This is a genomic window from Streptomyces sp. NPDC091682, assembly GCF_044756625.1.
Taxonomy (GTDB): Bacteria; Actinomycetota; Actinomycetes; order Streptomycetales; family Streptomycetaceae; genus Streptomyces.
Genome location: NZ_JBIVTH010000005.1, coordinates 281,031 through 337,670, shown reverse-complemented (window position 1 = coordinate 337,670; position 56,640 = coordinate 281,031). Strand labels below are relative to the sequence as shown.

General features: G+C 72.4%; 53 protein-coding genes, 2 pseudogenes and 1 riboswitch (1 of these 56 cut by a window edge). Of the genes and pseudogenes, 36 read left to right on the top strand and 19 right to left on the bottom strand.

Translation table 11 applies throughout. The features are described from left to right. From ACIQK6_RS14645 to thiO, 6 genes are all read right to left on the bottom strand, one after another. On the bottom strand, positions 1-250 hold the 5' end (the start) of the coding sequence (locus ACIQK6_RS14645) for a DUF4396 domain-containing protein (protein ID WP_402694906.1). It extends 275 nt beyond the left edge of the window; only the first 250 of its 525 coding nucleotides appear in the window; it begins with the start codon at positions 248-250; its stop codon lies off the left edge, out of view. A gap of 91 nt (positions 251-341) precedes the next feature. Continuing rightward, positions 342-1,199 (bottom strand): deoxyribonuclease IV, encoded by an 858-nt coding sequence (locus ACIQK6_RS14640; protein WP_329102854.1) that lies wholly within the window; start codon positions 1,197-1,199, stop codon positions 342-344. A gap of 9 nt (positions 1,200-1,208) precedes the next feature. After that, positions 1,209-3,134, bottom strand: coding sequence for a Stk1 family PASTA domain-containing Ser/Thr kinase (gene pknB / locus ACIQK6_RS14635; protein ID WP_402694905.1), 1,926 nt, complete (start codon positions 3,132-3,134; stop codon positions 1,209-1,211). Between the two features lie 192 nt (positions 3,135-3,326). Continuing rightward, positions 3,327-4,121 carry a thiazole synthase gene (locus ACIQK6_RS14630; protein WP_402694904.1) on the bottom strand — a complete coding sequence of 265 codons (795 nt, stop codon included), beginning with the start codon at positions 4,119-4,121 and terminating at the stop codon, positions 3,327-3,329. Positions 4,122-4,126: 5 nt separating this feature from the next. Then, positions 4,127-4,327 (bottom strand): sulfur carrier protein ThiS, encoded by a 201-nt coding sequence (thiS, locus tag ACIQK6_RS14625; protein ID WP_329102859.1) that lies wholly within the window; start codon positions 4,325-4,327, stop codon positions 4,127-4,129. Next, positions 4,324-5,502: a glycine oxidase ThiO gene (gene thiO / locus ACIQK6_RS14620; protein ID WP_329102861.1), complete on the bottom strand. Its 1,179-nt coding sequence runs from the start codon at positions 5,500-5,502 to the stop codon at positions 4,324-4,326. Before thiO ends, thiS begins: the two co-directional genes overlap by 4 nt. Next, positions 5,500-5,611, bottom strand: a riboswitch (TPP riboswitch). It overlaps the preceding gene by 3 nt. A gap of 81 nt (positions 5,612-5,692) precedes the next feature. Here thiO and ACIQK6_RS14615 point away from each other — a divergent pair. The 5 genes from ACIQK6_RS14615 to ACIQK6_RS14595 all read left to right on the top strand — a co-directional run bounded on the left by ACIQK6_RS14615 (position 5,693) and on the right by ACIQK6_RS14595 (position 10,222). After that, positions 5,693-6,913 carry an NAD(P)/FAD-dependent oxidoreductase gene (locus ACIQK6_RS14615; RefSeq protein ID WP_402694903.1) on the top strand — a complete coding sequence of 407 codons (1,221 nt, stop codon included), beginning with the start codon at positions 5,693-5,695 and terminating at the stop codon, positions 6,911-6,913. A gap of 231 nt (positions 6,914-7,144) precedes the next feature. Next, positions 7,145-7,510 carry an Rv2175c family DNA-binding protein gene (locus ACIQK6_RS14610; RefSeq protein WP_030724382.1) on the top strand — a complete coding sequence of 122 codons (366 nt, stop codon included), beginning with the start codon at positions 7,145-7,147 and terminating at the stop codon, positions 7,508-7,510. 85 nt (positions 7,511-7,595) lie between these two features. Continuing rightward, positions 7,596-8,231 carry a thiamine phosphate synthase gene (gene thiE, locus ACIQK6_RS14605; RefSeq protein ID WP_329102865.1) on the top strand — a complete coding sequence of 212 codons (636 nt, stop codon included), beginning with the start codon at positions 7,596-7,598 and terminating at the stop codon, positions 8,229-8,231. Between the two features lie 142 nt (positions 8,232-8,373). After that, entirely contained in the window at positions 8,374-9,288 is a 915-nt protein-coding gene (gene metF, locus ACIQK6_RS14600) for a methylenetetrahydrofolate reductase [NAD(P)H] (RefSeq protein ID WP_329102868.1), read from the top strand. A 49-nt stretch (positions 9,289-9,337) separates the two neighbouring features. Beyond that, positions 9,338-10,222 carry a hypothetical protein gene (locus tag ACIQK6_RS14595; protein ID WP_329102870.1) on the top strand — a complete coding sequence of 295 codons (885 nt, stop codon included), beginning with the start codon at positions 9,338-9,340 and terminating at the stop codon, positions 10,220-10,222. Between the two features lie 4 nt (positions 10,223-10,226). Here the strand turns inward: ACIQK6_RS14595 and ACIQK6_RS14590 are convergent, their stop codons facing one another. The 5 genes and pseudogenes from ACIQK6_RS14590 to ACIQK6_RS14570 all read right to left on the bottom strand — a co-directional run bounded on the left by ACIQK6_RS14590 (position 10,227) and on the right by ACIQK6_RS14570 (position 14,422). Beyond that, the gene (locus ACIQK6_RS14590; RefSeq protein ID WP_402694902.1) at positions 10,227-11,645 is read right to left on the bottom strand and encodes a phytoene desaturase family protein; all 1,419 of its coding nucleotides are present in this window, start codon (positions 11,643-11,645) and stop codon (positions 10,227-10,229) included. Next, a pseudogene (locus ACIQK6_RS14585) lies at positions 11,627-12,319 on the bottom strand (DUF4126 domain-containing protein). The gene ACIQK6_RS14590 and the pseudogene ACIQK6_RS14585 overlap by 19 nt, the downstream one beginning before the upstream one ends. Before the next feature lie 82 nt (positions 12,320-12,401). Then, positions 12,402-12,803, bottom strand: coding sequence for a DUF3040 domain-containing protein (locus ACIQK6_RS14580; RefSeq protein ID WP_329102876.1), 402 nt, complete (start codon positions 12,801-12,803; stop codon positions 12,402-12,404). Positions 12,804-13,095: 292 nt separating this feature from the next. Then, on the bottom strand, positions 13,096-13,854 hold the full coding sequence (locus ACIQK6_RS14575; RefSeq protein ID WP_402694901.1) for a methyltransferase: 759 nt from the start codon (positions 13,852-13,854) through the stop codon (positions 13,096-13,098). Positions 13,855-13,927: 73 nt separating this feature from the next. Then, on the bottom strand, positions 13,928-14,422 hold the full coding sequence (locus tag ACIQK6_RS14570) for an SAV_6107 family HEPN domain-containing protein (RefSeq protein WP_402694900.1): 495 nt from the start codon (positions 14,420-14,422) through the stop codon (positions 13,928-13,930). A gap of 172 nt (positions 14,423-14,594) precedes the next feature. Between ACIQK6_RS14570 and ACIQK6_RS14565 the strand changes: the two genes are divergently transcribed. From ACIQK6_RS14565 to ACIQK6_RS14555, 3 genes are read left to right on the top strand one after another with little or no spacing between them, the layout of a single operon-like run. After that, the gene (locus tag ACIQK6_RS14565; RefSeq protein WP_402694899.1) at positions 14,595-15,503 is read left to right on the top strand and encodes an ATP-binding cassette domain-containing protein; all 909 of its coding nucleotides are present in this window, start codon (positions 14,595-14,597) and stop codon (positions 15,501-15,503) included. Continuing rightward, a complete protein-coding gene (locus tag ACIQK6_RS14560; RefSeq protein WP_402694898.1) occupies positions 15,475-17,571 on the top strand; it encodes a YhgE/Pip family protein in 2,097 nt (698 codons plus the stop codon). The genes ACIQK6_RS14565 and ACIQK6_RS14560 overlap by 29 nt, the downstream gene beginning before the upstream one ends. Before the next feature lie 29 nt (positions 17,572-17,600). Beyond that, entirely contained in the window at positions 17,601-18,233 is a 633-nt protein-coding gene (locus tag ACIQK6_RS14555) for a TetR/AcrR family transcriptional regulator (protein WP_329102884.1), read from the top strand. 407 nt (positions 18,234-18,640) lie between these two features. Here the strand turns inward: ACIQK6_RS14555 and ACIQK6_RS14550 are convergent, their stop codons facing one another. Beyond that, positions 18,641-19,255 (bottom strand): helix-turn-helix domain-containing protein, encoded by a 615-nt coding sequence (locus tag ACIQK6_RS14550; protein ID WP_329102887.1) that lies wholly within the window; start codon positions 19,253-19,255, stop codon positions 18,641-18,643. A gap of 37 nt (positions 19,256-19,292) precedes the next feature. On the opposite strand from ACIQK6_RS14550, the gene ACIQK6_RS14545 reads away from it, so the two are divergent. Then, on the top strand, positions 19,293-19,619 hold the full coding sequence (locus ACIQK6_RS14545) for a rhodanese-like domain-containing protein (RefSeq protein WP_329102889.1): 327 nt from the start codon (positions 19,293-19,295) through the stop codon (positions 19,617-19,619). 60 nt (positions 19,620-19,679) lie between these two features. Here ACIQK6_RS14545 and ACIQK6_RS14540 read toward each other — a convergent pair whose 3' ends face one another. The 4 genes from ACIQK6_RS14540 to ACIQK6_RS14525 form a co-directional block, all read right to left on the bottom strand. Continuing rightward, complete coding sequence (locus ACIQK6_RS14540; RefSeq protein WP_329102890.1) at positions 19,680-22,109, bottom strand: DUF3488 and transglutaminase-like domain-containing protein; 2,430 nt, start codon at positions 22,107-22,109, stop codon at positions 19,680-19,682. Beyond that, on the bottom strand, positions 22,106-23,482 hold the full coding sequence (locus ACIQK6_RS14535; protein WP_402694897.1) for a DUF58 domain-containing protein: 1,377 nt from the start codon (positions 23,480-23,482) through the stop codon (positions 22,106-22,108). Before ACIQK6_RS14535 ends, ACIQK6_RS14540 begins: the two co-directional genes overlap by 4 nt. Further along, positions 23,482-24,492, bottom strand: coding sequence for a MoxR family ATPase (locus ACIQK6_RS14530; protein ID WP_329102893.1), 1,011 nt, complete (start codon positions 24,490-24,492; stop codon positions 23,482-23,484). Before ACIQK6_RS14530 ends, ACIQK6_RS14535 begins: the two co-directional genes overlap by 1 nt. 138 nt (positions 24,493-24,630) lie before the next feature. Further along, positions 24,631-25,245 carry a beta-class carbonic anhydrase gene (locus tag ACIQK6_RS14525; RefSeq protein ID WP_402694896.1) on the bottom strand — a complete coding sequence of 205 codons (615 nt, stop codon included), beginning with the start codon at positions 25,243-25,245 and terminating at the stop codon, positions 24,631-24,633. Between the two features lie 363 nt (positions 25,246-25,608). Here ACIQK6_RS14525 and rsmH point away from each other — a divergent pair, with 363 nt between their 5' ends. The 16 genes from rsmH to ACIQK6_RS14445 all read left to right on the top strand — a co-directional run bounded on the left by rsmH (position 25,609) and on the right by ACIQK6_RS14445 (position 43,874). After that, positions 25,609-26,538, top strand: a complete 930-nt coding sequence (gene rsmH / locus ACIQK6_RS14520; protein WP_329102898.1) for a 16S rRNA (cytosine(1402)-N(4))-methyltransferase RsmH — start codon at positions 25,609-25,611, stop codon at positions 26,536-26,538. Next, positions 26,535-27,083 carry a hypothetical protein gene (locus ACIQK6_RS14515; RefSeq protein WP_402694895.1) on the top strand — a complete coding sequence of 183 codons (549 nt, stop codon included), beginning with the start codon at positions 26,535-26,537 and terminating at the stop codon, positions 27,081-27,083. Before rsmH ends, ACIQK6_RS14515 begins: the two co-directional genes overlap by 4 nt. Positions 27,084-27,197: 114 nt before the next feature. Then, complete coding sequence (locus tag ACIQK6_RS14510) at positions 27,198-29,231, top strand: penicillin-binding protein 2 (protein WP_329102900.1); 2,034 nt, start codon at positions 27,198-27,200, stop codon at positions 29,229-29,231. Between the two features lie 45 nt (positions 29,232-29,276). Further along, positions 29,277-31,001 (top strand): UDP-N-acetylmuramoyl-L-alanyl-D-glutamate--2,6-diaminopimelate ligase, encoded by a 1,725-nt coding sequence (locus ACIQK6_RS14505; protein WP_329102902.1) that lies wholly within the window; start codon positions 29,277-29,279, stop codon positions 30,999-31,001. Further along, positions 30,998-32,428 carry a UDP-N-acetylmuramoyl-tripeptide--D-alanyl-D-alanine ligase gene (gene murF, locus ACIQK6_RS14500; RefSeq protein WP_329102904.1) on the top strand — a complete coding sequence of 477 codons (1,431 nt, stop codon included), beginning with the start codon at positions 30,998-31,000 and terminating at the stop codon, positions 32,426-32,428. Before ACIQK6_RS14505 ends, murF begins: the two co-directional genes overlap by 4 nt. Further along, complete coding sequence (gene mraY, locus ACIQK6_RS14495) at positions 32,425-33,495, top strand: phospho-N-acetylmuramoyl-pentapeptide-transferase (RefSeq protein WP_030724430.1); 1,071 nt, start codon at positions 32,425-32,427, stop codon at positions 33,493-33,495. Before murF ends, mraY begins: the two co-directional genes overlap by 4 nt. Next, positions 33,477-34,994, top strand: a complete 1,518-nt coding sequence (gene murD / locus ACIQK6_RS14490) for a UDP-N-acetylmuramoyl-L-alanine--D-glutamate ligase (RefSeq protein ID WP_329102905.1) — start codon at positions 33,477-33,479, stop codon at positions 34,992-34,994. Before mraY ends, murD begins: the two co-directional genes overlap by 19 nt. A 70-nt stretch (positions 34,995-35,064) precedes the next feature. After that, positions 35,065-36,426 carry a putative lipid II flippase FtsW gene (gene ftsW, locus ACIQK6_RS14485; RefSeq protein ID WP_402694894.1) on the top strand — a complete coding sequence of 454 codons (1,362 nt, stop codon included), beginning with the start codon at positions 35,065-35,067 and terminating at the stop codon, positions 36,424-36,426. 6 nt (positions 36,427-36,432) lie between these two features. After that, the gene (gene murG / locus ACIQK6_RS14480; protein WP_266597598.1) at positions 36,433-37,527 is read left to right on the top strand and encodes an undecaprenyldiphospho-muramoylpentapeptide beta-N-acetylglucosaminyltransferase; all 1,095 of its coding nucleotides are present in this window, start codon (positions 36,433-36,435) and stop codon (positions 37,525-37,527) included. Positions 37,528-37,556: 29 nt separating this feature from the next. After that, complete coding sequence (locus tag ACIQK6_RS14475) at positions 37,557-38,447, top strand: cell division protein FtsQ/DivIB (RefSeq protein ID WP_402694893.1); 891 nt, start codon at positions 37,557-37,559, stop codon at positions 38,445-38,447. Between the two features lie 279 nt (positions 38,448-38,726). Then, the gene (gene ftsZ / locus ACIQK6_RS14470) at positions 38,727-39,932 is read left to right on the top strand and encodes a cell division protein FtsZ (RefSeq protein WP_329102911.1); all 1,206 of its coding nucleotides are present in this window, start codon (positions 38,727-38,729) and stop codon (positions 39,930-39,932) included. After that, complete coding sequence (gene pgeF, locus ACIQK6_RS14465) at positions 39,929-40,717, top strand: peptidoglycan editing factor PgeF (RefSeq protein ID WP_329102912.1); 789 nt, start codon at positions 39,929-39,931, stop codon at positions 40,715-40,717. The genes ftsZ and pgeF overlap by 4 nt, the downstream gene beginning before the upstream one ends. After that, positions 40,704-41,423, top strand: coding sequence for a YggS family pyridoxal phosphate-dependent enzyme (locus tag ACIQK6_RS14460; RefSeq protein WP_329102915.1), 720 nt, complete (start codon positions 40,704-40,706; stop codon positions 41,421-41,423). The genes pgeF and ACIQK6_RS14460 overlap by 14 nt, the downstream gene beginning before the upstream one ends. Before the next feature lie 149 nt (positions 41,424-41,572). Next, positions 41,573-42,190: a cell division protein SepF gene (locus ACIQK6_RS14455; RefSeq protein WP_329102917.1), complete on the top strand. Its 618-nt coding sequence runs from the start codon at positions 41,573-41,575 to the stop codon at positions 42,188-42,190. Between the two features lie 60 nt (positions 42,191-42,250). Further along, complete coding sequence (locus ACIQK6_RS14450; RefSeq protein ID WP_030012625.1) at positions 42,251-42,547, top strand: YggT family protein; 297 nt, start codon at positions 42,251-42,253, stop codon at positions 42,545-42,547. Between the two features lie 82 nt (positions 42,548-42,629). Continuing rightward, positions 42,630-43,874 carry a DivIVA domain-containing protein gene (locus ACIQK6_RS14445; protein WP_329102919.1) on the top strand — a complete coding sequence of 415 codons (1,245 nt, stop codon included), beginning with the start codon at positions 42,630-42,632 and terminating at the stop codon, positions 43,872-43,874. 619 nt (positions 43,875-44,493) lie between these two features. On the opposite strand, the gene ACIQK6_RS14440 is transcribed toward ACIQK6_RS14445, so the two are convergent. Continuing rightward, positions 44,494-45,126 (bottom strand): TIGR03085 family metal-binding protein, encoded by a 633-nt coding sequence (locus tag ACIQK6_RS14440; RefSeq protein ID WP_329102963.1) that lies wholly within the window; start codon positions 45,124-45,126, stop codon positions 44,494-44,496. A 91-nt stretch (positions 45,127-45,217) separates the two neighbouring features. Here ACIQK6_RS14440 and hisI point away from each other — a divergent pair, with 91 nt between their 5' ends. From hisI to lgt, 11 genes and pseudogenes are all read left to right on the top strand, one after another. Continuing rightward, positions 45,218-45,586, top strand: coding sequence for a phosphoribosyl-AMP cyclohydrolase (hisI, locus tag ACIQK6_RS14435; protein ID WP_150257040.1), 369 nt, complete (start codon positions 45,218-45,220; stop codon positions 45,584-45,586). 14 nt (positions 45,587-45,600) lie between these two features. Further along, positions 45,601-47,091, top strand: coding sequence for an anthranilate synthase component I (locus ACIQK6_RS14430; RefSeq protein WP_329102967.1), 1,491 nt, complete (start codon positions 45,601-45,603; stop codon positions 47,089-47,091). A 14-nt stretch (positions 47,092-47,105) separates the two neighbouring features. Beyond that, positions 47,106-47,786: a TIGR02234 family membrane protein gene (locus ACIQK6_RS14425; RefSeq protein ID WP_329102968.1), complete on the top strand. Its 681-nt coding sequence runs from the start codon at positions 47,106-47,108 to the stop codon at positions 47,784-47,786. A gap of 137 nt (positions 47,787-47,923) precedes the next feature. Beyond that, complete coding sequence (locus tag ACIQK6_RS14420; RefSeq protein ID WP_329102970.1) at positions 47,924-48,175, top strand: HGxxPAAW family protein; 252 nt, start codon at positions 47,924-47,926, stop codon at positions 48,173-48,175. Positions 48,176-48,244: 69 nt separating this feature from the next. Further along, complete coding sequence (locus tag ACIQK6_RS14415; protein WP_329102973.1) at positions 48,245-48,751, top strand: DUF2752 domain-containing protein; 507 nt, start codon at positions 48,245-48,247, stop codon at positions 48,749-48,751. A 172-nt stretch (positions 48,752-48,923) separates the two neighbouring features. After that, complete coding sequence (gene trpC / locus ACIQK6_RS14410) at positions 48,924-49,733, top strand: indole-3-glycerol phosphate synthase TrpC (protein ID WP_109782100.1); 810 nt, start codon at positions 48,924-48,926, stop codon at positions 49,731-49,733. A gap of 9 nt (positions 49,734-49,742) precedes the next feature. Beyond that, complete coding sequence (trpM, locus tag ACIQK6_RS14405) at positions 49,743-49,952, top strand: tryptophan biosynthesis modulator TrpM (RefSeq protein WP_329102975.1); 210 nt, start codon at positions 49,743-49,745, stop codon at positions 49,950-49,952. Between the two features lie 205 nt (positions 49,953-50,157). Then, complete coding sequence (gene trpB / locus ACIQK6_RS14400; protein ID WP_329102977.1) at positions 50,158-51,399, top strand: tryptophan synthase subunit beta; 1,242 nt, start codon at positions 50,158-50,160, stop codon at positions 51,397-51,399. Beyond that, complete coding sequence (gene trpA, locus ACIQK6_RS14395; protein WP_402694892.1) at positions 51,396-52,211, top strand: tryptophan synthase subunit alpha; 816 nt, start codon at positions 51,396-51,398, stop codon at positions 52,209-52,211. The genes trpB and trpA overlap by 4 nt, the downstream gene beginning before the upstream one ends. Positions 52,212-52,319: 108 nt before the next feature. Further along, positions 52,320-53,111 (top strand): annotated as a pseudogene (locus ACIQK6_RS14390) (DsbA family protein); the annotation flags it as partial. A gap of 313 nt (positions 53,112-53,424) precedes the next feature. Next, entirely contained in the window at positions 53,425-54,399 is a 975-nt protein-coding gene (gene lgt / locus ACIQK6_RS14385) for a prolipoprotein diacylglyceryl transferase (RefSeq protein WP_329108026.1), read from the top strand. A 183-nt stretch (positions 54,400-54,582) separates the two neighbouring features. On the opposite strand, the gene ACIQK6_RS14380 is transcribed toward lgt, so the two are convergent. Both ACIQK6_RS14380 and ACIQK6_RS14375 read right to left on the bottom strand, forming a co-directional pair. Then, positions 54,583-55,398: a CoA ester lyase gene (locus tag ACIQK6_RS14380; RefSeq protein ID WP_329102982.1), complete on the bottom strand. Its 816-nt coding sequence runs from the start codon at positions 55,396-55,398 to the stop codon at positions 54,583-54,585. Beyond that, on the bottom strand, positions 55,395-56,615 hold the full coding sequence (locus ACIQK6_RS14375; RefSeq protein WP_329108028.1) for a CoA transferase: 1,221 nt from the start codon (positions 56,613-56,615) through the stop codon (positions 55,395-55,397). The genes ACIQK6_RS14380 and ACIQK6_RS14375 overlap by 4 nt, the downstream gene beginning before the upstream one ends. Positions 56,616-56,640: the final 25 nt, after the last annotated feature.

Genomic DNA, 56,640 nt, shown 5'->3' with positions numbered 1-56,640 from the left:
TGAGGGCGTAGCCGAAGAAGAACGCGAGGGCGATCGCCAGGATCATGGTCGGAACGTTCCCCCAGCCCAGCGCGGTACCGATGACCATGCCGAGCACCTCGCCGATGGCGCATCCGGTGAGGCAGTGCAGGGTGGCCCGGGCGGCCGTGCCCCAGGTGACCGGGCCGCCGGCGCCGTGCGCGGGTGCGTGGTGCTCGTGAGCGGGCCCGTGGTCGTGGTGTCCTTCGTGCCCTTCGTGCATGTGCTCCATGACAACCCCCTCGTGGGAACGCCGGGTAGCGGTCCCGTCGACAGGACGGAACCGTATACCCCCTAGGGGTATTCCTCAAGGAGTCGGTGGATCACTGCGGGCCGCGCAACTCCTTCAGCAGCGCGACGTCCGCCGCGTGCCCCTCCTTGCCCCCGGGCGTCTCGGTGATCAGCGGGACGCCGTCCATCGCGGGGTGCGTGAACAACTCCGCGAAGGCGTCCCGGCCGATGTGCCCCTGACCGATGTTGGCGTGCCGGTCCTTGTGGGCGCCGACGCCCTCCTTGGAGTCGTTCGCGTGGACCAGCTTCAGCCGACCCTCGCCCACGGTGTCGACCAGCAGGTCCAGCATCACCTTCGTCCCGCCCGGCTCCGCCAGATCGTGACCCGCCGCGAAGATGTGGCAGGTGTCCAGGCAGATCCCCAGCTTCGGGTGGTGGTCGAGCGCCTCGAAGTAGGGCCCGAAGTCCCAGGTGCGCGAGCACAGCGAGGATCCCTGCCCGGCCGTGGACTCCAGCAGCAGGAACGGGTCGTCGTCGTGCGTCAGCTCGTCCAGCAGCGGCAGCACGTGCTCCCTGATCTGCGCGTACGCCGCCTCCCGCGGGCGCCCGCCGGTGGCCGACCCGGTGTGCACGACCACCCCGAGCGCACCGATTTCCCGGCCGCGGCGCAGCGAATGGCGCAGCGACTCCACTGACTTCTCCACGGTCGCCGCGGTGTGCGAACCGAAGTTGATCAGGTACGGGGCGTGCACGTACGCCGGGATCGACCCGTCCGCACACTCCGCCCGGAACCGTTCGTCCTGGGCCGGATTGCCGACCGGGGTGGCCCAGCCGCGCGGATTGGCGACGAAGACCTGGACGGCCTCCGCCCCCATCTCCCGGGCGTAGGTCAGGCCGACCGAGGCGAGCCCCCCGGCCACGGGGACGTGCCCGCCCACTGGATTGCGCATCACTACGGCTTACAGCCCCTTGGTCTTGATGGTGATCGTGCTGCCCTCCGGGGCGGTCTGCCCGGGCGCCACCGACTGGGTGTCGACCGTGTTGCTGAAGGAGATCAGCGGCCGGTCCACCTTCACCTTGAAGCCGGCGGCCTCCAGCGCCTTGCGGGCCGCGTCCACCTCCTGGCCGGTCACGTTCGGGACCGGTACCTGCCGGGGCCCCTTGGACACGGTCAGCGTGACCGTGTCCAAGGCCGCGGCCTGGGTGCCTGCGCCGATCGACTGGTTGGCGACCGTACCGGCCGCGAAGGGGGCGTTGACCTGCTCGGGAGCCGCCGTGACCTTGAGGCCCAGGGCCTCCAGGGCCGCTGTCGCCTGGTCGACGGGGACCCCGGTCACGCTCGGGACCGACACGGGGCGGCCCTTGCTGACGACGAGCGAGACCGCCGTGTCGGGGGCCCGCTTCTCACCGCCCGCGGGATTGGTGCTGATCACCGAACCCTGGGCGATGTCCTGGCTGAAGGCCTGCGTCACCATGCCGGGCGCCAGCCCGGACCGCGTCAGCTCGGCCGTGGCCTCCTCCAGGGGCCGGCCCTTCAGGTTGGGCACGGCCACGACCTCGGGGCCGCGGGAAATGGTGAGGGTCACCGCGTCGTTCCCGCGGATCCGCCCGCCGCCCGAAGGATCGGTCTTCATCACCGTCCCGCGGTCGAAGGCGTCGCTGAACTTCCGGTTCACCCCCTTCACGCCGAGCCCGGCCTCGGACAGCCGGGAGCGGGCCTCCGCCTCGGTCTTGCCCAGCAGGTTGGGGACCTTGGTGAACTGCCCGGAGTTGATGTACCAGACGCCGACCCCGAGCCCGAGCGCGAGCAGCACCCCCGCGATGACGAGCAGCACCCCGCGACGGGGCCGCCGCGCGGGCGCCGCCGGCCGGTGTGCGGGCGGAGCGGCCGGAGCGGGCGGCGAGGGGGGCATCTCCAGGCGGGAGGTGTGTTGTACGGGCTGCTGCGCGGCCACCGGGCGCGGGATCACCCCCGTACGGTCCTCGGCGGACGAGCGCTCCTCGGCGCGCGCCTGCGGGGGTACGGCGTCCAGCTCGGCGTCGCCGAGCAGGGCGCGGACCTCCCGGGTGAGGCCGAGCAGGGCGGCCGCGTCGTAGGGACGCAGGTCGGGATTGCGGGCGGCGGCCTGCGCGACCAGCTCGTCGAGCCCGACGGCGAGCCCCGGGACCACGGCGGACGGGGGCGGGACGTCCTCGTTCAAGTGCTGGTAGAGCACCTGCGCGGGGGTGCCGCCGGTGTGGGGCTTGGAGCCCGTGAGCATCTCGTAGAGGACGACACCGCAGGCGTAGACGTCCACGCGGGTGTCGGCGACGCCGTTCTCGATCTGCTCGGGGGCCAGGTAGGAGACGGTGCCGAGGACGGAACCGGTGGTGTTGGTCACGGAGTCGACCGACCGGACCAGCCCGAAGTCCGCGACCTTCACCCGGCCGTCATCTCCGATGAGCACGTTCTCGGGCTTCATGTCGCGGTGGACGAAGCCGGCCCGGTGCGCGGCGCCGAGGGCGGCGAGGACCGGTTCGAGGATGTCGAGGGCGGCCCGGGGCTGGAGCGCGCCGCGTTCGCGGAGCACGTCGCGCAGGGTGCAGCCGGAGACGTACTCCATGGCCAGGTACACGTACGGCCCGTCCGTGCCCTGGTCGAAGACGGCGACCACGTTCGGGTGCGAGAGCCGGGCGACGGACTTCGCCTCGCGGATGAACCGGTCGACGAAGGCGGCGTCGGCGGCGAGGGTCGGGTGCATCACCTTCAGGGCGAGCACGCGGTCCAGGCGGGTGTCGACGGCCCGGTAGACCGTGGCCATGCCGCCGGCCGCGATGCGGGCGTCGATGCGGTAGCGGCCGTCGAGCACGCGCCCGACGAGGGGGTCATCCAGGGTCGTATCCACCCGCCGATTCTACGAGCCGCCGAGCGGGCGCCGGCCGGCGGCGGCCGCCTTGCAGCGCGGCTGTGACGCTGGGCGGGGTTGTGAGCGGGGTTGCGATGCGGGGCGGGGGTATCGGTGGGCGGGGTCGGGTGGGCGGGGCGGCACCCGCTCACCGCGAAGCCCCCGCCCCCGCCCCGCCCCCGCCCCGCCGCTTCAGAACGCCGGGCGTTCCGGGTCCAGGGTGGCGCGGCCCTCCGTGGGGGAGGAGGCTTCGGCGAAGCGGCGTTGGGGGATGCGGCCCGCGCGGAAGGCGAGCCGGCCCGCCGAGACGGCGTCGCGCATGGCCGACGCCATGAGGACCGGTTCCTGTGCCCGGGTCACCGCCGAGGCGAGCATGACCGCTGCGCAGCCCAGTTCCATCGCCAGGGCCGCGTCGGAGGCCGTGCCCGCGCCCGCGTCCAAGATGACCGGGACCGATGCGCGTTCCGTGATCAGCTCGAAGTTGTGCGGGTTGCGGATGCCCATGCCGGACCCGATGGGAGACCCGAGCGGCATGATCGCCGCGCAGCCCACGTCCTCCAGCTTCCGCGCGAGCACCGGGTCGTCGTTGGTGTACGGGAGGACCGTGAAGCCCTCGTCCACCAGGATCTCGGCGGCGTCCAGCAGCTCGACGCCCTCGGGCAGGAGGGTCCGTTCGTCCGCGACCACCTCCAGCTTGATCCAGTCCGTGCCGAGCGCTTCCCGGGCCAGCCGGGCCGTGAGGACGGCCTCGCCCGCGGTGAAGCAGCCCGCCGTGTTGGGGAGGACCGAGATGCCGAGCTTGGTCAGCACGGACAGGACGGAGCCCTGGACCGTGGGGTCCAGCCGGCGCATCGCGACCGTGGTGAGTTCGGTGCCGGACGCGACGAGGGCGCGTTCCAGCACGTCCAGGCTGGGGGCCCCGCCCGTGCCCATGATCAGGCGGGAGGTGAAGGTCCGGCCGCCCAGGGTGAAGAGGTCGTCCGCCACGTCGGTCAGCCCCCCTGTACCGCGGTCAGGATCTCGACCCGGTCGCCGTCGCCCACGACGGTGGCCGGCCACTGTCCGCGCGGGACCACGGTCTCGTTGAGCGCGGCGGCGACGCCGGAGGGCGCGGCGGTCAGGGTGGCGACCACCGTGTCGAGGGTGGCGCCGGCCGCGACCTCGCGCGGCTCGCCGTTGACGGAGATGGTCATGCGTACGACTCCTGACGTGCGGCGGAGAACCGGCGGGGGGTGAAGGGGCGCGCGATCTCAGGCAGTTCGCCGGTGGCCAGCAGTTCGGCGAGGACCTCGCCGGTGAGCGGGGTCAGCAGCACCCCGTTGCGGTAGTGCCCGGTGGCCAGGTGCAGGCCGGGCAGCTCGGTCGGGCCGAGCAGCGGGGCGTTGTCGGGGGATCCGGGGCGCAGCCCCGCCCGGGTCTCGGTGAGCGGGAGTTCGGTGATGCCGGGGACCAGTTCGTGGGCGTCGCGCAGGAGTTCGTAGACCCCGCCCGCGGTGACGGTGGTGTCCCAGCCGAGTTCCTCGCTGGTGGCACCGATGACGAGCTCGCCGTTCTCGCGCGGCACCAGGTAGACGTGGCTGCCGCGGACGACGGCCCGTACGGTCCGCGACAGGAACGGCGCGTACGCCGCCGGCACCGTGAGCCTCAGGACCTGTCCCTTGACCGGCCGTACGGGGGCCACGACCTCCGTCGGTACGCCCGCCAGCCGGCCGGTGAACGAGCCGGCGGCGAGGACCACCTGGTCGGCGAGCAGTTCCGTGCCGTCGTCGAGGAGGGCACCGGTCGCCCGGTCGGTGGTGGTGAGGAGCCGTTCCGCGCCGGCCCGGTGGAGGGTCACGCCGGCGCGTTCGCAGGCGGCCAGCAGGGCGGCCGCGAGCCGGCGGGGGTCGACCTGGTGGTCGCCGTCGACGCGCAGGCCGCCGCGTACGCCCGGGGCGAGCATGGGCTCCAGGCGGCGGCACTCGCGGCCGGTGAGCCACTCGGACTCCAGGCCGCAGCGGCGCTGCAGGGCGTGCAGTTCGCGCAGGTGGAGGCGGTCGTCGGCGTCGAGGGCGACGGCGAGGGTGCCACAGGCGCGGTAGCCGATGTCCATGCCGCCGCTGGCTTCGGCGAGCTCGGCGGCGAACTGCGGATAGCGCGCGGCGGAGGCGAGGCCGAGCCCCAGCAGGGCTTCCTCGCCGTAGTGCAGTTCGGTGACGGGGGCGAGCATGCCGGCCGCGACCTGGGCGGCGCCGCCGCCGGGTGCGGGGTCGACGAGTACGGTGCGCAGTCCGCGCGCGGCGGCCCGCCAGGCGGTGACCAGGCCGATGATTCCGCCCCCGATGACGAGGACGTCGGATCCCTTCCGAGGTGTTCGGGATGCGTGCATGGGCGTCCAGCCCCTCCCTTCGCCGGCATGATCCGGATCAGGTTCGTACGGTCGGAGGCCGGCCAGCCTCCCTCTCAGCCCGGTGCGCCGGACTCCCGCGATAGGTACGGTGGCCAGACTAACCCGGCGGTGGATGGCGAGTAAGGCGGCACCTATTCCTGACGGAGCGTCAGATGATTAGGGTGGCGGCGTGAGCGAGCAGACGGAACAGAATCAGCGCGGCGTCGTGATCGTCGGCGCCGGAATGGCCGGGGTGCAGACCGCCGTGGCCCTGCGCGAACAGGGCTTCACCGGCCCCGTGACCCTGCTGGGAGCCGAACCCCACCAGCCCTACGACCGGCCCCCGCTGTCCAAGGCGGTCCTCCTCGGCAAGGCCGAGGACTCCGCCTTCGACGTGGACTTCGAGGGCCTCGACATCGACCTCAGGCTCGGCGTCGAGGTCACCGGACTGCGCGCCGCCGTCCACGAGCTGGACACCGGGGCGGGACCGGTCCCCTACGGGATCCTCGTCCTGGCGACCGGCGCGCAGCCGCTCACCCTTCCCGGGACCGAAGGCGTCCCGGGCGTCCACCTGCTGCGCACCCTGGACGACGCGGCCCGGCTGCGCCCGGTGCTGGCCGCCTCGCCCCGGGCCGTGGTCGTCGGGGCGGGCTGGATCGGCGCCGAGTTCGCCACGGCCGCCCGGGAGGCGGGCTGCGAGGTCACCGTGGTCGAGGCGGCGGACCGGGTGCTGGCGGGGGCGCTGCCCGCCGAAGTCACCGAGCCGATGGCGCGCTGGTACCGGGAGGCGGGCGCGGAGCTGATCACCGGGGCGAAGGTCGCCGGGATCGAGGAGGGGCGGGTCCTGCTGGCGGACGGGCGGATCCTGCCCGCCGGCGCGGTGGTGGTGGGCATCGGCGCCCGCCCCGCCACCGGATGGCTGGCCGGGACCGGCGTGGACCTCGGCCCCGACGGCTCGGTCACCGCCGACGCGTACCTGCGGACCTCGCTGCCCGGGGTGTACGCGGTCGGCGACTGCGCCTCCTTCCCGTCCGGGCGGTACGGGACGCGGCTGCTCGTACACCACTGGGACAACGCGCTCCAGGGGCCGAAGGCGGTCGCGGCGAACATCCTGGCCGGGGAGCCGGCCCAGGTCTACGACCCGGTGCCGTACTTCTGGTCGGAGCAGTTCGGACGCTTCGTGCAGTACGCCGGACACCACGGCGGGGCCGACTCCCTGCTCCTGCGCGGGGACCCGGCCGGACCCGCCTGGTCGGTGTGCTGGCTGCGCGACGGGGCGCTGGTCGCCGTCCTGGCCGTGGGTCGTCCGCGCGACCTGGCGCAGGGCCGCCGCCTGATCGAGGCGGCGGTCCCGCTGGACCCCGCCAAGGTCTCCGACCCCGGCACCCCGCTGAAATCGGCCACGGCCTGACGGGCGGGGTGCGGGGGGTGCGGGTGCCGCCGCGCGGAGCCCGTCCCCGCCCCGCCCCTTCTCCGCTTCCCGGGCTCCGCCCGGACCCGGTCCTCAATCGCCGGACGGGCTGAAATGCGGCCCCGCCGGCGTTCGGGGCGCGGGGTCCGGAGCGGAGCCCCGGCACGGACCGCGACCCGGACGGGGCTGCTCAGGTACCGGCGGCCGAGTCGAGATGGCAGGCTTGTCTCCGTGACCGAGATTGACGCAAAGATCGATGCCCTTGTCCCCTCATGGCTGTACCTCCCCGACATCGCGGAGATGCTGAACATCGAGGTGACCCGGGTCCGCCAGATGGTCAAGGAAGGGCAGCTCATCGCCGTCCGCCGCGGCGAGAACCGCTCCTTGCAGGTTCCGGCCCCCTTCATCGACGGCGACAAGGTCGTCAAGGGCCTGGTCGGCCTGCTGACCGTGCTGCGCGACGACCGTTTCACCGAGGAGGAGATCCTGGAATGGCTCTTCACCGAGGATCCGACCCTGCCCGGCACCCCCGTGCAGGCGCTGAGCGAGAATCGCGGCACGGAGGTGAAGCGCCGCGCTCAGGCGCTCGCCCTCTGACCTGATCGCCTTCGCTTCACAGCGGTGTGCGGGCCCACGGCCGCGGCCCGGCCCGTACACCGCCTCCACCACGGGGGGTACACCCATGCAGCTGTCCGACGCCCGGCTCTACCTCTGCACGGACGCCCGCAAGCGCCAGGGTGACCTCCCCGAGTTCCTCGACGCCGTCCTGTCCTCGGGCGTGGACATCGTCCAGCTCCGCGACAAGGGCATGGAGGCGGGGGAGGAACTCGAACACCTCCAGGTCTTCGCCGAAGCCGCCCGCCGTCACGGCAAGCTGCTCGCCGTGAACGACCGCGCCGACGTCGCCCACGCCATCGGCTCCGACGTCCTGCACCTCGGGCAGGGCGACATCCCCGTCCCCGCGGCCCGCGCCGTCCTCGGCGAGAAGGTGCTGATCGGCCGGTCCTGCCACGCCGAGGGCGAGGTCGACGCGGCCGTCGCCGAAGCCGGCGTGGACTACTTCTGCACCGGCCCCTGCTGGCCCACCCCCACCAAGCCCGGCCGCCACGCCCCGGGCCTGGACCTGGTCCGCTACGCGGCCTCCCTGGAGCAGGACCGCCCCTGGTTCGCCATCGGCGGCATCGACGCCACGAACCTGGACGAGGTGCTGGACGCCGGCGCCACCCGCATCGTGGTCGTCCGCGCCCTCACCGAGGCCACCGACCCCGGTGCGGCCGCTGCGGAGCTCGCCAAGCGGGTCCGGGCCCGCCTCGGCTGAGTCCGGCCCGCCCGGACCACGGGCGGTCGCGTTACCCCGTACGGACGCTTTCCGGCCGGAGCCAGACCCTCAAGTGTCCAAAAACGTGTCCAAAACGTGGACAAGGCTTCGGTGTCCGCCGGGCCGCGTCTAACCTGCCCCCATGGCCTCTGGTACCGCTTCCACCTGGTCGGATCGCGCACACACGGTCCGCGACCTCCTCGCATCCGGGCGCTCGTACTCCTTCGAGTTCTGGGCCCCGAAGACGGAGAAGGGCGAACGCAACCTCTGGAACGCCCTGCGCCGGGTCGAAGCGGTATCCCCCAGCTTCGTTTCCGTGACCTACGGAGCCGGTGGCTCCACCCGCGGTGGCACCGTCAAGGCCACTCAGGAGATCGCCGCGGACACCACCCTCACCCCGGTCGCGCACCTGACCGCCGTGGACCACTCGGTCGCCGAGCTGCGCCACGTCATCGGCCAGTTCGCCGACGCCGGGATCCGCAACATGCTCGCCCTGCGCGGCGACCCGCCGGGCGACCCGATGGCCGAGTGGGTGGCCCACCCGGAGGGCGTGCACTACGCGGCCGACCTGGTGCGGCTGCTCAAGGAGTCCGGGGACTTCTGCGTCGGTGTCGCGGCCTTCCCCGAGATGCACCCCCGCTCGACGGACTGGGACACGGACATCCGGCACTTCGTGGACAAGTGCCGCGCGGGCGCCGACTACGCGATCACCCAAATGTTCTTCGATCCGGAGAATTATCTGCGCCTGCGCGACAGCGCCGAGAAGGCGGGCTGCGACACCCCGATCATCCCCGAGGTCATGCCTGTTGTGGGCATCAAGCAGCTCGACCGACTGCCCCAGCTCAGCACCGCGGTCTTCCCCGCGGACGTGAAAGAGCGCATGCTCGCCGTCAAGGACGACCCGGCCGCTGTACGCTCCATTGGCATCGAGTTCGCCACGGAGTTCTGCGCGCGACTGCTGTCCGAGGGTGTCCCGGGACTGCACTTCATCACGCTCAACAACTCCACGGCGACTCTCGAAATCTACGAGAACCTGGGCCTGCACCAGCGGGCCTGAGCGGCCGTCCCCGTTCCCGCGCCGGCGGCCGTACCGAGAGGGGCCACGCATGGGAATGACGGTCCTCTACATCGCGTTCGGATTCGTCGCGCTGTGGCTGCTTGCCGAGGTCCTGATGCAGTACAAGGCCCGGCTCCGCTGGCGCCTGCTCGCCTTCGCCGGCTTCCTCGGCGTGGTCGCCGGGGTCATACTGCCGTCGGTGCCGGTGATCGGCGCCGGCGCATTGGCGTTCGCCGTGGGCCAGACCCTGGTGACGCTGTCCTTCCGCAAGGGCTTCGTCGCCGGCTGGGCGCTGCGCCGCGGCGGGCGGCCCGAACGGCAGCCCGAACGGCAGCCCGCCGGACGCCGCCGGGCCGCGGGCACCAAGCAGGAACCGGCCCTCAGGGTCTCCGCGCTGCAGTACGAGGACGCCGACGGGGCCGGTGCCCGGGACGGAGCCGCGGAGGAGCGGTCGTTCCGGGACGCGCCCCCGGCGGTCTACAGCCCGGAGCCGGTGCCCGAGGAATCCGGGTCCTACGGGATACAGAGTCTCGCGCCGGAGGTCGACCAGACGGCGGCCTTCGCCTCGCCGTTCACCACGGCCGAGCAGGACGCCCACCAGTACGCGGCGTACTACGACCAGCAGAACCAGGGCGGCTACGACTACTCGGGCGGCTACCCGACGGGCGACCAGCAGCAGGTCTACGCCGCCTACTCGGACCCGTACATCGGCATCGGCGGCGGCATGGCCCCGCCCCAGCCGTACGACTACACCCCGTACGCCGACTACGGGCAGCAGCAGTACTCCACGGACACCCCGCCCGGCGGGGTCTGGGTCCCGCAGCAACGGTCCACCGACGGGGCCGGCCAGGCGTACCCGACGGAGGGCCAGGGCGAGCCGCCGCAGCAGTACCCGTACCCGCAGCAGGGCGGGTACGAGCAGTACCGCTACTGACGGCTCACTGGGAGCCGCGGAACTCCGCGCCCTTCACGATCAGTCCGGCCACCAGGGCCCCGGTCATCCCGGCGTGCGCCAGCCCGCCGCCGGGGTGGGCCCAGCCGCCCGCCAGGTACAGCCCGGGCACGGCCGTGGTGTTGGCCGGCTGGAGCAGTCGGCCCCCGGCCCCCGCGAGGGCGGGCGGGGGCACCGCGCCGCCCAGCGCCCCCGTCGCCGCCTCGATGTCGGCCGGGGTCCGCACCTCCTGCCACAACAGCCGCTCCCGCAGCCCCTGTACGGCCTTCTCCGTGAGGTTCAGCAGCTCGGCGGGGTCCGAGGTCCCGGGCCCGGGCACGGCGCTCACGGTGACCGCCTCGTGCTCCTCGTCGGGCCGGGTGGCCGGATCGTCGGGGCGCATGACGGTGACCTGCGCCCCGGAGGCGTGGACCAGGGTGCGGTGCACGGCGGTGGCCGGGCGGGAGCCGCGCAGCGCGAGCAGGAGCGTGATCCGCCCCGGTACGCCGTCCCCGCGGGCGGGGACCGCCTCCGGCGGCCACGGCAGCGAACCGGCCGGCAGCTGCCGGGGGTCGATCCCGCACACGACGGTGTCGGCGGCCGCCTCACTGCCGTCGGCCAGCCGCAGACCGGCCGCCCGGCCGTCCGTGACCAGGACCTCCCGGACCTCCGCCCCGAAGACGAAGGCGACCTTGCGCTCCAAGCAGCGCTCGTAGACGGCGGTGGCCAGGGCCCGCATCCCGCCGCGGACGTACCAGCTGCCGAAGGTCTGCTCCATGTACGGGAGCACGGCCGCCGAGGCGGGGGCGGTGGCGGGGTCGATCCCGTACCCGCGCACCAGGCCGGTCAGCAGCTCCGCGAGGGCGCCGCCCAGCTCCCGCTCGGCCACCTCGGCGAGGGTCGGCGTACGGCGGCGCAGCAGGCCGCTCCGGCGCAGGGCCGGGTACGGGTCGCCGCCCAGGCCCTGCCGGGCGCCGGGCCGCAGCGGCTCTTCCAGCAGCGGGCGCCGGGTGGCGTCCCAGGCGTCGCGGGCGCGGCCCAGGACGGCGTTCCAGCGCTCGCCCGCGCCCGGGCCGAAGGCGGATTCCAGGGCGGCGGCGACCCCGCCGTGGGAGGCGCCGGGGAGGGTGACGTCGATGCCGTGCTGGGGGAGGACGTGCCGGACGGCCGGGTCCACCTGGACCATGTCGACGCAGGCCTCCAGCGGCCGCTTGCCAGTCTTCACGAAGAGGTCGCGGTAGACGGCCGGCAGGTGCAGCAGCCCGGGCCCGGTGTCGAAGGCGAAGCCCTCGCGCTCGTACCGGCCCACGGCTCCGCCGTAGGTCGTCCCGCGTTCGTACACCGTCACCTGGTGCCCCGCCACGGCCAGCCGGGCCGCCGTGGCCATCGCGCCCATGCCGGCGCCGATCACTGCAATGCGTGCCATGCGGCCGAGCCTATCGACCCTCCCGGTGACCCCCTGGCGACCCCCTGGTCAGCGGGGTGGGGCCCCGGTGGTCTCGCGGGGCCCGGCGGCCAGCCGCTTCTCCTCGCGGCGCTGGGCACGACGGCGCAGGAAGCGGCGGATCCGGCTCCACAAGAAGACCAGTATCGCCAGCCCGACGGCCAGCAGCACGGCAGCGATGATCGCGGCGGCCCCCGGATGGAACATCGCGAAGGTGACGAGCCCGGCCACGCCGAGGTCCTCGGCGATGCTCATTCCCACGTGGTGAAGGGCTCGGGCGAGGTGTTGATCGCCATCCGGGTGCCGGCCTTGACGAAATGGCTGGCCAGCGCCGTGGTGCCGCCGACCGCGGCGGCGGTGACCTCGGGGAGCGAACCGGTCTGCCCGGCCAGCAGAGCACCGATCACCGCGCCGGACACCGGGCGGATCACGGTATGGACGGTGTCCCATATCGAGTCCATGTACGGGACCTTGTCCGCGATCGCCTCGCACAGGAACAGCACCGCCGCGACGACCAGCACGTCCGTGCGCTGCAGGGCGGCGGGGACCTCGTCGGTCAGGCCGATGCGGCCGAAGATGCCGAGCAGGAGGACCACGGCGTAAGCATTGATCCCACTGGCCCAGCCGCTGGTGAAGACCAGGGGGAGCACACTCATCGGATCATCATGCCGTACGAGGATGCAGAAAAGTGAGGGGACGGCCACGCCGCGGCCATCCCCTCACCCACGTTGTGCGGGGCTACTGCCCCTGCTCGTCACGGCGGCGCTGCCACCGTTCCTCGATGCGGGTCATCATCGACCGACGCTGTCGGTTCCGGCCGTGGGCCTGACCGCCAGTACTTCCGGAGACGGGCTGCTCGCCAGGCTTGGGTGCCTTGCGCCAACCGGTGACCACCAGGACCGTACACCCCAGCATGACGAGGAAACCCACCACGCTGATCCAGAGCACGTTCGGAATGATCACACCGGTCATGAGGAGCGCGATACCCACCACAATGCCTGCGACTGCCTGGTAGACCCGTCGCCGGGTGTACGTACGCAGTCCGCTTCCCTCAAGCGCTGTCGCGAACTTGGGATCTTCGGCGTACAGCGCTCGCTCCATCTGCTCGAGCATTCGCTGCTCGTGCTCCGAGAGCGGCACGGGAGTCCTCCTCATCCGTCGGTCGCGGGGGTAGCGACCAGGGGTCCCCTTCAGGATAGGCGGGGAATCGCCCCCGTGACACCCGCCCTCTACGCCACGTTCCAATTGGACACGGCCCAGAAATGGTGCAGCCGGTTAAAAGCGCTGCGTGAAAACCGTACCGCCGCGGGGGCGGTCACTGAGGCCCTTATTCCCCAATGGTCCATCCACCATGCCGGTCTTGCACCTGATCATACGGGGCCGGCCGGCGGATCGGAGGGTGTGTGGCCGACTCTGCGCAGAAGTGCGCAGTTCAGGCTTGCTTCTCACCCAGGACGTGTAGCTGTGTGGCGACCGCGTGGAAGGCGGGCAGCTCGGCCGCGGCCTCCTCCAGGCGCAGCAGGGCCTCCACGGCGCCGGGCTCGGTGTCCACCAGGACCCCGGGCACGAGGTCGGCGAAGATCCGCACGCCGTGCACCGCGCCGACCGCGAGGCCGGCGCCGCCGACCAGCTCGGAGAGCTGCTCGGCGGTGAAGCGGCGCGGTACCGGGTCGCCGGAGCCCCAGCGGCCGGCCGGGTCGGTGAGGGCGGTGCGGGCCTCCGTGAAGTGCCCGGCCAGGGCGCGGGCCAGCACGGCCCCGCCGAGACCGGCGGCCAGCAGGCTGAGCGTGCCGCCGGCCCGCAGCGCGGCGACCGTGTTGGCCACGCCCTCCGCGGGGTCGTCCACGTACTCCAGCACGCCGTGGCAGAGCACCACGTCGTAGGCGTCCTGCTCGACGACGTCCAACAGGCCCTGCGCGTCGCCCTGGACGCCGCGCACGAGGTCGGCGACACCGGCCTCGGTCACCCGGCGCTCCAGCCCGAACAGCGCGTTCGGGCTGGGGTCCACCACGGTGACCCGGTGGCCCAGGCGGGCCACCGGCACGGCGAACTTGCCGGTGCCGCCACCGGTGTCGAGCACGTCCAGGACATCCCGACCGGTCGCCTTCACCCGGCGGTCGAGCGCCTCCTTGAGGACCTCCCACACCACGGCGGTGCGGAGGGAGGCACGGGGGCGGGATGTGTCCGACACGGCTGATGGCTCCTCGGCGCGGTAAAGGGTGAGCGGTCCTGGCCCACCCTATTGCCTTCCGCCGCCGGGCAGCTCATCCCGCGTCCGGATGCTCCGGACGTGGTTGCGGCAGGGTCTTCTCCAGCGGCTGGGGCGTCGCCCGGACGGTGAGCATCCGCTCCACCAGGCGAAGGAACATCGACGCCGCCCGTACCAGATCGTCCGCGTCCCGGCAGGTCGCCGCGTCCGCTATCCCCGCCTCGGCCCTGGCCCGGCGCGCGGCGCCGGAGGCGAAGAGAGCGCTCCACTCGGCCAGCTCCGGCGCTATCTCGGGCAGCACCTCCCACGCGCTGCGGATCCGGGGCCGCCGTCGCGGGTTCACCGGTTCGGGCCGGGCGCGCGCGGCGAGCACGGCCGCGGCGGTGCGCAGCGCGGCGAGGTGGGCGGTGGCGTAGCGCTCGTTGGGACGGGTCAGCCGGGCGGCCTCGGCCAGACCGCCGTGCGCCTTGGCGAGCAGGTCGAGGGCGGCCGGTGGGGCCGTCGACTTGCGCAGGACGGGGTGGACAGGGGACGGGGACGGTGTGGCCATGACGAACCTCCTGTCGATGCGTTGCCCCCATCGTGACGGGCCCCACTGACAATTGCGCTGACCTGCGCTTTTACGGTCACGAACCGGGCAACTACCCCCTGCTGCGCACCTGGTGCGAAGAAGGATGCTAGTTTTTGAACTGACCGGTCAGTTCAAAAAGAAGGGGGACGGCGTGGACAGCCCGCACGGCGCGGCCGTCAAGGCCGAGGACTTCGGACTCAAGGGCCCGCGCGGCTGGGCCTTCCAGGGGATCGGCATCGACGCGGCCCCAGGCTCGCTCATCGCGGTCGAAGGCCCCTCCGGCAGCGGTCGCACCTGCCTGCTCCTCGCCCTCACCGGGCGGATGAAGCCCACCCGGGGGCACGCCGAGGTCGGCGGCCACCGGCTGCCGAAGCGGATGACGGCGGTCCGCCGGATCGCCGCACTCGGCCCGGTCTCCGGGGTCAACGAGCTCGACCAGGCCCTCACCGTCGCGGAACAGCTGCGCGAGGGCGCCCTGCTCCAGCGCCACTACGGTGCTCCGGTCCGCGCCATGTTGCGGCCCCGGGCCGAGCGGCGCGCGGCCGCCGAGACACGGATCGCCTCCGCGCTGGAGGCCGCCGGACTGGACCTCGCCACGCTGCCCAAGGGTGGCCGGACCTCCGTACGGGACCTGGAACGCCTGGAGTCCGTTCGCCTGTCCGTGGCCATCGCGCTGCTGGGCTCCCCGGGGCTGCTGGCCCTCGACGACCTCGACCTCAAGCTGTCGGACACGGAACGTGCCGAGGCCTGGGACCTGCTCCGCTCGGTCGCCGCCCGCGGGATCACCGTCCTCGCGGTGTGCAGCGAGGCACCCGCCGACGCGGTCGTCCTGCGGACCTCCCCAAAGGAGCCGACCGCGCCGACCGCGCCGACCGCGCCGACCGCGCCGACCGCGCCGGAGGTGCCGGAGGTGCCGGCCGTCACGGAGGGCGCCGCCGACACCGGCAGCTCCACCGGGGACGACGGCAAGAACGACACCGAGAACGCCCCGGCGAACGACACCGAGAACGACGACACGAAGGGGGCGGACGATGCGCTCGCCGAAGCTGGCCGCGCTTGAGCTGAAGCGGTTCGGGCGGGGGAAGCTGCCCCGGGCCGCTCTCGTCGCGCTGCTCCTGCTGCCGCTGCTCTACGGGGCCCTGTACCTGTGGTCCTTCTGGGACCCGTACAAGCGGCTCGACCAGGTGCCCGTCGCCATCGTCAACTCCGACAAGGGCACGACCGTCGACGGCAAGCGCCTCGACGTCGGCACCGAGATCGCCGAGAAGCTGCACGCCAGCAAGAAGTCCTTCGACTGGCGCTACGCGAGTGCCGATGAGGCGGCCGAGGGCCTGGAGGACGGTACGTACTACCTGACCCTGACCCTGCCCGAGGACTTCAGCGCGAAGATCGCCTCCAGCTCCGGCGAGGACCCCACCACCGGGGCGCTCCAGGTCCGTACGAACGACGCCAACAACTACATCGTCGGCTCGATCTCGCGCTCCGTCTTCGCCGAGGTCCGCTCCGCGGCGTCCGCCAACGCCTCCCGCGGCTTCCTCGACAAGATCTTCGTCAACTTCTCCGACCTGCACGACAAGACCGCCGAGGCGGCCGACGGCGCCGACAAGCTGAAGGACGGCGCGGGCAAGGCCCAGGAGGGAGCCAAGGAGCTCGCCGACGGCCTCGACACCGCGCAGGAGAAGTCCGGCGAGCTGAACAGCGGTCTGCAGAAGCTGAACACGGCGGCCGGCAAGCTGGAGACCGGTTCCAAGGACATCGCGGACGGCACCCAGGCGTTGGCCAACAAGGTCAACGGGGCCGCGGACAAGGCCCGTCCCTTCGTCAAGGACCCCAAGAACCTGGCCGACACCGCCGAACTGGTCGCCGACAGCGCGAAGGTCGTCCGCAACCACCTCGACAAGTTCGTCGAGAAGGCCCCGGCCGCCGCCGCTGCCGCCAAGAAGGCGGCCACCATCGCCAACACCTACTACACCAAGCAGTGCGTGACCCCCGGCGGCGAACCGCACGTGGCCTCCTGCACCGACCTGAAGGCGGTCCGGGACAGCACGGCCGAGGCCGCCGAGCTCAGCGGGGACGTCAGCGTCCTGGCCAAGAACTCCAGCGGTGACGTCGCCAAGCTCCGCACCGAGCTCACCGACCTGGAGAACCAGGCCCGCAAGCTCGTCGACAAGGCCCCGCTGCTCGCGGGTGACCTCGACGCGGCCGTCGCCAAGGTCAACGCCCTCAACGACGGTGCCCACAAGGTGTCCGCCGGCATGGCCCAGCTGCACACCGGCATCGGCACCGCCACCACCGGCTCCGGCGCCCTCACCGACGGCGTCGGCAAGCTCGGCGACGGCGCCCACCAGCTCGACGGCGGCATGTACAAGCTCGTCGACGGCACCGGCGAGCTCGCCGGCGGCCTGCACGAGGGGGCCGGGAAGATCCCCGACTACGACCAGCAGCAGCGCGACCAGCGCACCCAGGTCATGGCCGACCCGATCCAGCTCGCCAACCAGTCCCTGCACAAGGCGCCCAACTACGGCACCGGCTTCGCCCCCTACTTCATCCCGCTCTCCCTCTGGGTCGGCGCGATGGTCGCCTACATGCTGATCGCCCCGCTGAACCGGCGGGCCCTGGCCGCCGGTGCCTCGCCCTGGCGGGTCGCCCTCGCCGGTTGGCTGCCCGTGGCGGGCCTCGGCACGGCGCAGGTGGCCCTGCTGATGTCCGTACTGCACTGGGCGCCCGGCCTCGGCCTGAAGATGGCCCACCCGGCCCTCACCATCGGCTTCCTGATCCTGGTCACCGGCTGCTTCGCAGCGATCGTCCAGTGGCTGAACGCCAAGTTCGGCGCCGCAGGCCGCATCCTGGTGCTGGCCGTCCTGATGCTCCAGCTGACCTCGGCGGGCGGCACCTACCCCGTCCAGACCAGCCCGGACTTCTTCAACTGGATCCACCCGTACCTGCCGATGTCCTACATCGTCGAGAGCCTGCGCCGCCTCATCACCGGTGGTGACCTCGCCCCGGTCTGGCAGGGCGGCGCGGCACTGCTGGCCTTCACCGCCGGCGCCCTGGCCCTCACCGCGCTCGCCGCCCGCGGCAAGCAGGTGTGGACGATGGACCGACTGCACCCAGAACTGAGCTTGTAGGGACGTGTTGACCTGTGACAATCAGCGCCATGGAAAGCAGCAACACCGGTACGGGCACGGGCGGGGGCCGTCGTGCGATCACCCGGCAGAAGCTCTACGAAGCGGCCGTCACCCTGATCGCCGAGCAGGGCTTCTCCGCGACCACGGTCGATGAGATCGCCGAGCGGGCGGGCGTCGCGAAGGGCACCGTCTACTACAACTTCGCCAGCAAGAACGAGCTCTTCGAGGAGCTGCTGCGGCACGGCGTCGGCCTGCTGACGGCCTCCCTGCGGACCGCGGCGGAGGAGACGGAGGCCCGCGGCGGCAGCCGTGTCGAGGCGCTCGACGCCATGATCCGCGCCGGACTCGTCTTCATCGACCGGTACCCGGCCTTCACCCAGCTGTACGTCGCCGAGCTGTGGCGCACCAACCGCGCGTGGCAGTCCACGCTGATGGTGGTCCGTCAGGAGGCGGTGGCCGTCGTGGAGAAGGTGCTGCGCGAGGGCGTCGAACGCGGTGAGCTGAGCGCCGAGATCGACGTGCCGCTCACGGCGGCCGCGATGGTCGGGATGGTGCTGGTGGCCGCCCTGGACTGGCAGTCCTTCCAGAGCGAGCGGTCCCTGGACGACGTGCACTCGGCGCTGTCGCTGCTGCTGCGGGGCCGGGTCAGCGGCAACCGCTGAATCCCCGCGCGGCACCACCCCCCAGTCGGCGGTGCCGCGCGGGCGCGCCGCCCCGTAGAACTGGTGGGGCCGGCCGCGACGGCTGAGTATCCGTACCTAGGCGCGGAAATGAGTACGTGCGCGGATGGGCTCCCACCTGCGCGGACGCCAGACTGGGAGCAACGGACAGGAGACCCGGTCCGCACCGCCGACACGGGGCTGCGGAGCGGACCGGGTGCCTCCTACCGTGACCGGGACGGGGGACGACGGGGGATCGGCGACCCGGTGAAGCGATGCGTGAAGCGGCGGGGCTCGGGGGGATCGAGCCTCGCCGTTTCGCGTCCGCGGGTCCGGGGGATCGTGCGGTGGCCCGCGGCGCGTGGGCGGGCCTCAGCTGGCCGGGCGGGCCTCACCTCGCAGGGCGGGCCTCACATGGCCGAGCGGGCGAGGTCGAGCAGGCCCGCGCGCATCCGCTGTTCGCCGAGCTCCGGCAGGAGTGCGGCGACGTGCTCGGCCGCCAGGGCGGCGAGCAGGGCGTGGGCGGCGTGGTCGGGGTCGGGTGCGGTGGAGAGCAGGATCGCCACGTGCCGGTGCCAGAACCGGTAGGCCCCGATCCTGTACCGGGCTCCGGGAGCGGCGGTCTCCGACATCCGGACCAGTGCCAGGTGCTCCAGCAGGTAGTCGAAGTAGGCGTCGACGAAAGCGGCCAGGCGCTCGTCGGCCGGGGCCCCGGGGCCGAGCGGGGGCGGCCCGGACAGGACCGCCTCCTGCAGTACGCGCTCGCGGGCGTCCAGTAGCGCGGTGGCGAGCCCCGACTTGTCGCCGAACCGGCGGAACAGGGTGCCCTTGCCGACTCCGGCGGCCGCGGCCACCTGGTCCATGGACACCGTCTCGACGCCCTGTTCGGCGAACAGCCTGGCGGCCGCCTCCAGTACTGCGGCCCGGTTCCGGGCGGCGTCCGCACGCTCCTTGGGCGGCGGTGTCCGCAGGAGTTCCAGCGGCACTAGCGAACCGGACCGCAGTCCGTTACTGTCGTGAGCCATAAGTGGACTGTAGTCCGATTCCTTTGGAGGCAGTGGCATGACCGTACTCATCACACGCGACGAACTGGCGGCGGCGATCGAGGGCGGCGCCGTGACCGTCGTCGACACGCTCGGCGGCGAATACTACGCGCGGCAGCACCTGCCCGGCGCCCTGGCGCTGGCCCCGGTCGACGTCGACGCCCAGGCGCCCACCGTGCTCCCCGACCGCGACGCCGCCATCGTCACCTACTGCTCCAACCCCGCGTGCCCCAACAGCGGACAGGTCGCCGACCGGCTCACCGCCCTCGGCTACACCGACGTCCGCAAGTACCGCGAGGGCATCCAGGACTGGGTCGAGGCCGGCCTCCCCACCGAAACCGCCTGACGTCCCTCCCCGGGGCGAAGACTCCCCACGGAGTCTTCGCCCTGCCGCTCCGGGCCCCGCTCAGCCGCGGCCCCTCAGCGGGAGCCGGAGGCGGGCGACGGTCAGGCGGGCGGCGGTCAGGCGGGCCGACACCGCCGAGGTGACCGCGGACCAACGGGCCGAGAGGGCCCAGGAAATGCGGGCCGCCGAGCGCGGCAGCAGCAGGGCCCGCAGCCGGGGAAGCCGGTCCGCGGACGCCAGCAGGCCCGTACGGGCCAGCAGTACGTCGTCCGCCAACTCCGGGTACGACACCTCCGCGCCGGGGGGCGCGTACAGGGTCCGTTCCACCGCACCGGCGACCCGGTGCACGGCCGCCGCGGGTTCCGGCTCCAGACGGCCCAGGTCCACGATCCGGCTCGCCGTCCGGCGCGGGGACAGCGCCCCGTCCGGAACCACACCCGCGTCCCAGGCGGTGTCGCCCAGTTCCCGCCAGGCCGTCAGGACCTCCCCGGTCGCCAGGCGCCGGGCCCGCAGCCGGGTCCGCCACAGCAGCGGGAGCAGGGGCAGGCCCAGCACCGCCGCCGCGAGCGCCACCCAGCCGAGGACCGTCGTCACCGACGGCCCGCCGCCGTCACCCGACTTCTGCGCGGGCGCCGCGGTGTCGCACTCGCCGAGCTTCTTCAGGGCCGGCGGGCACTCGGGGGTCGCCGTGGGTGCCGTCGACGGGGCCGCCGAGCTCTGCGAGGGTAGCGGCGCCGGCGCCGACGGCTGGGTGGCCGGCGTTTGCGCCCGGGAGTAGTCCGGAACGTTGATGCCGGAACGGGGCGTGGGCTCGAACCGGGTCCAGCCCACACCCTCGAAGTACAGCTCGGGCCAGGCGTGCGCGTCGCGCATCGACACGTTCACGTTGCCATCCGACTGCTTCTCGCCGGGCGTGAAGCCCACCGCGACGCGGGCCGGGATGCCCAGCGAGCGGGACATCGCCGCCATCGAGAAGGCGAAGTGGACGCAGAAGCCCTCCTTGTCGTCGAGGAACCGGGCGACCGCCTGCGGACCCGTGCCCGACGCCGTCCTCGTGTTGTAGCGGAACCCGCCGTTCACAGCGAAGTAGTCCTGCAGCTTCACGGCCCGCGTGTAGTCGTCCTTCGCCCCCTGCGTCACCTGACGGGCCCGCTCGGCGACCACCGGCGGCAGGTTGTCCGGGAGCTTCGTGTACTCCTGGCGGATCGCCGGGTCGGGCTCCGGGGCCTTCTGGAGCTGCTGGGCCGTCGGCTTCAGCAGCAGGCTGCGCACCATGTACTGGGCGCCCTGGACGTTCTGGAAGCGGTCCCGGCCCAGCTGGTCGCCGACCAGGGTCCGGCCGACCGGCTCGAACCGCCACTTGCCGCCGATGTTCACCGACGTCGCCGGATACGGCATGGGGAGGTAGCGCTGCGTGTAGTAGTCCGCCGCCGTGATGTTGGTGGTGACCTCGACCGCGGTGCCGCTGACCGGCGCGCGGAGCCCCGGCGGTGCCGGCAGCTCCTCCGGTACGTCGATCAGGGCCCGCCCGGAGGCCTCCCACTTGACGCCGTTGAACTCGTCCAGGGCCAGGATCCGCAGGTACTGGTCGCCCTGCTGCGGGCTGTTCGTCCGGTACTTGAGGATCACGCGGTTGTCCTGCGCGTTCAGGTTGCTCTGCAAGGAGACCAGCGGGTTGACCGCCGAGATCGTTCCGCCCGCACCGCCGCCGCTCTCCTCGTCCTCCTGCGTGCCGCCCAGCAGCCCGCCGCCGAGCGAGGGCAGCACGGCCGGCACCGCCAGCGCCAGGCCCAGGGTCACCGCACCGATCCGCCGCCCGAACTTCACGGGCGCCGTCGCCTGCCCGCCCGCCCCGTTGCCGAGGCCGGAGTCGGCGGCCCCCCGGCGCGGGGACGCGCCGAAGACGCGGCCCCACTGGGCGAGCCGGTCACGGCCCTCGGACAGCAGCAGCACCAGGTAGCCGGAGCCCGCGAGCAGGAAGGAGAACCAGGAGGCGTCACCGCCGCCCGCGAGCCCCGAGGCCACCGAGTACAGCGCCAGCAGCGGCAGCCCGGCCGCGGCGGCCGTGCGCAGGGTCACCGCCAGCGTGTCCACCAGCAGCCCGATCAGCAGCACGCCGGACACCAACAGCAGTTTGATGCCGTCCGTCAGCGGAGCCGGGATCGCGAACTCGCCCACGTCCCTGATGCCCTGACCGAACAGCGCGCCGAAGTCCGTCACCAGGTAGGCCAGCGGCCCGTCCCCGTGGGACTCGCCCTTGCCGGCGTAGAGGAACGCGAGCACCAGCAGCGACACCAGCGCCTGTGCGGCGACGGTCAGCGTCCGTGCCAGCGGCACCCGCCGGGCGCCGGCGCCCACCGCGCTCTGCACGGCGAGCAGCAGCGCCGCCTGGAGCAGCCAGGCCTGTGAGTCCACCAGCGGGTTCAGCGACCACGAGGTGAGCAGCGTCGCCAGTGCTGCGAACAGCGTCAGTTTCGCCCGCCCGCTCATTCCCGACCTCCGGAGGTTCCCGTACCGGCGCGCGCGGTCCCGGCCTGGCGCCACAGTTCGCCGAAGGCGACCCCGGGCGGAGCGGCCAGTGCCGTCCAGCCCGCGTCGCGCAGCCTGCGCAGCCGCTCCTCCAGCGGGGGCACGGCGTGCCCCGGAGCGGGCTGTCCGCCCCAGCTCGCGGAGTCCAGTACGAAGGCCACCGCGCCCGAGGTGCGCTGGCGCATCTGGGCGGCCAGTTCCGTCTGTACGTCGTCCAGGTCGCCGAAGAAGGCGATGAGGAGCCCGTCACCGCCGGCTCCGCCGAAGCCGCCGCTGCCACCGGAGCGCACCGCGTCGTAGGCGCGGGAGAGCCCGGCGCCGTCGGAGTGTCCGACGACCGCGAGGGTGTCCATCATCAGCCCGGCGGCCTCCGCGGACTCCTGCCCGCCGGAGGAGAATCCGCCGCCGCCCTCACCGGGCACCGAGCTGCCGGTGTCGGTGAGCAGCCGTGTGGAGAAGCCCTGTTCCAGGACGTGCACCAGGCTGGAGGCGGCGGCCGAGACGGCCCACTCGAAGGCGGAGTCGGGGCCGGCGCCGTCGAAGGCCAGGCGCCGGGTGTCCAGCAGGACGGTGGCCCGGCTGCGCTGCGGTTGCTCCTCGCGGCGGACCATCAGCTCGCCGTAGCGGGCGGTCGAGCGCCAGTGCACCCGGCGCAGGTCGTCGCCGCGCCGGTAGCCGCGGGGGATCACGTCGTCGTCGCCGGCCAGCGCGAGGGAGCGGCGGCTGCCGTCGCCGTAGCCGTTGGACTCGCCGGCCAGGCGGACGGGCGGGAGGGGCTCGGTGCGCGGGATGACGGTGAGGGTGTCGTAGGTGCTGAAGGAGCGGGTCAGCTCGACCAGTCCGAAGGGGTCGGACAGGCGCAGCTGGAGCGGGCCGAGCGGATAGCGGCCGCGCAGGTCGGAGCGGACCCGGTAGGACACCTCGCGGCGGCCGCCGGGCTCGACCCGGTCCAGGACGAACCGCGGGCGCGGGCCCAGGACGTAGGGCACCCGGTCCTGGAGCATCAGCAGGCCGGTGGGCAGTCGGGAGACGTTGTCCATGCGCAGCTGTACGCGGGCCTCGCCGCCCGCGGGGACCCGCCCCGGGCTGAGCCGGCGGCTGCCGGAGACCCGGAAGCGGGTGCGGTGGAGGGCGTAGACGCAGATCAGCGGCAGGAGGGCGAGCAGCATGCCGACCCGCAGCAGTTCGCCCTGGCCCAGGACGTACGCACAGGCGGCGGCGGCTATCCCGGCGGCCAGGAACGAGCGGCCGCGGGTGGTCAGCCCGGACAGCGACGCGCGCAGTCCGCCGCCGTCCCCCGGGCCGCCGGCGCCGCGCGGGGCACCGGCGCTCATCAGAAGCTCCGGGTGCCCGCGCCGGGCGGCATCTCGCCGCGGGCGTGCGCGGCCGGGACGGGAGTGCGCTGCAGGATCTCGCCGATGACCTGCTCGGCGGTGCGGCGGTTGAGCTGGGCCTGCGCGGTGGGCAGCAGCCGGTGCGCGAGGACCGGGGCGGCCAGGGCCTGGACGTCGTCGGGCAGGGCGTAGTCCCGGCCGGCGAGCGCGGCGGAGGCCTTCACGGCGCGCAGCAGGTGCAGGGTGGCCCGCGGCGACGCACCGAGCCGCAGGTCGGGGTGGGTGCGGGTGGCGGAGACCAGGTCGACGACGTAGCGCCGGACGGGCTCGGCCACGTACACCTCGCGGACCGCTTCGATCAGCTTGACGATCTCGTGGGCGTGCGCGACGGACGTCAGGTCGTCGAGCGGGGAGACCCCGCCGTGCACGTCGAGCATCTGGAGCTCGGCCTCGGGGCTGGGGTAGCCGACGGAGACGCGGGCCATGAAGCGGTCGCGCTGGGCCTCGGGCAGCGGGTACGTGCCCTCCATCTCTACCGGGTTCTGGGTGGCGACGACCATGAAGGGGCTGGGCAGCGTGTAGGTCGTGCCGTCGATGGTGACCTGGCGCTCCTCCATCGACTCCAGCAGCGCGGACTGGGTCTTCGGCGAGGCGCGGTTGATCTCGTCCCCGATGACGATCTGCGCGAAGATCGCGCCCGGCTTGAACTCGAACTCGCGGCGCTGCTGGTCGTAGATGCTGACGCCGGTGATGTCGGAGGGCAGCAGGTCCGGCGTGAACTGGATGCGCTGGACCGAGCAGTCGATGGACTTGGCGAGCGTCTTGGCGAGCATCGTCTTGCCGACGCCGGGCACGTCCTCGATCAGCAGGTGCCCCTCGGCGAGGAGCACGGTCAGCGCGAGGCGGACGACCTCGGGCTTGCCTTCGATCACGCTCTCGACCGACTGGCGCACCCGCTCCACCGTGCTGGTCAGATCCGCGAGGCTCGCTCGGTCGTCGTACGTCGTCACCTTGGTTCTCCTCGGCCCATTTCCAGGGCCGACGCCCTTGGCGCTTGAACCGGCCCACCCCGAAACACGGACACCGGTCCCGGGGGATCCCGGGAGGTGCCATCCCGCATTCTTGACGGCGTTACGGCCTCGTGTCACTCAAGAGCTGGGATCGATCTCCCGCAGGAGCCCGGTGTGCACATCGAAGACGAAGCCTCGCACATCGTCCTTGTGGGGCAGGAAGGGGTTCGTGCGGACCCGCTGCATCGACTGGCGAACGTCCTGGTCGACGTCCCGGAAGGCCTCGACGGCCCAGGCGGGACGCTGGCCGACCTCGTCCTCCAGCTCGTGCCGGAAGTCCTCGGTCAGGTTTTCGAGGCCGCAGCCGGTGTGGTGGATGAGTATCACCGTGCGGGTGCCCAGGGCCCGCTGGCTGATGGTGAGGGAACGGATCGTGTCGTCGGTGACCACACCGCCCGCGTTGCGGATCGTGTGACAGTCGCCGAGTTCCAGACCGAGGGCCTTGTGCAGGTCGAGGCGGGCGTCCATACAGGCCACGACGGCGACCTTGAGGACGGGGTGGGCGTCCATGCCGGGGTCGGAGAACTGCGCGGCGTACCGCTGGTTCGCCTCGACCAGCCGGTCGGTGACGGATCCGCCGACGGATGCCTCGGACGGGGACTCGGCAGGCAGGGATGCGGAAGTCGTCATGGGTACGACGGTAGTGGTCACGGCGGGGCACGGTCCTGCGTGAGAGCGGACAAAGAACGCCAACGAGCCTTGTTGTGAGCTAACCCACAGGGGTGGGCGCGAGGCGGCTGTTCGGGTGGTTCGCGTCATTTGTCGGTTCGCGTCGAGAGCCGCGCACGCCGCGCGGGGCGGTTCGTTGACCGCGGCGACCGTTGCACTAAAGTGACGCGAACCGGCCGGAGCCCGGCCCTGAACGGCCGCCCGGCCCCCGATGAACACTCCGCGTGCGCGGCGCGTACGTACGGCCCGGCCCTCTCCCGCTCACCGGCCGGCCGGCGCCACCTTCCCCGGCGCCGGTCGCGGATGCGGGGATCCGGTGGTGCGTACGCCTGCCGCGCCGTTATCTGAGAGGGCGCTTTGACTAGCGAGTCCCGACATGTCCCGGTGATGCTCCAGCGGTGCCTGGACCTGTTGGCCCCGGCACTGGAGAGGCCCGGGGCCGTCGTCGTCGACTGCACCCTCGGCCTCGGCGGCCACAGCGAGGCCCTGCTGACCCGGTTCCCCGAGGCCCACCTGATCGGCCTCGACCGCGACAAGGAAGCCCTGCGGCTCTCCGGCGAGCGGCTCGCGCCCTTCGGCGACCGGGCCACCCTCGTCCACGCGATCTACGCCGACCTCGCCGAGGTCCTGGACGGGCTGCGCATCCCGGCCGTCCAAGGCATCCTCTTCGACCTGGGCGTCTCCTCCATGCAGTTGGACGAGGCCGACCGCGGGTTCGCGTACGCCCAGGACGCACCGCTGGACATGCGCATGGACCAGACGACCGGCATCAGCGCCGCCGAGGTGCTCAACAGCTACGCGCCGGGCGAGCTGGTACGGATCCTGCGCCAGTACGGCGAGGAGAAGCAGGCCAAGCGGATCGTCTCGGCGATCGTCCGGGAGCGGGAGAAGGAGCCCTTCGCCAACAGCGCCCGGCTGGTCGAACTGATCCGTGACTCCCTTCCGCAGGCCGCCAAGCGGACCGGCGGCAACCCGGCGAAGCGGACCTTCCAGGCCCTGCGGATCGAGGTCAACGGGGAGCTCTCCGGGCTGGAGCGGGCCATTCCGGCGGCGGTGGACCGGATCGCGGTCGGCGGCCGGATCGCGGTGCTCTCCTACCACTCGCTGGAGGACCGCCTGGTCAAGCAGGTCTTCGCGGCCGGCGCGACCTCGACGGCCCCGCCCGGCCTGCCGGTGGTGCCGGAGAAGTATCAGCCGAAGCTGAAACTGCTCACGCGCGGCGCCGAACTGCCCACCGAGGAGGAGATCGCCGAGAACCGGCGGGCCGCCCCGGCCAGGTTCCGCGGCGTAGAACGCATCCGGGAGGCGCGACTGTGACCAAGGCCGGGAAGGTCGCCACGCTGACCCGTGGGCAGGCGGCCCGCCTCGGCCGGGCGCTCGGCGGCCGCCCGGCCCGCCCGCGTCCCGGCGGGCAGGCGGCCCGGATGCCGTTCGTGCTGCTGGTCGTGGCCCTGCTCGCCGGCGGCCTGATCAGCCTGCTGCTGCTGAACTCGGCACTGAACGAAGGCTCCTTCCAGCTCAGCAAGTTGCGGAAGGAAACCACCGCCCTCACCGACGAGGAGCAGGCGCTGCAGCGCGACGTCGACGCCTACTCCGCGCCCGACGCGCTCCAGCGCCGGGCACACGAACTGGGCCTGGTCCCCGGCGGCAGCCCGGTCTTCATCGGCCCGGACGGCAAGGTCGCGGGCAGCGCCGCGCCCGCCGAGGCCCCGCCGTCACCCACCCCGACCCCGGCTCCGCCGGCGGCCCCGGGCACCTCCCCGGCCGCACCCGCGGCGTCGGCCCCGGCCTCGCAGAGCCCGGCAGTCGCGCCCCCGGCCCAGCCCTTGCCACAGCAGCCCACCCCCAACCCAGGTCGGTGATGTCGTGACGCGGATCCCTGCGGGGCCGTTCCCCACCCCGCCCTTCCCCTCCCGGCCACCGCTGGGACGGGCCCCCGGTTCCCCCGGCGCGGCCCTGCCAGGGGCGGTGACCGCGTGAGCCCGCAGGAGCCGCCCCGGCGGCGGGTGCCCGGACCGGCCAGGCCGCCCCGTGCCGGCGACCGGGCCAGGGCCGGCGCCCGCCCGGCCCCGCGCCCGGCCTCGCGCCCGGCGACCCGGCGGCCGACGGGCCCCCGTACCCCGCACACGATCCGACTCGGCAGCCCGCGGCCCCGACTGCGCCTGGTCGGCGTCGGCCTGACCCTCGTCATGCTGGCCTTCGTGGTCCGCCTGCTCCAGGTCCAGGCCGTCGACGCCGCGGCGTTCTCCGCCGAGGCCTCCAAGAACCGCTACACCAGCGTCAAGCTGGCCGCCGAGCGAGGCGAGATCACCGACCGCCGGGGCGTGGCCCTCGCCACCAGCGTCGACGCGTACGACATCACCGCCGACCCGAAGATGTTCACCCCGCAGGACAGCAAGGCCCCGGACGCCCCGCAGCAGGCCGCCGCCCTCCTCGCGCCCATCCTCGGCAAGGACGCCAAGGAGCTCACCGAGCGGCTGAGCACCAAGAACTCCCGGTACGTCGTCCTCGCCCAGCGCCAGACCCCCCAGGTCTGGAACCAGATCAAGGACCTCAAGCGGGTCTTCGCGGACAAGGCGGCGGCCGACAAGCGGGGCAACGGCCCCGGCGCCAACGTCCTCGCCGGCGTGTTCAAGGAGACCAGCAGCAAGCGCGTGTACCCGAACGGCGACCTCGCCGCCGGGATACTGGGTTACGTCAACGCCGAGGGCAAGGGAGCCGGCGGCCTGGAGTCCTCCCTCGACAAGAAGCTGTCCGGCAAGGACGGCGAGATCACCTACGCCCAGTCCGGCGGCCGCCAGGTCCCCACCGCCGACTCCAACGAGAAGCCCGCCGTCCCCGGCGAGGACATCCAGCTGACCATCGACCGGGACATCCAGTGGGCGGCGCAGAGCGCCATCGCCGAACAGGTCCAGAAGTCCGAGGCCGACCGCGGCTACGTCATCGTCCAGGACACCCGCACCGGCGAGGTGCTCGCCATGGCCAACGCCCCGGGCTTCGACCCCAACGACCTGACCCGGGCCCGCTCCGCCGCCATGGGCAACGCCGCGCTCCAGGACGTGTACGAACCCGGCTCCACCGCCAAGGTCATGTCGATGGCCGCCGTGCTGGAGGAGAAGAAGGCCACCCCGGAGACCCGGGTCGAGGTCCCCAACCGGCTCCACCGCGGCGACCGGCTCTTCAAGGACGACATCGACCACCCGACCTGGTACCTGACCCTCAACGGGGTCCTCGCCAAGTCCTCCAACATCGGCACCATCCTGGCCACCGGCCAGCTCGGACCCACCCAGCCCGAGGCCAACGAGGTCCTGCACTCCTACCTGACCAAGTTCGGCATCGGTCGGCCCACCGGCCTGAACTACCCGGGCGAATCCCGCGGCATCCTCGCCGCCCCCAAGGACTGGTCCACCTCCCAGCAGTACACGATCCCCTTCGGCCAGGGACTCTCGCTCAACGCCATGCAGGCGGCCTCCGTGTACTCGACCATCGCCAACGACGGCGTCCGCATCGAGCCGACCCTGGTCCGCGGCACCAAGGGCCCCGACGGCCGCTTCACCCCGGCCCCGGCCCCCGAGCGGGACCGTGTGATCAGCCCGGAGACCGCCAAGACCCTCGCCGAGATGCTCGAATCCGTGGTCGACGACCAGGAGGGCACCGGAACCAAGGCGAAGATCCCCGGCTACCGGGTCGGCGGCAAGACCGGCACATCCAACCGGGTGGATCCGGCCACCGGCCGCTACAAGGGCTACACCGCGTCCTTCGCCGGATTCGCCCCCGCGGACAACCCGCGCATCACCGTCTACTGCGCCATCCAGAACCCCACGAAGGGCAGCTACTTCGGCGGCCAGATCTGCGGCCCCATCTACAAGAAGGTCATGGAGTTCGCGCTCAAGACCCTCCAGGTGGCCCCCACGGGAACCGCGCCCGCCGGGCTCCCCGTCACCTACGGCACCGCTACTCAGCCCGCCGAGCAGCCCGCCCCGCAGCCCAGTCCGCAGCCCGGCCAGTGACCCACAGCCAGGCCAGGCCCGCCAGAAAAGCGTGAGGCACCATCAGTGACAACCATCACCCCGAAACCCGGGAACCCGACGACCCCCGAAGCCGAGGCCGGGGCCTCACTTCGCGGGCGGCCCGCTGCGCCCGGTACGCTCACCGCCGTGTCCCACGCTGATCAGCCCAGAAACACCGAGAAGGCCCCGGCAACGCCGCCGGGAGCGCCCCGGCCCGCGTCCGCCAGCCCGAGCCCGCTGGGCGAGCTGGCCGCCCTGCTGGGCATCCCGGCGCCCGGCGCGGCGCAGATCACCGGCATCACGCACGACTCCCGTGCGGTCCGCCCCGGTGACCTGTACGCCGCCCTGCCGGGAGCCAGGACGCACGGCGCCGACTTCGCCGCCCAGGCGGCCGGTCTCGGTGCCGCCGCCGTGCTGACCGACCCCGCGGGGGCGGAGCGCGCCGCGGCGACCGGCCTGCCGGTCCTGACCGTCGACGACCCGCGCGGCCGGATGGGAGAGCTCGCCGCGGCGATCTACGGGCGCCCCGGTGAGGGCCTGCTCCAGATCGGGATCACCGGTACCTCCGGCAAGACCACCACGGCGTACCTCGTCGAAGGCGGCCTGCGCGCGGCGGGCCGGAGCACCGGACTGGTCGGCACCGTCGAGATGCGCATCGGCGACGAGCGCATCAAGTCCGAGCGGACCACCCCCGAGGCCACCGACCTCCAGGCCCTCTTCGCGGTCATGCGCGAACGTGGGGTCGAGGCCGTGGCCATGGAGGTCTCCAGCCACGCCCTGGTGCTCGGCCGGGTCGACGGCTGCGTCTTCGACGTCGCCGTCTTCAACAACCTGAGCCCGGAGCACATGGAGTTCCACTCCGACATGGAGGACTACTTCCAGGCCAAGGCGGGGCTCTTCACCACCCGCCGGGCCCGCCTGGGCGTGGTCAACCTCGACGACGAGTACGGCCGCCGCCTGGCCAAGGAGGCCACCGTCCCGGTCGTCACCTTCTCCGCCGCGGGCGACCCGGCCGCCGACTGGCGGGCCGAAGACGTCGTCACCGGCCACATGGACTCCACGCTGACGCTGGTCGGCCCCGAGGGACAGCGCGTGCGCGCCAAGGCCCCGCTGCCCGGCCCGTTCAACGTCGCCAACACCGTCGCCGCGATCGTCACGCTCGCCGCCGCCGGCATCGACCCGCAGACCGCCGCCGACGGCGTCGCCGCGGTCCCCGGGGTCCCCGGCCGGCTGGAGCGGGTGGACGCGGGACAGCCCTACCTCGCCGTCGTCGACTACGCGCACAAGACGGACGCCGTGGAATCGGTGCTGCGCGCGCTGCGCGAGGTCACCGAGGGCAAGCTGCACATCGTGCTCGGCTGTGGCGGCGACCGCGACACCACCAAGCGCGGACCGATGGGGGCCGCGGCCGCCCGGTTCGCCGACGTCGCCGTCCTGACCTCCGACAACCCGCGTTCCGAGGACCCGCTCGCGATCCTCGCCGCGATGTTCGAGGGCGCCGTGTCCGTGCCGCCCGCCGAGCGGGGCACCGTCCTCGTCGACGCCGACCGGGCGGCGGCCATCGCCGCCGCCGTCGCGCGCGCCGAGCCCGGCGACACCGTGCTCGTGGCGGGCAAGGGCCACGAACAGGGCCAGGACACCGCCGGTGTCGTACGCCCCTTCGACGACCGCACGGTGCTCCGCGCCGCGATCGAGCACCGAGCCGTGCTCGACCGGCCGGCCGTGCTCGATGAAACGACCCAGGTCCGACAGGCCGAGGTGAACCAGTGATCGCCCTTTCCCTCGCCGAGATCGCCGACATCACCGGCGGGCGGCCCCACGACATACCGGATCCGTCCGTCCAGATCACCGGACCCGTGGTCTACGACTCCCGTGAGGTCCGGCCGGGCAGCCTGTTCGCCGCCTTCGTCGGCGAGCGGGTCGACGGCCACGACTACGCGCAGCGCGCGGTGTCCGCCGGGGCCGTGGGCGTCCTCGCGACCCGGCCCGTCGGCGTACCGGCCATCGTGGTCCCCGACGTGGTGGCCGCCCTCGGAGCGCTCGCCCGGGCCGTGGTCACCCGCCTGGGCACCGACGTCGTGGCCCTCACCGGATCCGCCGGCAAGACCTCCACCAAGGACCTGATCGCGCAGGTGCTGCAGCACCACGCGCCGACCGTGTGGACCCCCGGGAACCTCAACAACGAGATCGGCCTGCCGATCACGACGCTGCGCGTCACCGAGGACACCCAGCACCTGGTCCTGGAGATGGGCGCCCGCGGCATCGGCCACATCCGCTACCTCACCGGACTGACGCCCCCGCGGATCGGTCTGGTCCTCAACGTCGGCACCGCCCACATCGGCGAGTTCGGCGGCCGCGAGCAGATCGCGCAGGCCAAGGGGGAGCTGGTCGAGGCCCTGCCGGCCGAGGCGGAGGGCGGCGTCGCCGTCCTCAACGCCGATGACCTGCTGGTTCGTGAAATGGCCGGGCGCACGAAGGCCCGTACGGTGCTGTTCGGTGAGGCCGAGGACGCCGAAATCCGGGCCACCGAAGTCCGCATGACGGACAGGGGGACGGCTTCCTTCACACTGCACACACCGACCGGGTGCAGCGACGTGACCTTGCGGCTGTACGGTGAGCACCACGTGTCGAACGCGCTCGCCGCGGCCGCCGTCGCCCATGTACTGGGCATGTCCGTACAGGAGATCGCCACCGCGCTCTCCGGGGCGGGCACGCTGTCCCGGTGGCGGATGGAGGTCACCGAGCGGGCGGACGGTGTGACGATCGTCAACGACGCCTACAACGCGAACCCCGAGTCCATGCGGGCCGCACTCCGCGCGCTCGCCGCGATGGGCGGGGCCGGCAAGGCGAACGGGGGACGCACGTGGGCGGTGCTCGGCCCGATGGCCGAGCTCGGAGACGACGCTCTCGCCGAGCACGACGCGGTCGGACGACTTGTCGTCCGGCTCAACGTGAGCAAGCTCGTCGCAGTCGGGGGCAGGGAAGCCTCCTGGCTGCAACTGGGCGCATATAACGAGGGTTCGTGGGGTGAGGAGTCGGTGCTCGTGTCCGACGCGCAGGCGGCGGTCGACCTGTTGCGCAGTGAACTGCGCCCGGGTGACGTCGTGCTGGTGAAGGCTTCCAGGTCGGCCGGTCTGGAGCGGGTGGCCCAGGGCCTTCTCGACAGCACTGTCGAGGGCGAGGTCGCCGACCGATGAGGCAGATCCTGTTCGCCGGTGTCATCGGCATGTTCCTCACCGTCATCGGCACCCCGCTGCTGATCAAGCTGCTCGCCCGCAAGGGCTACGGCCAGTTCATCCGCGACGACGGCCCCCGCGGCCACGCCGGGAAGAAGGGCACGCCCACCATGGGCGGCATCTCCTTCATCCTGGCGACGCTCATCGCGTACGCCCTGACGAAGGTCCTCACCGGTGAGGAGCCGAGCTTCTCGGGCCTGCTCGTCCTGTTCCTGATGGCCGGCATGGGCCTCGTCGGATACCTGGACGACTACATCAAGATCGTCAAGCGGCGTTCGCTGGGCCTGCGGGCCAAGGCGAAGATGTCCGGCCAGCTGATCGTCGGCATCGCCTTCGCGGTGCTGGCCCTCCAGTTCAAGGACTCGCGCGGGCTCACCCCGGCCTCCACCAAGCTGTCGTTCGTCACGGACTTCGGCTGGTCGATAGGTCCGGTGCTGTTCGTGGTGTGGGCGCTCTTCATGATCCTGGCGATGTCCAACGGCGTGAACCTCACCGACGGTCTCGACGGTCTCGCGACCGGCGCCGCCGTGATGGTCTTCGGCGCCTACACCTTCATCGGCGTCTGGCAGTTCCAGGAGTCCTGCGCCAGGGCCGGTGACCTCACCAACCCGAACGCCTGCTTCGAGGTGCGCGACCCGCTCGACCTCGCGGTCGTCGCCTCCGCCCTCATGGGCGCCTGCTTCGGCTTCCTGTGGTGGAACACCTCGCCCGCCAAGATCTTCATGGGTGACACCGGCTCGCTCGCCCTCGGCGGCGCGCTCGCGGGCCTCGCCATCTGCTCCCGCACGGAGTTCCTGATGGCGCTCCTCGGCGGCCTCTTCGTGCTCATCACGATGTCGGTCGTCATCCAGGTCGGTTCCTTCAAGATGACCGGCAAGCGGGTCTTCCGGATGGCGCCACTGCAGCACCACTTCGAGCTCAAGGGCTGGTCCGAGGTACTGGTCGTGGTCCGCTTCTGGATCATCCAGGGCATGTGCGTGATCGTTGGTCTCGGTCTCTTCTACGCGGGATGGGCAGCCGACAAGTGACGTCCTGGCAGGACAAGAACATCACCGTCGCCGGTCTCGGCGTGAGCGGCATCAGTGCCGCCCGCGCCCTGGCCGGCCTCGGCGCAGTGGTGACCGTCGTCGACAACGGTGACGGTGACGCGCACCGCGCCCGGGCCGCCGAGCTCGCGGCGGAGGGCATCACCGTCCGCCTCGGCCGCCTCGCGGACGGCGGGCACGCGGGCGAGGTCCTGCCCGAGGGCACCGAACTGGTCGTCACCTCGCCCGGTTGGAAGCCCGACAGCCCGCTGTTCGCGGCCGCCGCCGAAGCCGGCGTGGACGTGGTCGGGGACGTGGAGATCGCCTGGCTGCTGCGCGAGGTCGGCCAGGAGCGGCGCGCCGCGCGCTCCGGCGAGGACGGGGCCGCGGCGCCCCGCAGTGCCCCCGCCCCCTGGCTCGCCATCACCGGCACCAACGGCAAGACCACCACCACCCAGATGCTGGCGTCGATCCTGAAGGCCGCGGGCCTGCGCACCGCGGCCGTCGGCAACATCGGCACCCCGATCATCGACGTGGTGCTCGGCGAGCAGGAGTACGACGTGCTCGCCGTCGAACTCTCCAGCTACCAGCTGCACTGGGCGCCCTCGCTGCGCGTCCACTCGGCGGCCGTGCTCAACCTGGCCCCCGACCACCTCGACTGGCACGGCTCGATGCAGGCGTACACCGCCGACAAGGGCCGGATCTACGAGGGCAACACGGTCGCCTGCGTCTACAACGTCGCCGACCCGGCCACCGAGGACCTGGTCGTGGAGGCCGACGTCGAAGAGGGCTGCCGCGCGATCGGCTTCACCCTCGGCGCCCCCGGCCCCTCCATGCTCGGCGTCGTCGACGGCATCCTCGTCGACCGGGCCTTCGTGGAGAACCGGCAGAAGAACGCCCAGGAGCTCGCCGAGGTCACGGACGTCAACCCGCCGGCCCCGCACAACATCGCCAACGCGCTCGCCGCCGCCGCCCTGGCCCGCGCCTTCGGCGTGGAGCCGCGCGCCGTCCGCGACGGGCTGCGCGACTTCCGCCCGGACGCCCACCGCGTCGCGTACGTGGACGAGGTCGACTCGGTCACCTACATCGACGACTCCAAGGCCACCAACACGCACGCGGCCGAGGCCTCGCTCGCGGCCTTCGAGCCGGTCGTCTGGATCGCCGGCGGCCTCGCCAAGGGCGCGACCTTCGACGAGCTCGTGCAGAACGCCGCGAAGAGGCTGCGCGGCGCCGTGCTGATCGGCGCCGACCGGGCGCTCATCGCCGAGGCGCTGGCGCGACACGCCCCCGAGGTCCCGGTCGTCGACCTCGACCGGACCGACACTGGGGCGATGCTCGCAGCGGTCCGGGAAGCCGCCGCGCTCGCCGAGCCCGGCGACACGGTCCTGCTGGCACCTGCCTGTGCCTCGATGGACATGTTCGCGAACTACAACAAGCGCGGGGACGCATTCGCCGACGCGGTGCGCGAACTGGCCGCCGAGAACGCTGCGGACACGGCCTAGGCCGGGGGCTCCGGGACAGGTTCCCTCCGGCCGGCAGCTCGCCTCGTACGAGTGGAGGGGAAGATCACAGATGCCGGCCAAGCAGATGCTGCCGGGGCGGCGGCCGTCCGCCGTGAAGGCGCAGGGCCGCAAACGCCCTGCGGTGCGTTCGAAGCGGCCCGCCGGGCGCGGGCCGCTGGACCGGCTGCGGCGTACGCAGCGGCAGTTGCAGAAGGCCTGGGACCGCCCGCTCACCGCTTATTACCTGATCTTCGGCAGTTCCCTGCTCATCACCGTGCTCGGCCTGGTGATGGTGTACTCGGCCTCGATGATCAAGGCCCTTCAGCTCGGCCTCGGCGACGCGTACTTCTTCAAGAAGCAGTTCCTGGCCGCCCTCATCGGTGGCGCACTCCTGATGGTCGCCTCCCGGATGCCGGTCAAACTGCACCGGGCGCTCTCGTACCCGGTGCTCGCCGGCACGCTCTTCCTGATGGTCCTGGTCCAGGTCCCGGGGATAGGCGTCTCGATCAACGGCAACCAGAATTGGATCTCCCTTGGCGGTCCGTTCATGCTCCAGCCCAGCGAGTTCGGCAAACTGGCACTGATCCTGTGGGGCGCCGACCTGCTGGCACGCAAGGGCGACAAGGGGCTGCTGAGCCAGTGGAAGCACCTGTTGGTGCCGCTGGTCCCGGTGGCCTTCCTGCTGCTCGGGCTGATCATGCTGGGCGGAGACATGGGCACCGCGATGATCCTCGGCGCCATCCTGTTCGGTCTGCTCTGGCTCGCCGGAGCCCCGACCCGGATGTTCGTCGGGGTGCTCGCCTTCGCGGGTGCGATCGTCGCACTGCTCATCAAAACGAGCCCGCACCGGATGGACCGGCTGGAATGCCTCGGTGCGACAGAACCGGGCAAGAACGACCTTTGCTGGCAGGCCGTTCACGGGATCTACGCACTCGCCTCGGGCGGATGGTTCGGTTCCGGCCTGGGTGCAAGTGTGGAAAAATGGGGGCAACTACCCGAAGCCCACACCGACTTCATCTTCGCCATCACCGGGGAGGAACTGGGTCTGGCGGGGACACTGTCGGTGCTCGCCCTGTTCGCGGCTCTAGGCTATGCGGGTATCCGCGTGGCCGGACGCACGGAGGATTCCTTCGTACGGTTTGCCGCGGGAGGCGTGACCACCTGGATCACGGCCCAGGCCGTGATCAACATCGGTGCGGTGCTCGGCCTGCTGCCGATCGCCGGAGTCCCGCTCCCGCTGTTCTCCTACGGAGGGTCAGCCCTGCTGCCGACCATGTTCGCGGTCGGACTGCTCATCGCCTTCGCGCGGGAGGAGCCGGCGGCGCGCGCGGCCCTCGCGATGCGACAGCCGAAGACCGGCTGGTGGCGGACCGGGGTGAGATGGAAGTCGATGAGACGGCGCGTCAAGAAGCGTCCGTCCGGAGAGCGGTGAAATTCGGTGCATGTCGTACTCGCCGGTGGGGGGACCGCCGGCCACATCGAGCCGGCGCTCGCCCTCGCGGACGCCCTGCGCAGGCAGGACCCTTCAGTGGGCATCACCGCCCTCGGCACGGAGCGCGGACTGGAAACCCGCCTGGTGCCGGAACGCGGCTACGAGCTGGGCCTGATCCCGGCCGTTCCGCTGCCCCGCAAGCCGACCCCGGAACTGATCACCGTCCCCGGACGGCTGCGCGGCACCATCAAGGCCGCGGAGGAGATCCTGATCCGCACCAAGGCCGACTGCGTCGTCGGCTTCGGCGGCTACGTGGCCCTGCCCGGCTACCTCGCGGCCAAGCGCCTCGGGGTACCGATCATCGTCCACGAGGCCAACGCCAGGCCCGGACTGGCCAATAAGATCGGCTCCCGGTACGCGCACGCCGTCGCGGTCTCCACCCCCGACAGCAAGCTGCGCGGCGCCCGCTACGTGGGCATCCCGCTGCGCCGTTCCATCTCCACCCTCGACCGGGCAGCGGTCCGTCCCGAGGCGCGCGCCGCCTTCGGCCTGGACCCCAACCTGCCCACCCTGCTGGTCTCCGGCGGCTCGCAGGGCGCCCGCCGCCTCAACGAGACGATCCAGCAGGTCGCGTCGACCCTCCAGCGCTCCGGGATCCAGATCCTGCACGCCGTCGGGCCGAAGAACGAACTGCCGCGTGTCGACAACATGCCCGGGATGCCGCCGTATGTGCCGGTACCGTACGTGGACCGGATGGATCTCGCGTACGCCGCCGCCGACATGATGCTGTGCCGCGCCGGGGCGATGACCGTCGCCGAACTCTCCGCCGTCGGGCTCCCCGCCGCCTACGTCCCGTTGCCGATCGGCAACGGTGAACAGCGGCTCAACGCCCAGCCGGTGGTCAAGGCCGGCGGCGGCCTGCTCGTGGACGACGCGGAGCTGACGCCCGACTGGGTGCTGAGCCAGGTCCTCCCGGTGCTGTCCGACCCGCACCGCCTGTACGAGATGTCCCGGGCCGCCGGCGAGTTCGGTCGTCGGGACGCCGACGAGCTCCTGGTCGGCATGGTCTACGAGGCGATCGCGGCCCACAGGTCCCGCTGAGGCGGGTAGCGAGACGCAGGAGGCAGGGAGTGGCCGGAGGGACGACCGCACGGCGCGGAACACCGTTTTCTGATCGGTCCGGCCCGACCGCCCGCAAGGGCACCGGCGCTCCCAAGCCGCCGAAGCCCCCCAAGGGCTCCAAGGCACCCAAAGCCCCCAAGGCGCCCAAGGCCCCGAAGTCGGCCCGGGAGGCCGGCTCCAGGGGCCCCGGCGCACGCCTGCGCCGGGGCCCCGTGCTGGCCTCCCTGGCCGCCGCGGTGGTCCTCGCCGCGGGCGGCACCTGGGTGCTCTACGGCTCGTCCTGGCTCTGCGTGGAGAAGGTCGCCGCCACCGGCATGGACGTGCTCACCTCCGAGCAGGTCCTCGGTGCCGCGGCCGTCCCGGTCGGTGCGCCCCTGGTGAGCGTCGACACCGAGGAGATCGAGGGCCGGGTCCGCGGCCGGCTGCCCCGCATCGATTCGGTCGACGTGGTGCGGGCCTGGCCGCACGGCATCGGTCTGAAAGTGACGGAACGCAAACCCGTCCTGCTCATCAAAAAGGACGCCAACTTCGTGGAAGTGGACGCATCGGGTGTGCGATTCGACACGGTTGCGAAAGCACCCGCGGGTGTTCCGGTCCTCGAATTGAACGCCGGTCGATCGCCGAGCGCCCGCCGCTTCGACGAGGAACGGCTGCTGCACGAGGCCGTACTCGTCGCGGGCGTCCTCCCGGAGTCGATCGCCAAGGAAACCGTGCAGGTCAAGGTGGGTTCCTACGATTCGGTCGTACTGGAGCTCACCGGGGGCCGATCCGTGACGTGGGGCAGTGGTGAACAGAGCGACGCGAAGGGACGCGCATTGAACGCTTTGTTGAAAGCCGCCCCCAAGGCCACCCGCTTCGACGTGAGCGTCCCCACCGCCCCTGCTGCGTCCGGGAGTTGACGTCCGGTCCAACAGCGGCACACCCTGGTTGGCCAGCGATACGGGTGATCACATAGGGTGAAAAGAAAAACGGGAGGTTCGGCGTGTTCGTTGAACACGCGCTACTTGTCGACTTAGTGTCCTGTTCGGAAGAGTCCGAGGAACAGGCACACCCCTAACCCTAAACTTCAGGGTGAGGGTTCGGGTCGGCGCGTTCGGACCGTCCCTATTTCGGCATCAGTCGTCGCAACGCAGGCCCGCGAGGCGGCGACACGTAACTCGAGGCGAGAGGCCTTCGACGTGGCAGCACCGCAGAACTACCTCGCAGTCATCAAGGTCATCGGTGTCGGCGGCGGTGGTGTCAATGCCATCAACCGAATGATCGAGGTCGGTCTCAAGGGCGTCGAGTTCATCGCCATCAACACGGACGCCCAGGCGCTGTTGATGAGCGACGCCGACGTCAAGCTCGACGTCGGCCGGGAACTCACCCGTGGCCTCGGCGCCGGCGCCAACCCGGCCGTCGGTCGCAAGGCGGCAGAAGACCACCGCGAGGAGATCGAGGAGGTCCTCAAGGGGGCCGACATGGTCTTCGTCACCGCCGGTGAGGGCGGCGGCACCGGCACCGGCGGCGCACCTGTCGTCGCCAACATCGCGCGCTCGCTGGGCGCCCTGACGATCGGTGTGGTCACCCGACCGTTCACCTTCGAGGGCCGGCGCCGCGCGAACCAGGCGGAGGACGGCATCGCCGAGCTCCGCGAAGAGGTCGACACCCTCATCGTCATCCCCAACGACCGACTGCTGTCCATCTCGGACCGCCAGGTCAGCGTGCTCGACGCCTTCAAGTCGGCCGACCAGGTCCTGCTCTCGGGCGTCCAGGGCATCACCGACCTCATCACCACCCCGGGTCTGATCAACCTCGACTTCGCCGACGTCAAGTCCGTGATGTCCGAGGCCGGCTCGGCCCTGATGGGCATCGGCTCGGCCCGCGGCGACGACCGCGCCGTGGCCGCCGCCGAGATGGCGATCTCCTCGCCGCTCCTGGAGGCGTCCATCGACGGCGCCCGGGGCGTGCTGCTCTCCATCTCCGGCGGCTCGGACCTCGGCCTCTTCGAGATCAACGAGGCCGCGCAGCTGGTCAGCGAGGCCGCGCACCCCGAGGCGAACATCATCTTCGGCGCCGTCATCGACGACGCGCTCGGCGACGAGGTACGGGTCACCGTCATCGCGGCCGGGTTCGACGGCGGACAGCCCCCGGCCCGCCGGGACAACGTCATCGGCGCCGCGTCCACCAAGCGCGAGGAGCCGGCCCCGGCGCCGGTCCGCGCCGCCGAGCCGGCCCGCTCGGCCTTCGGCGGACTCGGCTCGGTCACCCCGCGCGAGGAGCCCCCGGCTCCGGTCGAGCCGGCTCCGGTCGAGGTCCAGGCCCCCGCGCCGCAGGTCCCCACGGCCCGGCCGTACCAGGACAGCCCGGCCGAAGAGCTGGATGTTCCGGACTTCTTGAAGTGACACCAGAGCAGCATCACGTGGGCGGCGCCCACTTCGCTTTCACCGACCGGTGGGGCGGAGTGAGCGCCGTTCCGTACGAGGAGCTCAATCTCGGCGGCGCGGTCGGAGACGACCCGGCCGCCGTTCTCGCGAACCGGGCGCGGGCGGCGAAGTCCCTGGGTCTGGCGCCGGACCGGGTGGTCTGGATGAACCAGGTGCACGGCCGGGACGTGGCCGTGGTGGACGGGACCTGGGGCGCGGACGCCGAGGTCCCGGCGGTGGACGCGGTGGTGACCGCCCGTCGGGGGCTCGCCCTCGCGGTGCTCACCGCCGACTGCACGCCCGTCCTGCTGGCTGACCCCGTCGCCGGGGTCGTGGCGGCCGCCCACGCCGGGCGGCCGGGACTGGTCGCCGGGGTGGTGCCCGCCGCCGTCGAGGCGATGGTCGCCCTCGGTGCGGACCCCGGGCGGATCGTCGCCCGGACCGGACCCGCCGTCTGCGGGCACTGCTACGAGGTTCCGGCCGAGATGCGGGAGGCGGTGGCGGACGTCGTCCCCGCAGCCCGGGCCGAGACGAGCTGGGGGACACCGGCCGTCGACGTGGTCGCCGGGGTGCACGCCCAGCTCGCTGAGGCGGGGGTGGTGAACGGCGGCCGTTCCCCGGTCTGCACACTGGAGTCGCGGGACCACTTCTCGTACCGCCGCGACCGGGTGACCGGACGCCTGGCCGGATATGTCTGGTTGACGGAGCTTTCCGGGGAGACGACCCCCGGACTGCCGGGGGAAAAGAAGAATGACGGATCGTAAGTCGGAGCTCGCCGAGAACCTGGCGCGGGTGGAGGAACGCATCTCGTCCGCCTGTGCGGCGGCGGGGCGGGGACGAGAAGAGGTGACCCTCATCGTGGTCACCAAGACCTACCCCGCGAGCGACGTACGACTGCTGGCGGACCTGGGTGTCCGTCATGTTGCGGAGAATCGTGACCAGGATGCCGCCCCCAAGGCCGCGGCCTGCGCAGATCTGCCGCTCAGCTGGCACTTCGTCGGTCAGTTGCAGACGAACAAAGTCCGTTCCGTGGCGGGATACGCGCAGGTCGTGCAGTCGGTCGACCGGCCGAAGCTCGTGACGGCCCTCTCGGCGGCCGCGGTCAACGCCGGCCGGGAGCTCGGGTGCCTCGTGCAGATCGCCCTCGACGCGGAGTCGGGGGAGCGCGGGGCCCGCGGCGGCGCGGCGCCGGAGCAGCTCGCGGAGTTGGCGGACCTCGTGGCCGGGGCTCCGGGACTGCGCATCGACGGCCTGATGACGGTCGCTCCGCTGTCCGGCCCCTACGCGGGCCGCGAACGGGCCGCCTTCGAGCGGCTGGTGGAATTGTCATCCCGCATGCGCGTGGACCATCCGACTGCCACGATGGTGTCGGCCGGGATGAGCGCAGACCTGGAACAGGCCGTGGCGGCCGGTGCGACACATGTACGCGTCGGCACTGCGGTACTCGGCGCGAGAGCCCGGCTCGGGTAACGTCGCGAAGAAAGTCGGACCACAGCAGAAAATATGGTCATTCCCGCTGATGAGCGGGCAGACCTAGTGGATCGCGGGCAGTTGGTGACATTCGTGACACGGCGGCACCTGCGACAGGGCGATCCACCACAGAGCGGAGGACTCGGAGAATGGCCGGCGCGATGCGCAAGATGGCGGTCTACCTCGGCCTCGTGGAGGACGACCGGTACGACAACCCGGGGTACGACCCCGACGACGAGTTCGAGCCCGAGCCGGAGATGGAACGGGCTCGGGAGCGGGATCGCCGACAGCAGCCCGCGCACCAAGCGCCCGTATCGGACGAACCGGTACGAGCGACACAGCCTCCGGCGCAGCGTGAACCTATCCCAATTCCGGTGGAAAGCGGACGTCCTGCGCGAATCGCCCCCGTGGCATCCATCACACCTGATCGTACGAACCTGGAGAAGAACGCCCCCGTGATCATGCCCAAGGTCGTCTCCGAGCGGGAGCCGTACCGCATCACGACGCTGCACCCCCGGACCTACAACGAGGCCCGTACCATCGGGGAACACTTCCGTGAGGGCACTCCGGTGATCATGAATCTCACGGAGATGGACGACACGGATGCGAAGCGTCTCGTGGACTTCGCCGCCGGACTCGTCTTCGGTCTGCACGGCAGCATTGAACGCGTGACACAGAAGGTGTTCCTGCTGTCGCCTGCTAACGTCGATGTCACGGCGGAGGACAAGGCCCGCATCGCGGAGGGCGGGTTCTTCAACCAAAGCTAGACCGATCCGTCAGACACGGGGCCGGGAACACAGCGGGAGCAGGGGAGAGGGAAGCGCGGAATGGGTGTCGCACTGCAAGTGATCTACTTCGCCTTGGGGTGCTTCCTCGTCGTGCTGATCTTCCGCCTGGTCATGGACTACGTGTTCCAGTTCGCACGTTCCTGGACACCCGGCAAGGCGATGGTGGTCGTACTGGAGGCCACCTACAGCGTCACCGATCCACCGCTCAAGCTTCTTCGGCGGGTCATTCCGCCGTTGCGTCTCGGGGGCGTGGCACTCGACCTGTCCTTCTTCGTTCTGATGATCATCGTTTACATCCTCATCAGTTTCGTGCGCACCGCTGCGAGCGGCTTGTGAACGATGTGCTTCCCCGCGGGCGCGGGGACAGTCCCGATACGGTCTTGCCGACTGCCGACGACTACGTAGAGGTGAAGAAGACATGCCGCTGACTCCCGAGGACGTGCGGAACAAGCAGTTCACGACCGTCCGCCTCCGAGAAGGCTATGACGAGGACGAGGTCGATGCCTTCCTCGACGAGGTCGAGTCCGAACTGACGCGCCTGCTGCGCGAGAACGAGGACCTGCGCGCGAAGCTGGCCGCCGCCACGCGTGCCGCCGCGCAGAGCCAGCAGCAGCAGGGGATGCGCAAGGCCGAACCCCAGGACCAGCGAGGCCCCGGCGCCCCCGTGCCCGCCGCCATATCCGGCCCGCCGCAGCAGCAGCAGCAGATGGGCCCGCCGCAGCTCCAGGGCGGCCCGCCGCAGCTTCCGGGTGGCCAGCCGCAGCTTCCGCCGGGCCCCGGCGGCCAGGGCCAGCAGGGCCCCGGCCCGATGGGCGGCCCCATGGGCGGTCCCATGCAGCAGCACCCCATGGGTGGACCCCAGGGCATGCAGCAGCAGCCCATGGGCGGCCCCCAGGGCATGCAGCAGCAGTCGATGGGCGGCCAGAACCCGCTCGGCCAGCAGATGCAGCCCATGGGCCAGCAGATGCAGCCGATGGGGCAGCAGATGCAGCCCATGGGTCAGCCCATGCAGCAGATGCAGCAGCCGCAGCTCCCGCAGCAGGGCCCCGGCGGCGACAGCGCCGCGCGCGTCCTGTCGCTGGCGCAGCAGACCGCCGACCAGGCGATCGCGGAGGCCCGCTCCGAGGCCAACAAGATCGTCGGCGAGGCCCGGTCGCGCGCCGAGGGCCTGGAGCGGGACGCCCGCGCCAAGGCCGACGCGCTGGAGCGGGACGCGCAGGAGAAGCACCGCGTCGCGATGGGCTCCCTGGAGTCCGCCCGCGCCACGCTGGAGCGCAAGGTCGAGGACCTGCGGGGCTTCGAGCGTGAGTACCGTACGCGCCTGAAGTCCTACCTGGAGTCGCAGCTGCGCCAGCTGGAGACCCAGGCAGACGACTCGCTGGCCCCGCCGCGAAACCCGGCCGGTCCCGCGCTGCCGCCGTCGCCGTCGCCCTCGATGGCTCCGGCCGGTGCGATGGGCCACTCCATGGGCGGTCCCTCGATGGGTGGCCCGTCCCCCATGGGCGGTCCCTCCCCGATGGGTGCCCCGTCCTACGGCGGCAACCAGCAGCAGATGTCCCCGGCGATGACCCAGCCGATGGCTCCGGTGCGGCCGGCTGCGCCGCAGCCGATGCAGGCGCCGTCGCCGATGCGGGGCTTCCTGATCGACGAGGACGACAACTAGGCGCCGCCGTTCTGCGGTCGGCAGCCGCGCTCTACGGGCCGGGCCCGGTTCCCCTTCGGGGGCACCGGGCCCGGCCCGTTTCCGTCCGCGGAGCCGTTGCCCTGGCCGGGCCGTTGCCCTGGCCGGGCCGTTGCCCTGGCCGGGCCGTTGCCCTGGCCGGGCGGTGCGGGTCCCGTTCTGGGTGCGGGCCGGTGGTCGCGCCTCAATCGCCGGCGGGGCTGGGTTTGGCTTCGGGTGGGGCGGGGCCCCTCCGGGGGCTCTCCTCGGCTCGGCGCGTGCGGGCTTGTCCCGGTTGTGCCCGGTGGTCGCGCCTCGTCCTGCGGGGAGCCCCCGGAGTGTCCCCGCCCCACGGCCCGGTGTGAGGCGGCCGGGGTGGGGGTGTGGGGACGGTGGGGGGTGTCCCCGCAGGACGAGCGCGCAACCGCCGGGTACGGCCGAGATGGCCCGTCAGGCGCGAGCCGAGGAGACACCCCCGGCGGCCCCGCACCCCCGCCCCCCGGTCCCACCCCGACCAGGGGGCCAAACCCAGCCCCGCCGGCGCTTGAGGCGCGGGGGCTCGGGGGCGGAGCCCCCGCAGCGGCGCCGCACCCGGCATGGGATCCGCACCCGGCCGGCCAGGCTAGAGGCCCAGGGACGCCACCGTGAGCTTGGCCACGGCCTCCTTCTCGCCTTCCAGCGTCACCGACGCAGAGGCCTGACGGCCGAAGCAGAACAGCGTCAGCTCCCCCGGCTCGCCGGTCACCGTCACCACCGGCGCACCCTTATGCGCCACCACCGTCCGCCCGTCCGGGCGCCTCAGGACCAGGCCCACCGGCGAACGGCGGCCCGTCAGGCGTGCCAGTTTCTCCAGCCGGGACCACAGCGCGTCCGAGAAGACCCGGTCCAGTTCCCGCGGGGACCAGTCCGGCTGCGCCCGGCGGACGTCCTCCGCGTGGACGTAGAACTCGACCGCGTTCGCCGCCTCGTCGATCTGCTTCAGCGCGTACACCGACATCCTCGGCGGGCCGGTCCTGATCAGTTGGATCAGTTCCTCGTACGGCTTGGCCGCGTACTCCTCCATCGCCTTGTCCAGGCGGGCCTTCAGCACGTTCAGCAGCAGGCCGCCCGCCGCGTCGGGCCGCCGTTCGCGGACCACCACGTGCGCGGCCAGGTCCCGACAGGTCCAGCCGGCGCACAGCGTGGGGGCCTCCGGACCGGCCGCCTCCAACAGGTCCGCCAGGAGCAGGCGTTCACGCTTCGCATGGGTAGACATGCGGGCCAGCCTACGGCGGGAACCCGCCGAACACCCGCTCATCAGGCGGACGCGGATCATCACCCCCGCCCCGGCCCGGCACAATGTCCACATGAGTACGTCCCCCCGCCCCGGCAACCTCGACCCCGCCATCGCCGCACGCCTCAAGCGTTCCGCGGACGGGCTGGTCCCGGCCATCGCCCAGCAGTACGACACCGGTGAGGTGCTCATGCTCGGCTGGATGGACGACGAGGCCCTGCACCGCACCCTGACCACCGGACGCTGCACCTACTGGTCCCGCAGCCGCCAGGAGTACTGGGTGAAGGGGGACACTTCCGGCCACTTCCAGCACGTGAAATCCGTCGCGCTCGACTGCGACGCCGACACCGTGCTCGTCCGGGTCGACCAGGTCGGAGCGGCCTGCCACACCGGGGCGCGCACCTGTTTCGACGAAGATGTCCTCCTCCGCGCAGCCGACTAGGTAGGGTCCCCGAAATGGATCTTGAGACGTTCCGCAAGCTCGCGGCCGACCGCCGCGTCATCCCCGTGAGCCGCAAGCTGCTGGCCGACGGGGACACCCCCGTCGGGCTCTACCGCAAGCTGGCAGCCGAACGCCCCGGCACCTTCCTCCTGGAGTCCGCCGAGAACGGCCGCTCCTGGTCCCGGTACTCCTTCATCGGGGTCCGCAGCGACGCCACCCTGACCGCCCGGGACGGCCGGGCGCACTGGATCGGCACCCCGCCCGTCGGCGTACCCACCGACGGCGACCCCCTCGACGCCCTGCGCGCCACCGTCGAGGCCCTGCACACCCCCCGCGACCTCGCGGGCGCCATGCCCCCCTTCACCGGCGGCATGGTCGGCTACCTCGGCTACGACATCGTGCGCCGCCTGGAGCGCATCGGCGAGCACACCGCCGACGACCTGGAGCTGCCCGAGCTGACCATGCTGCTCACCTCCGACCTGGCGGTCCTGGATCACTGGGACGGCACCGTCCAGCTCATCGCCAACGCCATCAACCACAACGACCTCGACTCCGGGGTCGACGAGGCGTACGCGGACGCCGTGGCCCGCCTCGACGCGATGGAGGCCGACCTCGCGCGGCCCGCCCCCTACGTGCCGGCCGCGCTGCCCGCCTCCGAGCTGCCCGAGTTCTCCGCCCTGTGGGGCGGCGAGAAGTACCAGGCGGCCGTCGAGGACATCAAGGAACGCATCCGGGCCGGCGAAGCCTTCCAGGTGGTGCCCTCGCAGCGGTTCGAGACCGAGTGCCGGGCCTCCGCCCTGGACGTCTACCGCGTGCTGCGGGCCACCAACCCGTCCCCGTACATGTACCTCTTCCGCTTCGAGAACGGCTTCGACGTGGTCGGCTCCAGTCCCGAGGCGCTGGTCAAGGTCGAGGACGGGCGGGCCATGGTCCACCCCATCGCCGGCACCCGCCACCGGGGTGCGACCCCGCAGGAGGACAACGACCTCGCCGACGAGCTGATGGCCGATCCGAAGGAGCGGGCCGAGCACCTGATGCTCGTCGACCTGGGCCGCAACGACCTCGGCCGGGTCTGCGAGCCGGGATCGGTGGAGGTCGTCGACTTCATGTCGATCGAGCGCTACTCCCACGTCATGCACATCGTCTCCACCGTGACGGGGCGCGTGGCCGAGGGGAAGACCGCCTTCGACGTGCTCACCGCCTGCTTCCCGGCCGGCACCCTCTCCGGCGCCCCCAAGCCGCGCGCCATGCAGATCATCGAGGAGCTGGAGCCCTCCCGCCGCGGCCTCTACGGCGGCTGCGTGGGCTACCTGGACTTCGCCGGGGACTCCGACACGGCCATCGCCATCCGCACCGCGCTGCTGCGCGACGGCACGGCGTACGTGCAGGCCGGAGCCGGTGTCGTCGCGGACTCGGTGCCCGAGCTGGAGGACAACGAGTGCCGCAACAAGGCGGCCGCCGTGCTGCGCGCGGTGGGAGCGGCGAACCGCCTGACCGGCTCCTGAGGGCGTAGGGGATAGTGGGGTACGTGAGTGCCGTACCCCCGCCCCGAAACGACGCCGACACACCGTCCGAGCCCGAGGCCCCCGACAGCCGAGGCGGCCGCCGCAGCGTGGCCGTCGCCCTGCTGCTCGGCGCCCTCGGCGCCACTGTCGTCCTGCTCGCCTCCGGCCGGACCTGGGCCCGGGGCACCGCCGCCATCGGCAGCGACTCGCTCCAGCTGGCCGCCGACGGGCGGGCCGTCACCGGCCTGCCCGCGGCGCTGGCCATCGTGGGCCTCGCCGCACTGGTCGCCGTCTTCGCCGTGCGCGGCCGGAGCCGGCTGCTGGTGTCGGGGCTGCTCGCGCTCAGCGGCCTGGGCGCGGCGCTGTCGGCCGCGTTCGGCGCCGACGGCCGCAGCGCCCTGGACGCGCAGGCCGCCCGTACGACCGCCGACAGCGCCGCGCACGTGGCCGGGCTGACCCAGACGACCTGGCCCTACGTGACGGCCGCCGGCGCGGTCCTGATCCTGGCGGCCGGCCTGCTGGCGCTGCGCTTCGGCCGTAGCTGGCCCTCCATGGGAGGCCGCTACGAGCGTGACGGCAGCCCGCGCGCCCGGACTGTCGCGGCGGTTGATCCGGACCGGCCGGAGGATCTGTGGAAGGCTCTGGACCGCGGCGAGGACCCGACCACCGACCCGGGCGCCGGCCGCGGCCACTGACCGGGCCGACCGACCGGGCCCGCTGACCCGACCCCCCTGGACGGCGAAGCCGTCCGGTGCGGGACAATGGTCGCCGAGCGTTCGACACAGACCGCACGTTCGACACAGCAGCGCGACAGAGCAACGAGGAGCAACTCATGGCGGGCACTAGCCACGGACACACCCCGGCCGCCTGGACCGGTGTCATCATCGCCTTCATCGGTTTCTGCATCTCCGGCGCCTTCATGGTGCTCGCGAACCCGCTCGGCTTCTGGGCCGGTCTCGTCGTCGTCGCGCTCGGCGGTGTCGTCGGCCTGGGGATGCGGGCCGCGGGCATGGGCATGCCGAAGCCCGCGCACAAGGACCTCGCCGAGGTCATCGCCGCTTCCAAGGTTCCCGCCAAGGTCTGAGCGCGCGAGCAGCGCGGTCCGTAGCGACGCAGCCGAAAGGCGCGGCCCCGCCGGGCTGCGCCTTTTGTCATGAGCGGAGAGAATCAGCAGGTGGACGCCTCTCGTACGCCCGATGCCCCGCCGTCACCGGCACCCGTGCCCGCGGAGCCGGGGCAGCCCGCCGGTCGGCCGTCCCCGTCCCGCGTCCGGCGGCTCGCCGTCCCGGTGTCCTACCTGGCCGGGGTCACCGCGGCGTTCGCCTACGTGGGCGCCGTGGACCCCAACGAGCCCGGCCACTACCCGGTGTGCCCGCTGTTCCGGCTGACGGGCGCCCTGTGTCCGGGCTGCGGCGGCCTGCGCAGCGCCCACGCCTTCGCGAACGGCGATCTGGTCACCGCGCTCGGGGCGAACGCGCTCGCGGTCGCGGGCTATTTCGTCTTCGCCGCCTTCATGGCCCTGTGGCTGGTCCGCGCGTTCCGCGGCGGGCCGACCCCGAGGATCGTGCTGCGTCCGAGGTACTGGTGGGCGCTCGGTGCGCTGGCGTTGGTTTTCGCCCTCGTTCGAAATTTCCCCTTCGGCTCCGCACTGGCGCCCTGAGCCCCCTGGGCAGGCCCGATGAAGCACGGATTCCGAATGTCCAGTTACTGGGACGACGTCAACCGGGTGCGGAGGGCAACGCCTCCTACGGATACCATTTGAATGCCGACCTTGCTTTTCTACTCGTCTGCAAGGCGGCCGACCGTCATCGACCCGGAAGGGGGCCGCTCGCGTGAGTGTGCTCGACGAGATCATCGAAGGGGTCCGCGAAGACCTTGCCGAACGGCAGGCCCGCGTGAGCCTCGACGAGCTCAAGGAGCGTGCCGCCAAGGCGCCCCAGGCCAAGGACGGCGTCGCTGCCCTGCGCGGCGACAGCGTCAAGGTGATCTGCGAGGTCAAGCGCTCCAGCCCCTCCAAGGGCGCGCTGGCCGCCATCGCCGATCCGGCCGGGCTCGCCGCTGACTACGAGGCTGGCGGTGCGGCGGTCATCTCCGTCCTCACCGAGCAGCGCCGGTTCGGCGGCTCGCTGGCCGACCTGGAGGCCGTCCGCGCCCGCGTGGACATCCCGATCCTGCGCAAGGACTTCATCGTCACGGCGTACCAGCTCTGGGAGGCCCGCGCCTACGGCGCCGACCTCGCCCTGCTGATCGTCGCGGCCCTGGAACAGGAGGCCCTCGTCTCCCTCATCGAGCGGGCCGAGTCCATCGGCCTCACCCCGCTCGTCGAGGTCCACGACGAGGAGGAAGTGGAGCGCGCGGTCGCCGCCGGTGCCAAGATCATCGGCGTCAACGCCCGCAACCTCAAGGACCTCAAGGTCGACCGCTCCACCTTCGAGCGCGTCGTCGGCGAGATCCCGGACCACATCGTCAAGATCGCCGAGTCCGGCATCCGTGGCCCGCACGACCTGATCGCCTACGCCAACGAGGGCGCCGACGCCGTCCTCGTCGGGGAGTCCCTGGTGACCGGCCGCGACCCGAAGGCGGCCGTGGCCGACCTCGTCGCCGCCGGCGCACACCCCGCCCTGCGCCACGGGCGGAGCTGACCCGCACCCATGACCCATGACCGCTCCTACGTCCGCACCCGGCCGGGCTCCCGCCCGGTCGGCGTGCCGACGGCGCACGCGCCCCTGGCGCGCGGCTGCCGCCCCCGCGGCTGCCGCGCCCCGGCCCGGCGCGTTCACGGGCGGCGGGTCCGGTACGTGATCGGCTCCGAGCCCGGCCAGGTCAACGGCATGCGATGGCGCCGCGGAGGCGCGCTGTAACGAGGGCCGCCGCGGCCCGGTACGCGAGACGTACCGCGCCGCGCGCAGCTTCCGTACGGCCTGCAGTCCCCGGCCGCCGGCTCGGGGCGCGGGCCGCCCCGCACCGTACGCACGACATCCCCCAGCGGGGTGTCCGCGGCACGGGCGGGCGGCGCAATACGGTGAATCCACCCCGCCGCATCTCGCACCCGTAGGAGCACTGGACATGTCCAGCGAGTTCTTCATTCCGGACCCGGAGGGTCACGTTCCCAACGCCGAGGGCTACTTCGGCGACTTCGGCGGCAAGTTCATCCCGGAGGCGCTCGTCGCCGCCGTGGACGAGGTCGCCGTCGAGTACGAGAAGGCCAAGGGCGACCCGTCCTTCACGGCCGAGCTCAATGACCTCATGGTCAACTACACCGGCCGCCCGAGCGCCCTCACCGAGGTGCCCCGCTTCGCCGAGCACGCCGGCGGCGCCCGGATCTTCCTCAAACGCGAGGACCTCAACCACACCGGCTCGCACAAGATCAACAACGTGCTGGGTCAGGCGCTCCTCACCAAGCGCATGGGCAAGACCCGCGTCATCGCCGAGACCGGGGCCGGGCAGCACGGCGTGGCCACCGCCACCGCCTGCGCGCTCTTCGGCCTCGACTGCACCATCTACATGGGCGAGATCGACACCCAGCGCCAGGCCCTCAACGTGGCCCGCATGCGCATGCTGGGCGCCGAGGTCATCGCCGTGAAGTCCGGCTCCCGGACGCTCAAGGACGCGATCAACGAGGCGTTCCGCGACTGGGTCGCCAACGTGGACCGGACCCACTACCTCTTCGGCACGGTCGCCGGCCCCCACCCCTTCCCGGCCATGGTCCGCGACTTCCACCGGGTCATCGGCGTCGAGGCCCGCCGCCAGATCCTGGAGCGCGCCGGCCGGCTGCCGGACGCCGTCGCGGCCTGCGTCGGCGGCGGCTCCAACGCCATCGGTCTCTTCCACGCCTTCATCCCGGACACCGGCGTCCGCCTCGTCGGCTTCGAGCCCGCCGGACACGGCGTCGAGACCGGCGAGCACGCGGCCACGCTGACCGCCGGCGAGCCCGGGATCCTGCACGGCTCCCGCTCCTACGTCCTCCAGGACGAGGAGGGCCAGATCACCGAGCCGTACTCCATCTCGGCCGGCCTGGACTACCCGGGCATCGGCCCGGAGCACTCCTACCTCAAGGACTCCGGCCGCGGCGAGTACCGCGCGGTCACCGACGACGCGGCGATGCAGGCCCTGCGCCTGCTCTCGCGCACCGAGGGGATCATCCCGGCGATCGAGTCGGCGCACGCCCTCGCGGGCGCCCTCGACCTGGGCAAGGAGCTGGGCAAGGACGGCCTGCTGGTCGTCAACCTGTCCGGTCGCGGCGACAAGGACATGGACACGGCGGCCCGCTACTTCGGGCTGTACGACGGCGAGGGGGAGAACAAGTGAGCACCGGAAACCTCCAGTTGCTGAGCGACACCCTCGTCAAGGCGAAGTCCGAGGACCGCGCGGCCCTCGTCGCCTACCTGCCGGCGGGCTTCCCGACCGTCGACGGCGCCATCGAGGCGGTCAAGGCCGTCATCGAGGGCGGCGCGGACGTGGTCGAGATCGGCCTCCCGCACAGCGACCCGGTGCTGGACGGCGCGATCATCCAGACCGCCGACGACATCGCCCTGCGCGGCGGCGTCAAGATCGCCGACGTGATCCGCACGGTCCGCGAGGCCCACGAGGCGACCGGGGCCCCGGTCCTGGTGATGACCTACTGGAACCCCATCGACCGCTACGGCGTCGAGCGGTTCACGGCCGAGCTGGCAGCGGCCGGCGGCGCCGGCTGCATCCTGCCCGACCTGCCGGTGCAGGAGTCCGCGCTGTGGCGCGAGCACGCGGAGAAGCACGGTCTGGCGACCGTCTTCGTCGTGGCTCCCAGCAGCAAGGACGCGCGCCTGGCCACCATCACGGCGGCCGGCTCCGGCTTCGTCTACGCCGCCTCCCTCATGGGGGTCACCGGCACCCGCGAGTCCGTCGGCAACCAGGCCCAGGACCTGGTCCGACGCACCCGCGCCACCACCGAGCTCCCGGTCTGCGTCGGCCTCGGCGTCTCCAACGCCGCACAGGCCGAGGAGGTCGCGGGCTTCGCCGACGGCGTCATCGTCGGCTCGGCCTTCGTGAAGCTGCTCCTGGACGCACCGGACCTGCCGGCCGGACTGGACGCCGTACGGGCACTCGCCGGCGAGCTCGCGCAAGGCGTGCGCCGGAGCTGACGCGCGTTCGACGAGAGCCACGGATGTCTGATCGGGTCCCATAGCCCGATCGGGTGGAAGTGCGGGCGGGGAGGCACGCGAGTGCCTCCCCGCTTCGTTTGGCGGAACGTGAGCGAGAAGAACGACGGTGCGAACCGCGATGCGACGAAACGATCGGCCCGGGAACGACTCCTCGTGGAGCGCGAGCGGCAGAGGACCCGGGACAAGCGCCGGCGGACCCTCGTCGTGGCGGCGGCGGTGGTCGGCGTCCTCGGCCTGGCGACCGTCGTCGGCGTGATCGCCGCCAACACCGGCAAGGAAGGCTCCGGCAAGGCGGGCCCGGTGGTCGCCCCGTCCGGCGCCACCGGGAAGGACGCCCTCGCCATCCAGGCGGGCAAGCCCGAGGCGAAGTCCTCCCTCACCGTGTGGGAGGACTTCCGCTGCCCCTCCTGCAAGTTCTTCGAGGACAACTACCGCGACGTCATCCACGACCTGGAGGCCAAGGGGCTGCTCAAGGTCGACTACCACCTGGTCACGCTCATCGACCGGAGGATGGGCGGCAGCGGCTCGCTGAAGGCGGCCAACGCGGCCGCCTGCGCGCAGGACGCCGGCAAGTTCACCGAGTACCACGACCTCCTGTTCCAGAACCAGCCGCAGGAAATCGACGACGCCTTCGGCAAGAACGCCAAGCTGCTGGAACTGGCCGGCAAGGTCGACGGGCTGGACACCCCCGAGTTCCGCGCGTGCGTCGAGGACGGCACGCACAACAGCTGGGTGGCCAAGTCGGACGCAGCCTTCACCGCCGGACAGTTCCGCGGCACCCCGACCGTGCTGCTCAACGGCAAGGACATCCTGTCCGACCAGGCCAACCAGGTGACCCCGCAGAAGCTGAAGGAACAGGTGGAAGCCGCCGCCAAGGGCTCGGGGGGCGCGGCCACCGGGGCCGGGGCCGGGGCGGGGGCCGGGAAGGCCTCACCGTCGAGCAGCGCGACCCCCGGATCCGGCGCGAAGGCCGGGGCGAAGGCATCGCCGTCGGCCTCGCGCACGGGATCGGGCGGGTCGTCCGACGGATCCTCGACCCGGTCCACCGGCGGGACCTCCAGCGGGTCCTCCAACGGCTCATCCAGCGGGTCCGCCCAGGACTGAAAGCGGCCCGTTCCAGGTCTGGATTTGGTTTCGTCTTGCCGGGCGGGTTGCGGTGCGCACCGCCCGGCAAGGTAGCGTCATGTCTGCCATGGACCTTGCTTACATCCCCAGTCCGTCGACCGGCGTGATCCATCTCGGACCGATCCCGCTCCGCGGCTACGCGTTCTGCATCATCATCGGCGTCTTCGTCGCCGTCTGGCTCGGCAACAAGCGATGGATCGCGCGCGGCGGAAAGCCGGGCACGGTCGCGGACATCGCCGTGTGGGCCGTGCCCTTCGGCCTGGTCGGTGGGCGCCTCTACCACGTGATCACCGACTACCAGCTCTACTTCGGCGCGGGCCGCAACTGGGTCGACGCCTTCAAGATCTGGGAGGGCGGACTCGGCATCTGGGGCGCCATCGCGCTCGGCGCGGTGGGTGCTTGGATCGGCTGTCGGCTGCGCGGGATCCCGCTGCCGGCCTGGGCGGACGCCCTGGCCCCCGGTATCGCGCTGGCCCAGGCCTGCGGACGCTGGGGCAACTGGTTCAACCAGGAGCTGTACGGCCGGGCCACTGACCTGCCGTGGGCGGTCGAGATCAGCGCGGGCCCGAACCGGGACGCCGGGACCTACCACCCGACCTTCCTGTACGAGTCGCTGTGGTGCGTCGGCGTCGCGTTCCTCGTGATCTGGGCCGACCGCCGCTTCAAGCTCGGCCACGGACGGGCCTTCGCCCTGTACGTCGCCGCGTACTGCGTCGGCCGCGGCTGGATCGAGTACATGCGCGTCGACGAGGCGCACCACATCCTGGGCGTCCGGCTGAACGTCTGGACCTCGATCGTCGTCTTCGTCCTGGCGGTCGTCTACCTGGTGCTGTCGGCGAAGCTGCGGCCGGGCCGCGAGTCGGTCGTCGAGCCGGACACCTCCGGCGGCGAGGACGGCGGCAAGGACGGCGACGACGCGGCTCCGGAGCCGGGGCCGAGTCCTCGGACGCCGCGTCGCCCGCGCACTGCCAAGGCCGCTGGACCCGTCCTGACGAAGGACGCCCCCGCCGGGGCCGAGACCCCGGAGGCGGGCAAGCGCTGACCTCAACGCTCCACGAAGGGGGTGCCGCGTACGACGCGGCACCCCCTTCGCGTTGCCCGCCGTTGGTTCCGGCCCGCCGTCGTTTGAGACGGGGGTCGGGAGCGGAGCCCCGGGACACGGTGCCGCGCACGGTATCGGCGGGTGCCCCGCGGAGCCCGCGCGGCCGGAGCCCCCCGGGCGGGGTCAGTGGACCGCAGTGCGCGCGGCGAGCGCAAGGGTGCGGTGCGCCGCCGCCACGACCGCCGGGTCCACGAACCGGCCGTCCGGCAGGGCCAGCGCCCCCGGGGTGGCGCGGGCCGCGCTCAGCACCTCCACGGCGGCGCTGACCTCCTCGGGCGCCGGGAGGTAGGCCCGCTCGATCACCGGGAGCTGGCGCGGATGGATCGCCGCCCGACCGAGGAAGCCCAGGGAGCGGCCGCGGGCGCACGAGACCGCCAGCGACTCCAGGTCCCGGATGTCGGGGAACACCGACTGCGCCGGGGGCGCGAGCCCCGCGGCCCGGGCCGCGACCACCACCCGGGAGCGGCACCAGTCCAGGCCCGTCTCCGCGCTGACGGCCAGGTCGGCCCGCAGGTCCGCCTCGCCGAGGGAGAGCCCGCGCAGGGCGGGGTGCGCGCGGGCGATCTCGTACGCGCGCTCCACCCCCACGGCCGATTCGAGCAGGGCGTACAGGCTCACCCCGCCGGTGCGGTCGGCGACGGCCGCGATCTGCCCGGGGGCGCTGATCTTGGGCAGCCGCAGCCCCGCGAGGCCGTGCAGCCCGCCCAGCGCATTCAGGTCGGCGCCGCCCCAGGGGGAGTCCAGTGCGTTGACGCGGACGTGGACGGGGAGCGGGGGCCGCTCGGCGAGCAGATCGGCGGTTGCGGCGCGGGCGTACTCCTTGCGCGAGGCCGGTACCGCGTCCTCCAGGTCGACGATGACGGCGTCCGCCCCGCAGCCGAGGGCCTTGGCGACCACCTCCGGGCGGTCGCCGGGCGCGTACAGCCAGGTCAGGATCACAGGGCCCCCTCGGTCCGCAGTGCGGTGATCTCGGCCCCGGTCAGCCCGAGCTCGGTCAGGACCTCGTCGGTGTCCGCGCCGTGCGGGCGGCCCGCCCAGCGGATCCCGCCGGGGGTCTCGGAGAGCCGGAAGAGGATGTTCTGCATGCGGAGCGGGCCCAACTCCGGGTCCTCGACCTCGGTGACCGAGTCGAGGGCCGCGAACTGCGGGTCGGCCAGCACGTCCCGGACGTCGTAGACCTGGGCGACGGCCGCCTCGGCGTCCTCGAACGCGGCGACCACTTCCTCCGCCTTGTGCCGGGCGATCCAGCCGCCGACGGCGTCGTCCAGGACGTCCGCGTGCCGGGCCCGCCCGGCGCTGCTCGCGAACCAGGGCTCGGCGATCAGCTCGGGCCGGCCGACCAGCCGCACGACCCGCTCGGCGATGGACTGCGCCGAAGCGGAGACCGCCAGCCAGCGCCCGTCGGCGCTGCGGTAGGTGTTGCGGGGGGCGTTGTTCGCGGAGCGGTTGCCGGTGCGCGGCTGGACGTAGCCGAGCTGGTCGTACCAGAGCGGGTGCGGGCCGAGCACGGTGAGGATCGGCTCGACGATCGCGAGGTCCACGACCTGACCGTGCCCGGTGCGGTCCCGCCCGGCGAGGGCGGTCATCACGGCGTACGCGCAGGTCAGCGCTGCGATCGAGTCAGCGAGTCCGAAGGGCGGCAGGGTCGGCGGCCCGTCCGGCTCCCCGGTGATCGCGGCGAATCCGCTCATCGCCTCGGCGAGCGTGCCGAAGCCCGGGCGGTGGGAGTACGGGCCGTGCTGGCCGAAGGCCGTGACGCGCGCCAGGACCAGGCGCGGATTGACGGCGGACAGCTCGGGCCAGCCCAGACCCCACTTCTCCAGGGTGCCGGGGCGGAAGTTCTCGACGACCACGTCGGCGGTGGCGGCGAGGCGCAGCAGGGTGTCCCGGCCGCCCGGGGTGGACAGGTCGAGGGTCATCGTCCGCTTGTTCCGGCCGAGGAGCTTCCACCACAGGCCGATCCCGTTCTTGGCGGGGCCGTGGCCGCGGGAGGGGTCGGGGCGGTCGGGGTGCTCGACCTTGACGACCTCGGCGCCGAAGTCGCCGAGCAGGGTGGCGGTCAGCGGACCCGCGAAGAGGGTGGCCAGGTCGATCACGCGGAGCCCCGTCAGAGGTCCCTGACCTGGCCGGGCGTCGGCGGGTGGGGGCTCGGCCACGGGGCGGGGGGTCGGGGCGACGGCT

Excerpts from the sequence above, each read along its gene's own strand:
- ACIQK6_RS14640 (WP_329102854.1), bottom strand. The coding sequence starts at position 1,199 with ATGCGCAATCCAGTGGGCGGGCACGTCCCCGTGGCCGGGGGGCTCGCC.
- thiS (WP_329102859.1), bottom strand. The coding sequence starts at position 4,327 with ATGACCATCTCCGTCAACGGCGAGCCGCGCGAGGTCGCGGCCGGCGCC.
- thiO (WP_329102861.1), bottom strand. The coding sequence starts at position 5,502 with ATGCACGCATCCCGAACACCTCGGAAGGGATCCGACGTCCTCGTCATC.
- thiE (WP_329102865.1), top strand. The coding sequence starts at position 7,596 with ATGCAGCTGTCCGACGCCCGGCTCTACCTCTGCACGGACGCCCGCAAG.
- metF (WP_329102868.1), top strand. The coding sequence starts at position 8,374 with ATGGCCTCTGGTACCGCTTCCACCTGGTCGGATCGCGCACACACGGTC.
- ACIQK6_RS14595 (WP_329102870.1), top strand. The coding sequence starts at position 9,338 with ATGGGAATGACGGTCCTCTACATCGCGTTCGGATTCGTCGCGCTGTGG.
- ACIQK6_RS14590 (WP_402694902.1), bottom strand. The coding sequence starts at position 11,645 with ATGGCACGCATTGCAGTGATCGGCGCCGGCATGGGCGCGATGGCCACG.
- ACIQK6_RS14570 (WP_402694900.1), bottom strand. The coding sequence starts at position 14,422 with ATGGCCACACCGTCCCCGTCCCCTGTCCACCCCGTCCTGCGCAAGTCG.
- ACIQK6_RS14560 (WP_402694898.1), top strand. The coding sequence starts at position 15,475 with ATGCGCTCGCCGAAGCTGGCCGCGCTTGAGCTGAAGCGGTTCGGGCGG.
- ACIQK6_RS14555 (WP_329102884.1), top strand. The coding sequence starts at position 17,601 with ATGGAAAGCAGCAACACCGGTACGGGCACGGGCGGGGGCCGTCGTGCG.
- ACIQK6_RS14550 (WP_329102887.1), bottom strand. The coding sequence starts at position 19,255 with ATGGCTCACGACAGTAACGGACTGCGGTCCGGTTCGCTAGTGCCGCTG.
- ACIQK6_RS14545 (WP_329102889.1), top strand. The coding sequence starts at position 19,293 with ATGACCGTACTCATCACACGCGACGAACTGGCGGCGGCGATCGAGGGC.
- ACIQK6_RS14540 (WP_329102890.1), bottom strand. The coding sequence starts at position 22,109 with ATGAGCGGGCGGGCGAAACTGACGCTGTTCGCAGCACTGGCGACGCTG.
- ACIQK6_RS14535 (WP_402694897.1), bottom strand. The coding sequence starts at position 23,482 with ATGAGCGCCGGTGCCCCGCGCGGCGCCGGCGGCCCGGGGGACGGCGGC.
- rsmH (WP_329102898.1), top strand. The coding sequence starts at position 25,609 with ATGCTCCAGCGGTGCCTGGACCTGTTGGCCCCGGCACTGGAGAGGCCC.
- mraY (WP_030724430.1), top strand. The coding sequence starts at position 32,425 with ATGAGGCAGATCCTGTTCGCCGGTGTCATCGGCATGTTCCTCACCGTC.
- murD (WP_329102905.1), top strand. The coding sequence starts at position 33,477 with ATGGGCAGCCGACAAGTGACGTCCTGGCAGGACAAGAACATCACCGTC.
- ftsW (WP_402694894.1), top strand. The coding sequence starts at position 35,065 with ATGCCGGCCAAGCAGATGCTGCCGGGGCGGCGGCCGTCCGCCGTGAAG.
- ACIQK6_RS14460 (WP_329102915.1), top strand. The coding sequence starts at position 40,704 with ATGACGGATCGTAAGTCGGAGCTCGCCGAGAACCTGGCGCGGGTGGAG.
- ACIQK6_RS14455 (WP_329102917.1), top strand. The coding sequence starts at position 41,573 with ATGGCCGGCGCGATGCGCAAGATGGCGGTCTACCTCGGCCTCGTGGAG.
- ACIQK6_RS14450 (WP_030012625.1), top strand. The coding sequence starts at position 42,251 with ATGGGTGTCGCACTGCAAGTGATCTACTTCGCCTTGGGGTGCTTCCTC.
- ACIQK6_RS14445 (WP_329102919.1), top strand. The coding sequence starts at position 42,630 with ATGCCGCTGACTCCCGAGGACGTGCGGAACAAGCAGTTCACGACCGTC.
- ACIQK6_RS14440 (WP_329102963.1), bottom strand. The coding sequence starts at position 45,126 with ATGTCTACCCATGCGAAGCGTGAACGCCTGCTCCTGGCGGACCTGTTG.
- hisI (WP_150257040.1), top strand. The coding sequence starts at position 45,218 with ATGAGTACGTCCCCCCGCCCCGGCAACCTCGACCCCGCCATCGCCGCA.
- ACIQK6_RS14430 (WP_329102967.1), top strand. The coding sequence starts at position 45,601 with ATGGATCTTGAGACGTTCCGCAAGCTCGCGGCCGACCGCCGCGTCATC.
- ACIQK6_RS14420 (WP_329102970.1), top strand. The coding sequence starts at position 47,924 with ATGGCGGGCACTAGCCACGGACACACCCCGGCCGCCTGGACCGGTGTC.
- ACIQK6_RS14415 (WP_329102973.1), top strand. The coding sequence starts at position 48,245 with ATGAGCGGAGAGAATCAGCAGGTGGACGCCTCTCGTACGCCCGATGCC.
- trpM (WP_329102975.1), top strand. The coding sequence starts at position 49,743 with ATGACCCATGACCGCTCCTACGTCCGCACCCGGCCGGGCTCCCGCCCG.
- trpB (WP_329102977.1), top strand. The coding sequence starts at position 50,158 with ATGTCCAGCGAGTTCTTCATTCCGGACCCGGAGGGTCACGTTCCCAAC.
- lgt (WP_329108026.1), top strand. The coding sequence starts at position 53,425 with ATGGACCTTGCTTACATCCCCAGTCCGTCGACCGGCGTGATCCATCTC.